The sequence below is a fragment of the Salipiger thiooxidans genome (assembly GCF_900102075.1).
GTDB lineage: Bacteria > Pseudomonadota > Alphaproteobacteria > Rhodobacterales > Rhodobacteraceae > Salipiger > Salipiger thiooxidans.
The window spans coordinates 55,701-110,188 of the sequence record NZ_FNAV01000009.1; the positions used below are offsets into that span (position 1 = coordinate 55,701).

General features: G+C 68.5%; 55 protein-coding genes (2 of these 55 cut by a window edge). 26 read left to right on the plus strand and 29 right to left on the minus strand.

Annotation, left to right across the window (positions count from 1 at the left end):
- Positions 1–9, minus strand: the 5' portion of a protein-coding gene (locus BLQ77_RS14500) for an enoyl-CoA hydratase-related protein (RefSeq protein ID WP_089960428.1). It extends 768 nt beyond the left edge of the window; 9 of the gene's 777 nt are visible here — the first part of the coding sequence; the start codon lies at positions 7–9; the stop codon falls past the left edge of the window.
- Between the two features lie 203 nt (positions 10–212).
- Between BLQ77_RS14500 and BLQ77_RS14505 the strand changes: the two genes are divergently transcribed.
- Positions 213–584 (plus strand): VOC family protein, encoded by a 372-nt coding sequence (locus tag BLQ77_RS14505; protein WP_089960429.1) that lies wholly within the window; start codon positions 213–215, stop codon positions 582–584.
- A gap of 27 nt (positions 585–611) precedes the next feature.
- Here the strand turns inward: BLQ77_RS14505 and BLQ77_RS14510 are convergent, their stop codons facing one another.
- From BLQ77_RS14510 to BLQ77_RS14525, 4 genes are all read right to left on the minus strand, one after another.
- Positions 612–1,103, minus strand: a complete 492-nt coding sequence (locus tag BLQ77_RS14510) for a cytochrome c-type biogenesis protein (RefSeq protein WP_089960433.1) — start codon at positions 1,101–1,103, stop codon at positions 612–614.
- The gene (locus BLQ77_RS14515; protein WP_089960434.1) at positions 1,100–3,067 is read right to left on the minus strand and encodes a heme lyase CcmF/NrfE family subunit; all 1,968 of its coding nucleotides are present in this window, start codon (positions 3,065–3,067) and stop codon (positions 1,100–1,102) included. The genes BLQ77_RS14510 and BLQ77_RS14515 overlap by 4 nt, the downstream gene beginning before the upstream one ends.
- 182 nt (positions 3,068–3,249) lie before the next feature.
- A complete protein-coding gene (locus BLQ77_RS14520) occupies positions 3,250–3,894 on the minus strand; it encodes a 3TM-type holin (protein WP_089960435.1) in 645 nt (214 codons plus the stop codon).
- Positions 3,885–4,505, minus strand: a complete 621-nt coding sequence (locus BLQ77_RS14525; RefSeq protein WP_089960436.1) for a holin-associated N-acetylmuramidase — start codon at positions 4,503–4,505, stop codon at positions 3,885–3,887. The genes BLQ77_RS14520 and BLQ77_RS14525 overlap by 10 nt, the downstream gene beginning before the upstream one ends.
- Positions 4,506–4,631: 126 nt before the next feature.
- Between BLQ77_RS14525 and BLQ77_RS14530 the strand changes: the two genes are divergently transcribed.
- Positions 4,632–5,060 carry a cupin domain-containing protein gene (locus BLQ77_RS14530; RefSeq protein WP_089960437.1) on the plus strand — a complete coding sequence of 143 codons (429 nt, stop codon included), beginning with the start codon at positions 4,632–4,634 and terminating at the stop codon, positions 5,058–5,060.
- Positions 5,061–5,146: 86 nt separating this feature from the next.
- On the opposite strand, the gene BLQ77_RS14535 is transcribed toward BLQ77_RS14530, so the two are convergent.
- The 4 genes from BLQ77_RS14535 to zwf all read right to left on the minus strand — a co-directional run bounded on the left by BLQ77_RS14535 (position 5,147) and on the right by zwf (position 9,806).
- Positions 5,147–5,935 carry a PRC-barrel domain-containing protein gene (locus BLQ77_RS14535; RefSeq protein WP_089960439.1) on the minus strand — a complete coding sequence of 263 codons (789 nt, stop codon included), beginning with the start codon at positions 5,933–5,935 and terminating at the stop codon, positions 5,147–5,149.
- Between the two features lie 119 nt (positions 5,936–6,054).
- The gene (gene pgi, locus BLQ77_RS14540) at positions 6,055–7,638 is read right to left on the minus strand and encodes a glucose-6-phosphate isomerase (protein ID WP_089960441.1); all 1,584 of its coding nucleotides are present in this window, start codon (positions 7,636–7,638) and stop codon (positions 6,055–6,057) included.
- 33 nt (positions 7,639–7,671) lie between these two features.
- Positions 7,672–8,349: a 6-phosphogluconolactonase gene (gene pgl, locus BLQ77_RS14545; protein WP_089960443.1), complete on the minus strand. Its 678-nt coding sequence runs from the start codon at positions 8,347–8,349 to the stop codon at positions 7,672–7,674.
- Positions 8,346–9,806 carry a glucose-6-phosphate dehydrogenase gene (gene zwf, locus BLQ77_RS14550; RefSeq protein WP_008884521.1) on the minus strand — a complete coding sequence of 487 codons (1,461 nt, stop codon included), beginning with the start codon at positions 9,804–9,806 and terminating at the stop codon, positions 8,346–8,348. Before zwf ends, pgl begins: the two co-directional genes overlap by 4 nt.
- 235 nt (positions 9,807–10,041) lie before the next feature.
- Here zwf and BLQ77_RS14555 point away from each other — a divergent pair, with 235 nt between their 5' ends.
- Complete coding sequence (locus BLQ77_RS14555; RefSeq protein ID WP_089960448.1) at positions 10,042–10,980, plus strand: nucleoside hydrolase; 939 nt, start codon at positions 10,042–10,044, stop codon at positions 10,978–10,980.
- On the plus strand, positions 10,977–11,423 hold the full coding sequence (locus tag BLQ77_RS14560; RefSeq protein WP_089960451.1) for a GNAT family N-acetyltransferase: 447 nt from the start codon (positions 10,977–10,979) through the stop codon (positions 11,421–11,423). The genes BLQ77_RS14555 and BLQ77_RS14560 overlap by 4 nt, the downstream gene beginning before the upstream one ends.
- Before the next feature lie 16 nt (positions 11,424–11,439).
- Here BLQ77_RS14560 and BLQ77_RS14565 read toward each other — a convergent pair whose 3' ends face one another.
- Positions 11,440–11,748: a YdeI/OmpD-associated family protein gene (locus BLQ77_RS14565; protein ID WP_165617117.1), complete on the minus strand. Its 309-nt coding sequence runs from the start codon at positions 11,746–11,748 to the stop codon at positions 11,440–11,442.
- A gap of 131 nt (positions 11,749–11,879) precedes the next feature.
- Between BLQ77_RS14565 and BLQ77_RS14570 the strand changes: the two genes are divergently transcribed.
- Complete coding sequence (locus BLQ77_RS14570) at positions 11,880–13,298, plus strand: protein adenylyltransferase SelO (RefSeq protein WP_089960459.1); 1,419 nt, start codon at positions 11,880–11,882, stop codon at positions 13,296–13,298.
- A 27-nt stretch (positions 13,299–13,325) separates the two neighbouring features.
- On the opposite strand, the gene BLQ77_RS14575 is transcribed toward BLQ77_RS14570, so the two are convergent.
- Positions 13,326–14,207 carry a DMT family transporter gene (locus BLQ77_RS14575; protein WP_089960461.1) on the minus strand — a complete coding sequence of 294 codons (882 nt, stop codon included), beginning with the start codon at positions 14,205–14,207 and terminating at the stop codon, positions 13,326–13,328.
- Positions 14,208–14,349: 142 nt separating this feature from the next.
- Here BLQ77_RS14575 and BLQ77_RS14580 point away from each other — a divergent pair, with 142 nt between their 5' ends.
- A complete protein-coding gene (locus BLQ77_RS14580) occupies positions 14,350–15,099 on the plus strand; it encodes a DUF533 domain-containing protein (RefSeq protein WP_165617118.1) in 750 nt (249 codons plus the stop codon).
- A 74-nt stretch (positions 15,100–15,173) separates the two neighbouring features.
- Positions 15,174–16,058, plus strand: a complete 885-nt coding sequence (locus BLQ77_RS14585; protein WP_089960468.1) for a DMT family transporter — start codon at positions 15,174–15,176, stop codon at positions 16,056–16,058.
- Positions 16,059–16,083: 25 nt separating this feature from the next.
- On the opposite strand, the gene BLQ77_RS14590 is transcribed toward BLQ77_RS14585, so the two are convergent.
- From BLQ77_RS14590 to BLQ77_RS14640, 11 genes are all read right to left on the minus strand, one after another.
- A complete protein-coding gene (locus BLQ77_RS14590) occupies positions 16,084–16,800 on the minus strand; it encodes an alanyl-tRNA editing protein (protein WP_089960471.1) in 717 nt (238 codons plus the stop codon).
- A complete protein-coding gene (locus tag BLQ77_RS14595; protein ID WP_089960473.1) occupies positions 16,797–19,295 on the minus strand; it encodes a DUF3772 domain-containing protein in 2,499 nt (832 codons plus the stop codon). The genes BLQ77_RS14590 and BLQ77_RS14595 overlap by 4 nt, the downstream gene beginning before the upstream one ends.
- The gene (locus BLQ77_RS14600) at positions 19,292–20,326 is read right to left on the minus strand and encodes a cysteine synthase A (RefSeq protein ID WP_089960477.1); all 1,035 of its coding nucleotides are present in this window, start codon (positions 20,324–20,326) and stop codon (positions 19,292–19,294) included. The genes BLQ77_RS14595 and BLQ77_RS14600 overlap by 4 nt, the downstream gene beginning before the upstream one ends.
- A gap of 68 nt (positions 20,327–20,394) precedes the next feature.
- Positions 20,395–21,522 (minus strand): NUDIX domain-containing protein, encoded by a 1,128-nt coding sequence (locus BLQ77_RS14605; RefSeq protein WP_089960481.1) that lies wholly within the window; start codon positions 21,520–21,522, stop codon positions 20,395–20,397.
- Between the two features lie 9 nt (positions 21,523–21,531).
- A complete protein-coding gene (locus BLQ77_RS14610) occupies positions 21,532–21,972 on the minus strand; it encodes a TrgA family protein (RefSeq protein WP_089960484.1) in 441 nt (146 codons plus the stop codon).
- 147 nt (positions 21,973–22,119) lie between these two features.
- The gene (locus BLQ77_RS14615; RefSeq protein ID WP_089960487.1) at positions 22,120–23,541 is read right to left on the minus strand and encodes a cryptochrome/photolyase family protein; all 1,422 of its coding nucleotides are present in this window, start codon (positions 23,539–23,541) and stop codon (positions 22,120–22,122) included.
- A 59-nt stretch (positions 23,542–23,600) separates the two neighbouring features.
- On the minus strand, positions 23,601–24,803 hold the full coding sequence (locus BLQ77_RS14620) for an aminotransferase class V-fold PLP-dependent enzyme (protein WP_089960489.1): 1,203 nt from the start codon (positions 24,801–24,803) through the stop codon (positions 23,601–23,603).
- A 152-nt stretch (positions 24,804–24,955) separates the two neighbouring features.
- Entirely contained in the window at positions 24,956–26,602 is a 1,647-nt protein-coding gene (locus tag BLQ77_RS14625) for a BCCT family transporter (protein ID WP_008885669.1), read from the minus strand.
- A 73-nt stretch (positions 26,603–26,675) separates the two neighbouring features.
- Positions 26,676–27,089: a universal stress protein gene (locus tag BLQ77_RS14630; RefSeq protein ID WP_089960491.1), complete on the minus strand. Its 414-nt coding sequence runs from the start codon at positions 27,087–27,089 to the stop codon at positions 26,676–26,678.
- A 279-nt stretch (positions 27,090–27,368) separates the two neighbouring features.
- Positions 27,369–27,593 (minus strand): hypothetical protein, encoded by a 225-nt coding sequence (locus BLQ77_RS14635; protein ID WP_089960495.1) that lies wholly within the window; start codon positions 27,591–27,593, stop codon positions 27,369–27,371.
- Positions 27,594–27,671: 78 nt separating this feature from the next.
- Positions 27,672–28,187 (minus strand): DinB family protein, encoded by a 516-nt coding sequence (locus tag BLQ77_RS14640; RefSeq protein ID WP_089960497.1) that lies wholly within the window; start codon positions 28,185–28,187, stop codon positions 27,672–27,674.
- 455 nt (positions 28,188–28,642) lie between these two features.
- Between BLQ77_RS14640 and BLQ77_RS14645 the strand changes: the two genes are divergently transcribed.
- The 3 genes from BLQ77_RS14645 (at position 28,643) to BLQ77_RS14655 (ending at position 32,014) form a co-directional block, all read left to right on the plus strand.
- Positions 28,643–29,707 (plus strand): TRAP transporter substrate-binding protein, encoded by a 1,065-nt coding sequence (locus BLQ77_RS14645; RefSeq protein WP_008885648.1) that lies wholly within the window; start codon positions 28,643–28,645, stop codon positions 29,705–29,707.
- Between the two features lie 80 nt (positions 29,708–29,787).
- Positions 29,788–30,585: a TRAP transporter small permease subunit gene (locus BLQ77_RS14650; protein ID WP_089960500.1), complete on the plus strand. Its 798-nt coding sequence runs from the start codon at positions 29,788–29,790 to the stop codon at positions 30,583–30,585.
- Between the two features lies 1 nt (position 30,586).
- Complete coding sequence (locus BLQ77_RS14655; RefSeq protein ID WP_089960503.1) at positions 30,587–32,014, plus strand: TRAP transporter large permease; 1,428 nt, start codon at positions 30,587–30,589, stop codon at positions 32,012–32,014.
- A 104-nt stretch (positions 32,015–32,118) separates the two neighbouring features.
- On the opposite strand, the gene BLQ77_RS14660 is transcribed toward BLQ77_RS14655, so the two are convergent.
- On the minus strand, positions 32,119–33,726 hold the full coding sequence (locus BLQ77_RS14660) for an NAD(P)H-hydrate dehydratase (RefSeq protein ID WP_089960504.1): 1,608 nt from the start codon (positions 33,724–33,726) through the stop codon (positions 32,119–32,121).
- 177 nt (positions 33,727–33,903) lie between these two features.
- Between BLQ77_RS14660 and BLQ77_RS14665 the strand changes: the two genes are divergently transcribed.
- From BLQ77_RS14665 to BLQ77_RS14680, 4 genes are all read left to right on the plus strand, one after another.
- Positions 33,904–34,242 carry a P-II family nitrogen regulator gene (locus tag BLQ77_RS14665; RefSeq protein WP_008885364.1) on the plus strand — a complete coding sequence of 113 codons (339 nt, stop codon included), beginning with the start codon at positions 33,904–33,906 and terminating at the stop codon, positions 34,240–34,242.
- A gap of 65 nt (positions 34,243–34,307) precedes the next feature.
- Positions 34,308–35,714: a type I glutamate--ammonia ligase gene (gene glnA / locus BLQ77_RS14670; RefSeq protein ID WP_089960507.1), complete on the plus strand. Its 1,407-nt coding sequence runs from the start codon at positions 34,308–34,310 to the stop codon at positions 35,712–35,714.
- 187 nt (positions 35,715–35,901) lie between these two features.
- On the plus strand, positions 35,902–36,714 hold the full coding sequence (locus tag BLQ77_RS14675; protein ID WP_089960508.1) for a lytic murein transglycosylase: 813 nt from the start codon (positions 35,902–35,904) through the stop codon (positions 36,712–36,714).
- Positions 36,715–36,885: 171 nt separating this feature from the next.
- On the plus strand, positions 36,886–37,704 hold the full coding sequence (locus BLQ77_RS14680) for a hypothetical protein (protein WP_089960513.1): 819 nt from the start codon (positions 36,886–36,888) through the stop codon (positions 37,702–37,704).
- On the opposite strand, the gene BLQ77_RS14685 is transcribed toward BLQ77_RS14680, so the two are convergent.
- The 3 genes from BLQ77_RS14685 to BLQ77_RS14695 form a co-directional block, all read right to left on the minus strand.
- The gene (locus BLQ77_RS14685; RefSeq protein WP_089960515.1) at positions 37,694–38,437 is read right to left on the minus strand and encodes a heme-dependent oxidative N-demethylase family protein; all 744 of its coding nucleotides are present in this window, start codon (positions 38,435–38,437) and stop codon (positions 37,694–37,696) included. The genes BLQ77_RS14680 and BLQ77_RS14685 overlap by 11 nt on opposite strands.
- Positions 38,438–38,542: 105 nt before the next feature.
- Complete coding sequence (locus BLQ77_RS14690) at positions 38,543–39,148, minus strand: biotin transporter BioY (protein WP_089960518.1); 606 nt, start codon at positions 39,146–39,148, stop codon at positions 38,543–38,545.
- Positions 39,149–39,266: 118 nt separating this feature from the next.
- Positions 39,267–39,470 carry a hypothetical protein gene (locus BLQ77_RS14695; protein ID WP_131822020.1) on the minus strand — a complete coding sequence of 68 codons (204 nt, stop codon included), beginning with the start codon at positions 39,468–39,470 and terminating at the stop codon, positions 39,267–39,269.
- Positions 39,471–39,774: 304 nt separating this feature from the next.
- On the opposite strand from BLQ77_RS14695, the gene BLQ77_RS14700 reads away from it, so the two are divergent.
- From BLQ77_RS14700 to BLQ77_RS14715, 4 genes are all read left to right on the plus strand, one after another.
- Positions 39,775–40,962 carry a pyridoxal phosphate-dependent aminotransferase gene (locus BLQ77_RS14700; protein WP_089960523.1) on the plus strand — a complete coding sequence of 396 codons (1,188 nt, stop codon included), beginning with the start codon at positions 39,775–39,777 and terminating at the stop codon, positions 40,960–40,962.
- A 24-nt stretch (positions 40,963–40,986) separates the two neighbouring features.
- Positions 40,987–41,334, plus strand: coding sequence for a TfoX/Sxy family protein (locus BLQ77_RS14705; protein ID WP_089960526.1), 348 nt, complete (start codon positions 40,987–40,989; stop codon positions 41,332–41,334).
- Between the two features lie 487 nt (positions 41,335–41,821).
- Entirely contained in the window at positions 41,822–41,992 is a 171-nt protein-coding gene (locus BLQ77_RS14710) for a YqaE/Pmp3 family membrane protein (protein WP_008885137.1), read from the plus strand.
- Between the two features lie 5 nt (positions 41,993–41,997).
- Positions 41,998–42,405 carry a DUF4112 domain-containing protein gene (locus BLQ77_RS14715; protein WP_165617119.1) on the plus strand — a complete coding sequence of 136 codons (408 nt, stop codon included), beginning with the start codon at positions 41,998–42,000 and terminating at the stop codon, positions 42,403–42,405.
- Between the two features lie 183 nt (positions 42,406–42,588).
- Here BLQ77_RS14715 and ndk read toward each other — a convergent pair whose 3' ends face one another.
- A complete protein-coding gene (ndk, locus tag BLQ77_RS14720; RefSeq protein ID WP_008884414.1) occupies positions 42,589–43,011 on the minus strand; it encodes a nucleoside-diphosphate kinase in 423 nt (140 codons plus the stop codon).
- A 197-nt stretch (positions 43,012–43,208) separates the two neighbouring features.
- On the opposite strand from ndk, the gene BLQ77_RS14725 reads away from it, so the two are divergent.
- The 3 genes from BLQ77_RS14725 to BLQ77_RS14735 all read left to right on the plus strand — a co-directional run bounded on the left by BLQ77_RS14725 (position 43,209) and on the right by BLQ77_RS14735 (position 46,502).
- Positions 43,209–45,065, plus strand: a complete 1,857-nt coding sequence (locus BLQ77_RS14725; protein ID WP_089960530.1) for an ABC-F family ATP-binding cassette domain-containing protein — start codon at positions 43,209–43,211, stop codon at positions 45,063–45,065.
- Between the two features lie 131 nt (positions 45,066–45,196).
- Entirely contained in the window at positions 45,197–45,817 is a 621-nt protein-coding gene (locus BLQ77_RS14730) for a MarC family protein (protein WP_008886216.1), read from the plus strand.
- Positions 45,818–45,920: 103 nt separating this feature from the next.
- Entirely contained in the window at positions 45,921–46,502 is a 582-nt protein-coding gene (locus BLQ77_RS14735) for a retropepsin-like aspartic protease family protein (protein ID WP_089960533.1), read from the plus strand.
- Between the two features lie 9 nt (positions 46,503–46,511).
- Here BLQ77_RS14735 and BLQ77_RS14740 read toward each other — a convergent pair whose 3' ends face one another.
- On the minus strand, positions 46,512–46,970 hold the full coding sequence (locus BLQ77_RS14740) for a DNA polymerase III subunit chi (protein WP_089960536.1): 459 nt from the start codon (positions 46,968–46,970) through the stop codon (positions 46,512–46,514).
- A 37-nt stretch (positions 46,971–47,007) separates the two neighbouring features.
- Positions 47,008–48,489, minus strand: a complete 1,482-nt coding sequence (locus BLQ77_RS14745) for a leucyl aminopeptidase (protein WP_089960843.1) — start codon at positions 48,487–48,489, stop codon at positions 47,008–47,010.
- A 148-nt stretch (positions 48,490–48,637) separates the two neighbouring features.
- Between BLQ77_RS14745 and lptF the strand changes: the two genes are divergently transcribed.
- The 5 genes in view from lptF to pdxA are tightly spaced (each overlapping or abutting the next) and all read left to right on the plus strand, a layout consistent with a single transcriptional unit that may run on beyond the window.
- The gene (gene lptF / locus BLQ77_RS14750) at positions 48,638–49,756 is read left to right on the plus strand and encodes an LPS export ABC transporter permease LptF (protein WP_089960538.1); all 1,119 of its coding nucleotides are present in this window, start codon (positions 48,638–48,640) and stop codon (positions 49,754–49,756) included.
- Positions 49,753–50,847 carry an LPS export ABC transporter permease LptG gene (gene lptG / locus BLQ77_RS14755; RefSeq protein WP_089960540.1) on the plus strand — a complete coding sequence of 365 codons (1,095 nt, stop codon included), beginning with the start codon at positions 49,753–49,755 and terminating at the stop codon, positions 50,845–50,847. The genes lptF and lptG overlap by 4 nt, the downstream gene beginning before the upstream one ends.
- Positions 50,848–53,028: an LPS-assembly protein LptD gene (locus tag BLQ77_RS14760; protein ID WP_089960546.1), complete on the plus strand. Its 2,181-nt coding sequence runs from the start codon at positions 50,848–50,850 to the stop codon at positions 53,026–53,028.
- Positions 53,019–54,251, plus strand: a complete 1,233-nt coding sequence (locus BLQ77_RS14765) for a peptidylprolyl isomerase (protein ID WP_089960550.1) — start codon at positions 53,019–53,021, stop codon at positions 54,249–54,251. Before BLQ77_RS14760 ends, BLQ77_RS14765 begins: the two co-directional genes overlap by 10 nt.
- Positions 54,248–54,488, plus strand: the beginning of a protein-coding gene (gene pdxA, locus BLQ77_RS14770; RefSeq protein ID WP_089960552.1) for a 4-hydroxythreonine-4-phosphate dehydrogenase PdxA. It continues 779 nt past the right edge of the window; the window shows 241 of its 1,020 coding nt (coding positions 1–241); the start codon lies at positions 54,248–54,250; the stop codon falls past the right edge of the window. The genes BLQ77_RS14765 and pdxA overlap by 4 nt, the downstream gene beginning before the upstream one ends.

The window sequence follows — 54,488 nt, forward strand, 5'->3', positions numbered from 1 at the left end:
GTAGATCATTGGGGTTTGCCTCCTGCCGCTCCCGTTCGGCGCCATCAAACATGCGGCAGCGGCGATTGGCAAAGGCAAACGCGGCGTCACGACGGCGGGAATTCCGCACGTGGTACGGGGGCTTGGCGGGGCCCTTGCGGAGCGTGGCGGGAAGCCGCCTGCCCGGTTCTGCGCGCTTTGTGCGTGGCCGGAAATCGCGCAGACTGCGGGTCATGAGCTACAAACCCGACGGATACACCGACCTTGCCGCCTACCTGCTGGTGACCGACCCCGAGGACGTGCTGCGCTTTTGCGAGACGGTGTTCGGCGCCGAGCGCCTGCGCGTGATGCAGGACGGCGAACGGATCATGCATGCCGAATGCCGGATCGGAGACACAGTGCTGATGATGGGCGGCGTCGAGGAAGGCAACCCCACCATGCTGCACCTCTATCTCGACGACCCCGACGCGGCCTTCGCCCGCGCGCTCGAGGCGGGCGCGGAAGAGCTTCAGCCGATGCGCGACGGGCGTGATGGCGACCGCCGCGGCGGGTTCCGCACATCCTGCGGCACGCAGTGGTACGTCTCGCGCCAGATCGGGGACTGACCCTTCCGGGCGCGGCCCCTCCAGGCTTCAGCCCCTGAGGATTTCCTCGAGCCGAGCCTTTTCCTCGGGCGTCAGCCCGGCCTCGGTGGCCGGCGCCGCGCGCGATCGGTTGCGGATGTAGATCCCGCCCGTCACCACCGCCAGCACGAAGAGCAGCGGGCCCGCCGCCCAGAGCAGCCAGTTCCAGCCGCCGGTGGTGGGCTGCAGCAGCACGAACTCGCCGTAGCGGTCGACGAGGAAGGCCACGACCTCTTCGTCGCTGTCCCCGGCCACCAGCCGTTCGCGCACCATGAGCCTCAGATCGCGGGCCAGCGAGGCGTTGGAATCGTCGATGTTCTCGTTCTGGCAGACGAGGCAGCGCAGCCCCTTGGAAAGCTCTCGGGCTCTCGCCTCGAGCGCCGGATCGTCGAGCATCTCGTCGGGCTGCACCGCCAGCACCGGCCCCGGCAGCACCGTGCCGAGCGCCAGCACCAGCGCGAGCAGCATCGCGAGTTTGCGCAGCATCCCGAGCCCGGTCATTCCGCCGGCACTCCCCTGGCCGGCACCGTCTTGCGGGCACCGGCGGCGACGCGGAAGCGGCGGTCCGAGAGGCTCAGAAGCCCGCCGAGCGCCATCAAAATGGCGCCGCCCCAGATCCAGTTGGCGAGCGGCTTGATGTAGACGCGCATGGTCCAGCCGCCGGCGGTCTGCTGGTCGCCGATCACCACGTAGACGTCGCGCAGGAAGCGGTAGTCGATGGCGGCCTCGGTAGTCGGCATCTTGGCGACCGGGTAGTCGCGTTTCTCGGGATAGAGATGCGCGATCTCGCGGCCGTCCTCGCGCACCGCGACCTCGCCCATGGTCGAGAAGTAGTTCGGCCCCTGCACACGCTGCACGTCCTGAAGCTCGATCTCGTAGGCGCCGACGGTGAAGGGCTCGCCCAGCTGCGCGACGCGGATGTCCTCCTGCTGCCACGCCATGAGCCCGGCGATCCCCGCCATGCAGACGCCGAGCCCGGCATGGGCCACGGCCTTGCCCCAGTCGGCGCGCGGCAGGCGCAGCAGGCGGCGGTAGTCGCGGCTCTGGCCGATGCGGCTCAGGATGTCGGTGACCGAGCCCGCCACCAGCCAGGTGCCGAGCGCGAGGCCGATCGGCCCCATCAGGCTGCGCCCGGTCTGGATCGTCCAGAACAGCCCTGCCACCGCCAGCGCCAGCAGCATCGCCGGCACGAGCCGGCGGAAGATCACCCCGAGCTTGCCGCGCTTCCAGCTCAGCATCGAGCCTATAGGCAGCAGCAGGCCCAGCAGCACCATGAAGGGCGTGAAGGCCATGTTGAAGAACGGCGCCCCGACCGAGAGCTTGCGCTGGAACAGCATCTCCGCAACCAGCGGCCAGAGCGTGCCCACGAAAACCACGAAGCAGGCGACGGCGAGCAGGATGTTGTTGGCGACCAGCGCCGACTCGCGACTGACGACGCCGAACACGCCCTTGGCCTGCATCACCCCGGCCCGCGCCGCATAGAGCGTCAGCGAGCCGCCTGTGAAGATCACCAGGATGGCGAGGATGAAGACCCCGCGCTCGGGGTCGGTGGCGAAGGCGTGGACCGAGGTCAGCACGCCCGAGCGCACGATGAAGGTGCCGATGAGCGAGAAGCTGAAGGCGAGGATGGCAAGCAGCATGGTCCAGCTCTTCAGCGCCTCGCGTTTCTCGACCACGATGGCCGAGTGCAGCAGCGCCGCCGCCAGCAGCCACGGCATGAACGAGGCGTTCTCGACCGGGTCCCAGAACCAGAAGCCGCCCCAGCCGAGCTCGTAGTAGGCCCACCACGATCCCAGCGCGATGCCGATGGTCAGGAACACCCAGCTCAGCAGCGTCCACGGCCGCACCCAGCGACCCCAAGCTGCATCCACCCGGCCCTCGATCAGGGCGGCGGCGGCGAAGCTGAAGCAGATGCTGAGCCCGACGTAGCCGAGGTAGAGGAACGGCGGGTGGAAGGCGAGCCCGGGGTCCTGCAGCAGCGGGTTCAGGTCCTGCCCGTCGAAGGGCGGCACCGCGAGGCGCAGGAAGGGGTTCGAGGTGAAGAGGATGAAGGCGTAGAAGGCGACACCCACCATCGCCTGGATGCCCAGGACCCGGGCCCGCAGGCTGGGCGGCAGGTTGCCACCGAACCAGGCCGCCATGGCGCCGAAGAGCGCCAGGATCAGCACCCAAAGCAGCATCGAGCCCTCGTGGTTCCCCCAGACGCCGCTGATCTTGTAGAGCATCGGCTTGGCGGAATGGCTGTTCATCACCACGAGCCTCAGCGAGAAGTCCGAGGTGACGAAGGCATGGGTCAGGGCCGCGAAACTGAGCAGGACCAGCAGGAACTGAGCGGTTGCGGCGGGCTCGGCCACGGCCATCCAGCCGGGCCAGCGTTTCTGCGCGCCCACCATCGGCACCACCGCCTGCACGCAGGCGACGAGGAACGCGAGGATCAGGGCGAAATGTCCGAGTTCGGTAATCATGATCAGATGTGTATACGAAAGCCCCCCTGAGCGGCCAACGGAAATCGAGGGACTGAGGGTATCACTTTGTCGCAATCCCCCGGGCGTGTGGTGACGCGAAACGGGGGCCGCAGAACGCGACCCCCGTCTTTGATCTCACCACAAGCAACCGCAAACATACACTCTGGGGCGTCCGGGCCGCCTCACACCGGGCGGCGGACCCAGGACACGGCTCGCGGACCGGAGGCGCGCCACTCCGCCAGCGCGGGGTTGTCGTCCGCCGCGCTCCCGGCGAGCGTTGCGCCCTCCGCGGCGTCTTCGGACAGAGCCGCCACCGCCGCGGTCTCCTCGGCGCCCCCGGAGCCTGACACCGCCGCAGCCGCCCCCGCCTCATGCCCCAAGGGCAGCCGCGCCGCTGCCACAGCCGCCTGCGCGAGGCCGCGGCGGAATTCCTGGTCCTTGAGCTGCGCGCGGCCGCCGAAATAGAAGGTGACCACAATGCCGAACATCACCCAGGCGGCCTCAGGCAGCACCGCCCAGGCGCCGAAGACCCGCGCCATGGCCTCGGGGTTGCGGGCGGTCTCGACCAGCATCCACACCAGCCCCAGCACCATGAGCGGGCGCGGCAGGCGGTTCACCCCGTCCATCAGCCGGTCGAACCAGCCGCGCTGGCGCGGTGCGAACTCGGCCGAGAGCTGCGCCAGCGCGGCGCTGTCGAGCGCATGGGCCCGCCCGGCCGAGGCTTCGGCATTGGCGCGGAACACCTCGGCCGTTTCGGCCACCACGTTGCGCCCGTCGCCGAACATGCCGCGCAGCGCCGTCCCCACCAGCCCCGTGATCATGCCCATGCCGCCACCCGCGCGCGGAACTGCGCGTCCGAAAGGTGGTAGCGCGGCGATATGAATTCCTCGGCGCGGCGGATCCAGCCGCCCTTGCCGCCGGCGCGGGTGCGCGCGTATTTGCGGCTGGCCGGACGGCTGTCCGCCAGCGCGAAATAGTAGTTGCGGCGCGCGATGCCGTAGGCGTCGGCAAGGTGATGCGGCGCTCGCGCCTGCGCGCGTACGGCGGCGGCCACGGTGCGCGGACCGATGGCACCGTCCACCACCAGCGTCTCGCCCATCTGCACCAGCAGCCGCTGCAGGATCTTCACCGCGTTGTGGCCCGCGTTCACGTACATGTCGAACACCGACGCCTGCAGCGGCTCCGGAAGTTCGTCGATGCGCGGCGCCACGAAGTAATGCTGCACGAAGATGTCGACCGCCTGCGCCTGGCTCAGCCGCGCCACGTCCTGCGCGTCGACGTCGCCGTCGCGGTCGAGGTCCAGCCCGAGCCGGCGCATGGTGTGGATGGTAACCCCGTATTTCGTCGCCCCGCCGGGATCGTCGGGGTCGTTCACGTAGCCGCCCTCACGGGCGACGATCTCGCCGGCGATGCGCCGGACGTCGCGGTCTGCGGACATTTCTGGTCTCCCGCTCTGCTTTGCCTCACACTCGGGGACGCGCCGCCGCTTCCTCGGGACGGGTCCCATGGGCCGAGCCTCGGGGGAATTGGTTAACCAAGACACCGAGCATCGCACGGAGCCCGCATGACCCTGACTGCCGACGAGATCATCACCCTGCTCGAGCTCTCGCCCCATCCCGAGGGCGGGCATTTCCGACAGACCTGGGTGGCCGATGCGCCCGAAGGCGAGAGGCCGGTGGGCACCTGCATCTACTTCCTGCTCAAGGCCGGCGAGAGCAGCCACTGGCACAAGGTCGATGCGGCGGAGATCTGGCTCTGGCACGCGGGCGCGCCGCTGGTGCTATCGCTTGCCGCGACGGACGAGGGCCCGCGCGAGGACCTGGTGCTGGGTTCCGACCTCGCCAGCGGCGCCCGGCCCCAGCGTATCGTGCCCGTGGGCCACTGGCAGGCAGCGCGCAGCACCGGCGACTGGACGCTGGTGAGCTGCACCGTGAGCCCCGGCTTCCGCTTCGAGGGTTTCACCCTTGCCGAGCCCGGCTTCGACATTCCCTGAGGCACGTCTCGCAACGTTCTGATCGCAAAACGAAAAAGGGCCGGAGCGCGAAGCTCCGACCCTCGGGTAGACCTGCGAGAGGTGCCTTAGTTCACCGGCGATTCGTCGATGTCGGGCATCTCCATCAGCTGTTCCTTGGTGTAGTTGGTCACCACGACGTACTTGCCGTCGTCGATCGGCGTCAGCGACACGTCGCTCAGCGAGAGATGGACGTGCTTGTCGCCGATGTCGAGGAAGCCGCCAACCTCGGCCACGATGCCTTCGAAGGAACCGTCGGCGTTGAGGATGATGTCCTCGATCGAACCGATGTTCTCCCAGTTGTCCTGGATCACCATGCCGCCGTCATTGGTGGCGGCCATCTCGGTGCCGGCGTCAGTGGCGGCCGGATCGGTCGCTGCCGGCTCGGCTGCGGTCATGTCGGTGCCTTCGGCTTCTTCGGTCGCCGGCAGCTCGTCGTTGACGGCGTAGATGGCGCCGCCGGTGATGTCGCGGGTGCGGATCAGGCCATCGGGGTCGTTGGCGAAGACTTCCTCGAGCGACCGCTCGCCTTCGGCCTCCGCGGTCTCCATCGCACCGTCAACCTTGTCGGCGGCGTTGTCGATGGCTTGACCGGCATCGTTCGCGGCGTTTTCCATGGCGTCGCCGGCTTTCTTGGCGCCGTTCTCGATGGCGTCGCCGGTGTTCTCGGCGGCCTGCTCCATGTTTTCGCCAGCCTGCTCGAGGTTGTTCTCGGCGGCTTCCATGTTCTGTTCAGCGTTCGTCTCGACCTGCGTGGCCTCATCCTTGGGCTTCACGGTTTCGTCGGCGGTCTGAGCGGAGACGGCGCCACCTGCGGTGAGGGCGATGGCGGCAACGGTCATGGTAAGGCGTTTCATATTGTCTTTCCTCCGTACATTGTCGTCACGATGTTGCGACGTCTGCCCTCACAACACACGGAAGCCCGGGCCGTTCCACCCGGGCCACCTGCCACTGGTAACAAGTTTTTGACGGAACCTTAGCTCGCATTCCTGTGAAGGAATGTGAGCAGTGCCTGCGTCGAGCCGTCCTTGTCGCCCGGGTCCTGCTCGCCTGTCACCATCGGCCCGAGCGCGGTCGCCAGCTCCTTGCCAAGCTCCACGCCCCACTGGTCGTAGGAGTTGATGTTGAGGATCACGCCCTCGACGAAGACACGGTGTTCATAAAGCGCCACGATCCGGCCCAGCGTGCGGGGATCGAGCAGCGGGTAGACCAGCGTGGTCGATGGCCGGTTGCCCGGGACCACCCGGTGCCGCGCCTGCCGTTCCAGCTCGTCGCCCTCGAACTGGCCCGCCACCTTGCTGCGGGCCTCGTCCAGCGACCGGCCCCGCATCAGCGCCTCGGACTGCGCGAGGCAGTTGGCGACGAGCAAAGCGTGGTGGTGCTTCAGCGCGGGCTCGTGGCCGCGGGCCGCGACCATGAACTCGCAGGGCACCACGCGGGTGCCCTGGTGGATGAGCTGGTAAAAGGCGTGCTGGCCGTTGGTGCCCGGCTCGCCCCAGACCACCGGCCCGGAGTTGCAGTCGAGATCGGCGCCGTCCATGCCGACGCCTTTGCCGTTGCTCTCCATCTCGAGCTGCTGGAGATAGGCCGGCAGGCGCGAGAGCCGGTTGTCGTAGGGCAGCACCGCGCGGGTGGCGTGGCCCAGCACCTGGTTGTGCCACATGCCGACGAGCGCCAGCATTACCGGCATGTTCCCGGCCAGCGGTGCCTCGCGGAAATGCGCGTCCATCGCCGCCCCGCCCTCGAGGAAGGCGCGGAAATCGTCGGGACCGATGGCGATCATCATCGACAACCCGATCGGCCCCCACATCGAATAGCGCCCACCGACCCAGTCCTCGAAGCCGAAGACGCGCTCGGCGGGGATGCCCCAGTCCGCCGCCTTCTCGTGGTTCGAGGACAGCGCCACGAACCTGCCATCGGTCGCCACGCCCTGCCCTTCGAGCCAGTCCCACGCGGTTCGTGCGTTGGTCATGGTCTCGATGGTGGTGAAAGTCTTGGAGGCGATGATGAAGAGCGTCGTTTCGGCCGGGCATCGCTTCAGCGTGTCGGCGATGTCGGCGCCGTCGACGTTCGAGACGAAATGGCAGCGCGGCCCGTCATGGTAGGGTGCCAGCGCCAGCGTGCCCATCTTGGGCCCGAGGTCCGAGCCGCCGATGCCGATGTTGACAACGTCGGTGATGCCGGAGCCGCGGATCTCGGAGGCCAGCGCCTCCATCCGCGCGAGCGTGTCGAGCACCTCGGGCATCACGTCCTTGCCGTCAACCTCGACCGGGGTGCCCGCGAGGTTGCGCAGCGCGGTATGCAGCACGGCGCGGCCCTCGGTCTCGTTGATCTTCGCGCCCGAGAACATCGCCTCGCGGCGTGCCTCGACACCGGCGCCCTCGGCCACCGCGATCAGCGCGGCGAGGAACTCGGCATCGAGCTGGGTCTTGGAAAAATCGAACAGCATGCCGTCCTGCTCGATCGAGAAGCTGGCGGCGCGGGCCGGATCCTCGGCGAAGAGCGCGTCGATGCGGCGCCCGTCGCGGGCCGCGGCGAGTGTTTTGAGGTCATCCCACATGTATCTAGTCCCCGTGTGTCTGGTCGGAGCGGTTTACTCGGCCCAGTGCACGACCGCCTCGTCGAGCACCGCGTTGATCGGGGCCTCGGTCGGCGCCAACCCCTTGGCCTTTTCAAGCACGTCGCGCTTGTCGTGGCCATAGATCACCAGGTGCTTTTTCAGCGCGCCGTCGAGAACCGGCGCGGAAAGCGTAATCCTGGGCTCCGGCGCGCCCGGTGCCCGCATCGGCAGCAGGATCGGTGCCTCGTCGTGCAGCGCCTCGTCAAGCTTGTCGGCGCCGGGGAAAATCGAGGCGGTGTGCATGTCCGCCCCCATGCCCAGCATCACCACCGCCAGCGGCAGCGCCGGCGCGATGGCACCGGCAAGCTCGGCCAGCCGTTCCTCGGGCTCGGCGGCCTCGGCATAGAGCGGCAGGTAGCGCGCCGCCGCGGCACGCTCGACCAGCAGCCGCTCGCGCAGCAGCCGCGTGTTTGAGCGCTCCGAGCTCTCGGGCACCCAGCGTTCGTCGGTCAGCAGCACGTCGACCCGGTCCCAGTCGAGATCGGCGGCGCAGAGCGCGTCGAAGACCGGCCCGGGCGAGGTACCGCCCGGCACCGCCAGCGCCGCGCGGTCCTGGTGCGACAGCGCCGCGCGCAGTTCTCCCGCAATCTGGTTGGCGAGGTCCATCGCCAGCATCTCGCGGTCCGGGTAGGTCCTGAATTCGTAGCTCACGCCTTGATCCCCCTCCATCGGCGACCGTCGCGGTTGATCAGGAAGGCCGCGTCGTCCGGCCCGATACTGCCCGCGTCATAGGGCTTGGGCGAGTCGCCGCGCCGCTCCCAGCCTTCGATCAGCGGATCGGTCCAGGCCCAGGCGGCCTCGACTTCGTCACCGCGCATGAACAGCGTCTGGTTGCCGCGGATCACGTCCATGATGAGCCGCTCGTAGGCATCCGTCACCTCTTCGGCCTCGGGCCCCAGCGCCTCGGCGAAGGACATGTCGAGCGGCACGTCCACCAGCCGCATCCCGCCCGGGCCCGGCTCCTTGATGGTCACGCCCAGCGTCATGCCCTCGTTCGGCTGCAGCCGGATCGAGAGCACGTTGCGGTGCCGGCCCGAGTCGATGCCGAAGATCGAATGCGGCGTTTCCTTGAAGACCACGGCGATCTCGGAGGCCCGCGCCGCCAGCCGCTTGCCGGTGCGCAGGTAGAAGGGCGTGTTCGCCCACCGCCAGTTCGAGATGTAGCACTTGAGCGCGATGAAGCTCTCGGTCTTCGAGGTCGCGTTCTCGGCATCCTCGCGGTACGAGGCCATCTCGCCGTCCGAGGTGTACTGCCCGCGCACGATCTGGTCCGGATCCACCGGATCCAGCGCGCGGATCACCTTGAGCTTCTCGTCGCGCACCGCGTCGGCCTCGAAGCGGGCGGGCGGTTCCATGGCGATCAGGCACAGGAGCTGCATCAGGTGGTTCTGTACCATGTCCCGCATGGCACCGGACTTGTCGTAGTAGGAGCCCCGCCCCTCGACGCCCACGGTCTCGGCCACGGTGATCTGGATGTGATCGACGTATTGCGCGTTCCACAGCGGCTCGAACAGCATGTTGCCGAAGCGCACGGCCATGAGGTTCTGAACCGTTTCCTTCCCGAGGTAGTGGTCGATCCGGTAGATCTGGTCCTCGTGGAAGTGCTGCGCCAGCTCCTCGTTCAGCGCCCGCGCGCTTTCGAGATCGTGGCCGAAGGGTTTCTCGACGACGATGCGGCTCTCGCGGGTCGACAGCTCGTGGCTGCGCACCTGCTTGGCGAGATCGGCAAAGAGGCTCGGACCCACCGAGAAGTAGAACGCGCGCACCACGTTCTCGTCGTCGCGCAGCAGGCTCTTGAGGCTCTCCCAGCCGCCCTCGCCCTTGGCGTCGACCGGCACGTAATGCAGCTGCTTGAGGAAGCCCTTCAGCGCCTTCTTGTTGTCGGCGCTCTTCTTGCCGAACTCGGCAATCGCCTCGCGCGCGAACTCGCGGTAGCCGTCATCGTCCATTTCCGAGCGCGCGGCGGCGATGATGCGGCTGTCGTCGGGCATCTGGCCGGCGCAGAACCGGCGGAACAGCGCCGGGATGATCTTGCGGCGGGCCAGATCGCCGGTGCCGCCAAAGATGACCAGGTCGAACGGGTCGACGGGAATGACGCGGGATACCATGGCCGGGTGTTCTCCGATTCTCTGCATCTGGTGACGTTAGCGTTAACAACGCTTCCTTTCCCTAACCCATCGCGTGCCGCGAGTCTAACATCGTGCGGCGGCGCGGCAATGACCCGATCCGAAATTCTGCCGGACCGGCGGTGTTTTGTCCGTCTCGCCCGCTCGGGGACACATCGGGTTGAACGCGCCGGGCCCGCGTGTCACCTGTCAGGCGTCGCATTCGAGGAGGCTTCCCATGGCAGAGCGCATCATCATCGACACTGATCCCGGCCAGGACGACGCCGTTGCGATCCTGCTCGCCCTCGCCTCTCCGGACGAGATCGAGGTGCTGGGCATCACCGCCGTGGCGGGCAACGTGCCGCTGGCGCTGACCGCGCGCAATGCCCGCATTGTCTGCGAACTGGCCGGACGGCCCGACATGAAGGTCTTCGCGGGCTGCGACCGCCCGCTGCGCCACGAGCTGGTGACCGCCGAGCAAGTGCACGGCAAGAGCGGGCTCGACGGCCCCGACCTGCCCGAGCCCACCATGCCGCTGCAGGGCGCGCATGGCGTAGACTTCATCATCGAGACGCTCCGCGCCGAGCCCGCCGGGACCGTGACGCTTTGCCCGCTCGGACCGCTCACCAATATCGCCACCGCTTTCGAGCGCGCCCCCGACATCGTTTCGCGGGTGAAGCGCATCGTGCTCATGGGCGGCGCCTATTTCGAGGTGGGCAACATCACGCCGGCGGCCGAGTTCAACATCTACGTCGACCCCGAGGCTGCGGCACTGGTCTTCGGTGCGGGCGTGCCGCTGGTGGTGCTGCCGCTCGACGTGACCCACAAGGCGCTGGTCACCAAGCCCCGCAACGACGCTTTCCGCGCGCTCGGCAACCGCGCCGGCACCGCCGTCGCCGAGATGACCGACTTCTTCGAGCGCTTCGACCTGGCGAAATACGGCTCCGACGGCGCGCCGCTGCACGACCCCTGCGTCACCGCCTACCTGCTGCGGCCCGATCTGTTCTCGGGGCGGTACATCAACGTCGAGATCGAGACGGTCTCGCCGCTCACCCGGGGCATGACCGTGGCCGACTGGTGGGGTGTCACCGACCGCGCGCCCAACGCCACCTTCATCGGCGATCTCGACGCCGACGGCTTCTTCTCCCTGCTGACAGAGCGGCTGGCCCGGCTATGAAGGCCCTCCACCTCGCCGGTCCCGACGATCTCGAGCGGCTCGTGGCCATGGTCCGCGCCTTCCACGTCGAGATGCGCTACGACAGCAACGAGGAGCACGTGCGCGGCGCGCTCGAACCGATCCTCGAGGGCGCGCCGCACGGGGCGATCTGGCTGATCGGTCCGCGCAAGGCGCCGGTCGGCTACATCATGATCAGCTTCGGCTGGAGCCTCGAGTTCGGCGGGCTCGACGCCATGGTCGACGAGCTCTACGTCCGCCCCGCCGTGCGCCGACGCGGCATGGGCGGCGAGGCGCTGCAACAGCTCTCCCTCGGGCTCCGCGACAGCGGCGTCATGGCACTGCATCTCGAGGCCGACCGGTCCGACGAACGGCTTCAGCAGTTCTACCGCCGCAACCGCTTCAAGATGCGCGAGGGCTACGCGCTGATGAGCCGGGTGCTCTGACGCGGTCCGCGCCCGCTCAGCGGTCGTTAAGCCCCTCGCCCCTGAGGATCTTCGCCCGCGCCTTCTTCAGCCGCGAAATCCGTGTCGCGGATTGCCTGGCTTGCGTCAGGTGCAGCACCCAGCTGCGCAGCGCCGCCGGGGTCAGCGCCCCGAACCCGGCGGCCAGCCAGAAGTCATCCTCCAGCGCCGCCACCAGCTCCTCCGGGTGGTCGAGGTCGTCCTTCTCGAAGGTCCCGTGGCGCCGGCCTCCTCGAGCTTGATGGCCGGGATCCTCGCGGTGTTGTCGGCCATCGCCACCCTCTTCGCGGCCCCTTGCGGCGGACATGGCGGCAGCATGTCCCGGCCCCGCGCACCTGTCCATCCTGCGCGGCGCCGCCCGGCACCTTCGGCATATCCTCGCCCGACGGGCCGTGCCATACCCCTTCCTTTCCCCGCCGGTTCGATTATCTCTGTGGCATGACCCTGCACATCCCCTTCGACAACAGCTACGCCCGGCTTCCCGCCACCTTCTACACCCGGCTGAAGCCCACCCCGGTGGCGCGCCCGTCGCTCGTCGCCTTCAACGCACCGCTGGCCGAAGAGCTCGGCATCACCGGCACCGACGACCCACGGCTGGCGCCGGTGCTGGCCGGCAACGTCCTGCCCGAGGGCGCCGATCCGCTGGCCCAGCTCTACGCCGGGCACCAGTTCGGAGGCTTCTCGCCGCAGCTCGGTGACGGCCGCGCGCATCTGCTGGGCGAGGTCGTCGACCGCAGCGGGACCCGGCGCGACATCCAGCTCAAGGGCTCGGGTCCCACCCCCTATTCCCGTCGTGGCGACGGCCGCGCGTGGCTCGGTCCGGTGCTGCGCGAATACGTGGTGAGCGAGGCGATGCACGCGCTCGGCGTGCCCACGACCCGCGCGCTGGCCGCGGTGCGTACCGGCGAGGACATCCTGCGAGAAGGTCCCCTGCCCGGGGCCATCCTCACCCGCGTCGCCGGCAGCCACATCCGCGTCGGCACCTTTCAGGTCTTTGCCGCGCGCGGCGACACCGAGGCCCTGCGCACGCTCTTCGACTACACGGTCGAGCGCCACTATCCCGGTGTCACCAGCCCCGACGGGCTGCTCGCCGCGGTCTGCGAACGGCAGGTCGCGCTGGTGGCGCAATGGCTGAGCCTCGGCTTCATCCACGGCGTGATGAACACCGACAACTGCACGCTCTCGGGCGAGACCATCGACTATGGCCCCTGCGCCTTCATGGACCGCTACGACCCGAACCAGGTCTATTCCTCGATCGACCGCTACGGCCGCTACGCCTATTCCGCGCAACCCGACATCGTCGTCTGGAACATGGCGCAGCTCGCCACCGCGCTGGTGCCGCTGATGCCCGACGCCGACGACGGCGTGCAGGTCTTCACCCGCATCGTGCACGGCATGGCGGACCAACTGCGCGCGACCTGGCTGAAGCGCTTCGCCGCAAAGCTCGGCATCGCCGATCCGCGTCCTGAGGACGCGAAGCTCGTCGCGGGGCTGCTCGCGCTCATGCACAAGGGTCAGGCCGATTTCACCAATGCCTTCCGCGCCCTGCACTCGGATGACGCCCGCGACCAGTTCACCGACCGCGAGGCCTATGATGTGTGGGACGCGCAGTGGAAGGCCCGGATCGAGGCCGAGCCCGACCCCGAGGGGCTGATGCGCCGATCGAACCCCGCCTTCATCCCGCGCAACCACCGCATCGAGCAGATGATCGCCGCGGCGGTCGACGGCGACGAAAGCTACTTCCACCACCTGAACCTGGTGCTGTCGCGGCCCTACGAGGACCAACCCGACGCGGTGGAGCTTCAGGCCCCGCCAACCCCGGATGAAGTGGTCCCCGCCACCTTCTGCGGCACCTGACGGCCACGCCGGGAGGCAGACCAGAGCTCAGCGGCGGTTGATCAGCACGATCCCCGCCGCCACCAGCGCCATTGCGCCGATGAAATGCGGCCCCACCGGCTCGCCGAGGAACAGCCAGCCGAAGCCCACCGCCAGCACCGGCGACAGGAAGCTGAACGAGGCCACGTCGGATGCGCGGTAGCGTTTCACCAGCGCCAGCCAGCCGGTGAAGCCGATGCCGACCACCACCGCGCCCTGGAACAGCAGCCCCGCCACGTGCACCGGCTCAGGGGCGCGCAGCACCGGCCCGAAGAGCGGCGCGATGATCGGCACCACCACCGCCGAGAGCCCGAGCTGCCACAGGAGTTGCGCCTCGGGGGTGAGCTTCGAGGCGTCCGTCAGCCGCAGCGACAGCACGATCCCCGCCCAGAGAAACGCCGCCACCAGCGCCAGCGCCTCGCCGCGCCAGTCGCCGGCGCCGCGGCTCTCGGGATCCCAGAGCGCCCAGCCGACGCCCGCCATCGCCAGCACCAGCCCCAGCGCCCTGGTCCGGCTCAGCCGTTCGCCCGGCAGCACGAAATGCGCCGCCAGCGCCAGCCATACCGGCATCGAGTAGAAGACGATCGAGGCCCGCGACACCGTGGTCAGGTCCAGCGACAGGAACAGCACCACGAACTCGGCGCCGAAGAGCAGCCCCAGCAACAGCCCGCCGCGCACCGTCTGCCCCATGCCCGCCAGTGCGCCGCGCTTGCGCAGCGCCACCCACCCCAGAACCACGATCACGCCCAGCACCGAGCGCAGCCCCGCGCCGAGTACCGGCGAGATCCCGGCGTTGGTGATCTTGACCACGACCTGGTTGAAGGCCAGCAGCGTGCTGAACCCCACCAGTCCCAGCGCCCCTGCGGCGTCCATCGTTCTGCGTGCTTCCATGCACCTGCTCTCCACCGGCGCGCTGCCGAGGTCAAGCGCACTGATCGCGAGATTTTCCCTTCGCGCCACGCCGCTCTATCTGACAAGCTGAGGCCCGAGGGTGCCGCACGGCACCGGGAGAGATGATTGGGAGGATGCGCAGATGAGTATGATGGGAACCCTTGCGAAGCTCGCCATGGGCTATGCCGCGGCGCGCGGCGTCGACCGGCTGTCGGGCGGTCAGGGGCTCGGCGCCCTGATGGGAGGCAAGGCGCAGCTCAAGGGCAGCGAGCCCGGCACCGCGCAACAGGCGCAGATGGGCCGGATGATGTCGGGTGGCGCGTCCAACCCGCTGCAGGACATGATGGAGCAGATGCAGCGCGGCGGGCTCGGCGCCATGCTGGCGGGCGCGGGGCTTGGCGGCGGAACCGGCGCGGAAGGCTCCGGTGCCGGGATGGCGAGCATCCTCGCCGCTGCCGGTGGGGCCTCGGCCATGGGCGGCAAGGGCATCGGCAGCATGATCGACCAGTTCAATGCCGCCGGCGGCTCGGCGCAGGCCGAAGAGGCCGCGGGCCTCATGCTCCGCGCCATGATCCAGGCCGCCAAGGCCGACGGCGAGATCGACGCGGCCGAGAAGGCGCGTCTGCTCGACACCATCGGCGAGGCCGCCTCTGAGGAGGACATCGCCTTCGTCGAGGCCCAGCTTGCCGCGCCGGTCGATCCCGAGGCGCTCGCCCGCGACACGCCGGAGGCGCAGAAGACGCAGGTCTACGCCGCCTCGCTGATGACCATTGCGGTCGATACCGACGACGAGGCCGAGTATCTCGACCGTCTCGCCAAGTCGATGGGGCTGTCGGAGGTGGCGGTGAACCAGCTTCACATGCAGATGGGATTGCAACCGCTCTACCGCTGACCCAAGACTGTCCCCGGAAACCGCCCCGTCCGGCCCGCCCGGCGGGGCGCCGTCACGTCTGTCGAAGGTCCGCCATGTCCCGTTCTCCCCGCTACGGCATCGCGCTCGCCGCGTTCGGTGCGCTTGTCCTGACGCCCGACGCGGTGCTGATGCGGCTCTCTGGCATGGACGGCTGGCAGATGCTGGGCTGGCGCGGCCTCTGCGTGGGGGCGGTGTTCTGGGCCGCGTGGCTGCTCCTCGTGCGCGATCCCGGCGGCATCCGGCGCCTGATCTGCCCGGCGGGGGCGGTGCTGATCCTGTCGCAGTTCCTCAACGCGACGCTCTTCCCGCTCGGCATCGGGGCGGCCCCGGTGGCGGTGGTGCTGCTCGCGGTCGCGACCACGCCGGTCTGGGCGGCATTGCTGTCGCGCGTGCTTCTGGCCGAACCCGCGAGCCGCGCCACATGGGCCGCCATCGCGGCGGTGGCCGTGGGCATCGCCGTCGCCGTCTCGGGCAAGGGAGACCTCGCGGTCAACCGGGCGGCACTGATCGGCGCGCTCTGCGGGCTGGGCGTGGCCCTCGCGCTCGCCACCACCTTCGTCACCCTGCGCCGCGCGCCCGAGCTGCCGCTCTTGCCGGCGCTCGGAACCGGCGCGTTTCTCGCCGGGATCATGGGGTTCGTCCTGACGGGGCCATCGCAGATGACCGAGGGCAACGTGCCGGCGATCCTCGTCACCGGGCTGCTGATCCTGCCCGCCTCGTTCTTTGCCCTTTCGTCGGCCTCGCGCCACACGCAGGCGGCGAACGTGAGCCTCCTGATGCTGCTCGAGACCGTGCTGGGCCCGCTCTGGGTCTGGATGGCCCTCGGCGAGGCCCCGACGTCGCGGATGCTGACCGGCGGCGCCATCGTCGTCGTGAGCCTCGCCCTCTACATCCTCGCCCCCGGAGCCGCCCGGGCGCGGAGGCCGAAGGCCAGCTGACCTAGCGCGCCCGGTCCGGGCGCGCTCAGTCCAGCAGGATGCTGACGCGGCGGTTCTGGCGGCCCTTGTTCTCGATCTTGCCGAGCCGCAGGCTGCCGATCTCGCCGGTGCGGGCGACGTGGGTGCCGCCGCAGGGCTGCAGGTCGACCTGATCGCGGCCCGCGCCGATGCGCACCAGCCGCACCGGGCCGCGACCGCGCGGGGGCTGGACCGTCATCGTCTTGACCAGCCCCGGGTTGGCGTCGAGCACCGACTCGTCGATCCAGTCCTCGCTGATCACGAGATCCCGGTCGACCAGCGCGTTCAGGGCGGCCTCGATCTGGTCGCGGTCCTCGGGCGCGTCGGGCATGGCGAAGTCGAGTCGCCCCGAGCCGGCCGCGATGGCGCCGCCGGTGACCGGCAGCGGGATCACCACGGTCAGCAGATGCAGCGCACTGTGCACCCGCATGTGCCGGTGCCGCCGGTCCCAGTCGAGCCGCTGGGTCACGTAGGTGCCGACCGCGGGCAGCGCCACGGGCTCAGCGGGCACCAGCACCACGTCGCCGGCCTCGCCGGGCACCGCCGTGGCGATCGAGACGCCGCCGCCGTGCCAGCCAACGCGGCCGCTGTCGCCGGGCTGGCCACCGCCTTTGGGGTAGAAGATCGAGGCGTCGAGAACGATGCCTCCCTCGGGGGTATGCGCGACCACTCGGCCCTCGGCGTCACGAAGGTAGGGGTCCTCGCGGAACAGCAGTCGTGTCATCGTCCGTCGCCGTCTCCGCCATCTCCGGAGCCGCCGCCATCGTCGCCGTCACGCCCCGCGGGCATGACGCCGGAATCCCGTGCCTGCTGCCGTTCCTCGCGCTTGGCCGCAACTTGGTTCGCGGGCTTCTCGGCGCTGTCGGGATCCGCCGGCGGCGGGGTCTCGGCCTCGGGCTTGCCGCGGTCGGGGAACAGCACCTCGGGGTTGCGCAGCCACACGTCGCGCTGTGCGAAGGGGATCTCGATGCCTTCTTCGGCGAAGCGGCGGGCGATCTCGTGGTGGAAGTCCGAGGTCACCACCAGCTTCGAGCCCACGTCGCGGATCACCGCGCGGATGAAGAAGTTCAGCGAATCCGCGCCGAACTCCTCGAAGGTGATCATCGGCTCGGGGTTCAGCAGCACCATGTCGTGCTCGCGCACGATGCGGCGCAGGATGTCCTCGACCTTGCGTGTATCGCTGCCATAGGCCACGCCCACCGGCACGACCACCCGGCCCAGCACGTTCGAACGGGTGAAGTTCGTCACCCGGCCCGAGACGAAATCCGAGTTCGGCACGATCAGGTCGGTTCGGTCGAAGGTCTCGATCCGGGTCGAGCGCACCGAGATGCTCTTGACGATGCCCTGCGTGCCGCCGGTCTCGATCCAGTCGCCTTCGGAGATCGGCCGTTCGATCAGCAGGATGATGCCCGCGACGAAGTTCGACACGATGTTCTGAAGGCCGAAACCGATGCCGACCGAGAGCGCACTGGCGACCAGCGCCAGCGACGACAGGTCGAGGCCGGCGGCGGTGATCGCCACCAGCGCGGCGGCGAAGATGCCGACGTAGCCCAGCCCCGAGACGATGGCGGTCTGCCCGCCCTGGTCGATGCGGGTCTTGGGCAGGATCGAGCTGCGCAGACCCGCCTGCACCAGCCGCGTGACCGCGTAGCCCACGGCGAAGACCAGGAGGAAGGTCAGGAAATCGGTGGGCGAAATCCGGGTCTCGCCAAAGGAGAAGCCTTCGCGGAAGCGGGCCCAGATCTCGGTCAGGTCGGCGACGCGCGCGCCCCAGACCAGCGCCAGAAGCGGGATGGTCGCCAGCAGCAGCATGAGCCCCGCGAGCACCGGCACGAGGCTGTCGGCGTCCTGCGCGCTCTTGCCGGTGAACAGCTCGTAGAGGTCGTTGATGAAGCGCTGAAGAACGAGGATGAGCGCCAGCAGCGACAGCGTGCGCACCGCCGGGTAGACCAGCGCCTGCCCGACGCCGTCGTAGCCGATGGCCGACATGATCGGGCCGACGATGGCCGCGACCATGGCACCACGGCCGATGATCCGCGTCATGCGCAGGCGGAACTGCGAGCCCTCAAGCAGTGTGCCGTCGGTCGCGGTCTCGGGGCTGAGCTGGCCGAGGATGTGCCCGAGCCGCCAGAGCATCAGGGCGCAGAGCACCAGCACCGGGAAGTCGAGCACGATGCTGGTGGTCTCGGAGTAGTTGAAGGTCGACGAGAAGGTCTCGCCGATGGACCTCAGCACCAGCAGGATTGCCAGCATGTTGGCGTAGAACCGCGCCTCGCGCCGCCGGGCCAGCGGCAGCGGCAGGGTGGCGACGTCGTCGCTGCGGTTGAAGGTCTGATCGGCGAGCCAGCGGATCCAGAGCAGCGTACCGCCCCAGTTCGGCAGCTGCTCGAGCAGGACGCTGCCGTTCTCGCCCAGCACGTTGCTCAGTGTCAGCGCCACGGTGAGCAGGATCAGCCCGATCAGCGGCAGCACGAAGCCGCCCAGCGAGACCACGAAGCTCCAGACCCCGGTGCCGCGCCGGGTGCGGACGCGCAGCCAGTCCACAAGCTTGCGGATCCAGACCGGTCCGCGCACCACCAGAAGCCCTGCTATGCCCAGCAACAGCAGGATCACGGGCAGGTTGCTCTTGAGGACCGAGAACTTTGTCTCGGAGCCGATGTTCTTCTCGAACTCGGCCCAGATGCTCTGTCCCGACGCCACAAGCTCGACCGCCGCATCCCGCCAGTTGGCGGGATAGAGCGGCGACGGCCGCTGCTCGAGCAGCGCGGTGGTCTGCCGGGCGCGGATGATCTCGTCGATCTCGCGGATCAGGCCGTCGGCGCGGGTATAGGCCTCTTCGGCGCTGCGCACCGGGGCCTCGAGCCGCTGGATCTCGGCGGTGAGTTCCGCGCGGCGGGTGGCGATGCCCTCGGCCTCGGTGGCGCCCTCCTCGGGTGCCGGCCCCAGCGCGTCGATCTGCGACTGCAGCGTGCGCAGCCGCGTGGCGTTGGTGCTCTGCGCCTGCAGGAAGCTGTCCCGCCAGCCGGCGATCTCGCTGCGCAGGGTCTCGAACTGTTCATTGGTCTCGTCGCCCTCGTCGATCACCTGCTCGGCGCTGTCGGCGAGCTTGTTCCAGGCGGTGTAGTCGAGAGAGCCGTCCTGCGCATAAGCTCCTCCCGCGCCCAGTGTGAGAGTGAGCGCGAGGCAGGCGGCAAGAAGCCAGCGGTAGATAAGGGTCATGTGTCCTCGAAGACTCCGGGGATCGAGGCGGGCGCGCGGTCGAGCCAGCTCGGCACCGGCAGCCCCTTCTCCTTGAGGAACTCGGGGTTGAACAGCTTGGACTGGTAGCGGTTGCCGTAGTCGCAGAGCACCGTGACGATGGTGTGATCCGGGCCCATCTCCTGCGCCATGCGGATGGCACCGGCGATGTTGATGGCCGACGAGCCGCCGAGGCAGAGCCCCTCTTCCTGCAGCAGGTCGAAGACCAGCGGCAGGGCTTCCTCGTCGGGAATCTGATAGGCGAAATCGGGGGTGAATCCCTCGAGGTTGGCGGTGATCCGCCCCTGACCGATACCCTCGGTGATCGAGGTGCCCTCGGCCTTGAACTCGCCGGTCTTGTAGTAGCTGTAGAGCGCCGCACCCATCGGGTCGGCGAGGCCGATCTTCACGCCCTTGGGTTGCAGCGCCTCGGCCACGCCCGCAAGCGTCCCGCCCGAGCCCACGGCCGCGACGAAGCCGTCGACCTTGCCGCCGGTCTGTTCCCAGATCTCGGGGCCGGTGGTCTCGACGTGGGCACGGCGGTTGGCGACGTTGTCGAACTGCTGCGCCCAGATCACGCCATGCTCGGCGGTGCGCGACATCTCCTCGGCGAGGCGGCCGGAATAGCGCACGTAATTGTTGGGGTTCTTGTAGGGAGCGGCGGGCACCTGCACGAGCTCGGCCCCGGCCAGGCGGATCATGTCCTTCTTCTCCTGGCTCTGGGTCTCGGGGATCACGATCACGGTGCGGAAGCCCATCGATGCGCCGACGAGCGCAAGCCCGATGCCGGTGTTGCCCGCAGTGCCCTCGACGATGGTGCCGCCGGGCTCGAGCAGGCCCTTCTCGATCGCATCGCGGATGATGAACAGCGCGGCACGGTCCTTCACCGACTGGCCGGGGTTCATGAACTCCGCCTTGCCGAGGATGGTGCAGCCGGTCATCTCGCTGGCTTTGCGCAGCTTGATAAGCGGCGTGTTTCCGATCAGTTGCGCGAGATCCTGTGCGACCCGCATGGGCGGCCTCCCCTCTTGTAAGGTCGTGAGCGTCTGGAGGACAGGTTTAGGGCGCGCCCCGGGGGAACTCAAGCACCCCGGCGCAGCTCCTCACGATGACGTGCCAGCCAGTAGAGCATCATCGCCAGCGGACCGACGTTGATCTCGCCGCTGTCGACCAGCTCCATCGCCCGGTCGAAGCTGATGACGTGGCTTCGGATGTCCTCGTTTTCCTCTTCCAGCCCGCCGACGCCATTGTCGCGCTCGCTGAGCGAACAGAAGCCGAGGAAACAGTGGAAGTACTCGGTCGAATAGCCCGGCGAGGCGTAGATCCGCATCATCGGCCGCAGGTCGCGAAGGCTGACGCCGGCCTCTTCCTCGGCCTCGCGAAGCGCGCAGACCTCGGGGCTCTCGCCCGCATCGACCAGCCCTGCCACCGGCTCGAGCACCCACGGATGCGGATCGCCGCGCAGGGTCGGGCCGAAGCGCAGCTGCTCGACGAGCAGCACCCGGTCGGTTTCCGGGTCGTAGGGCAGCACCAGCGCGCCGTCATAGGCCATGAAGGCCTCGCGCCGCAGCGGTTCGGTCCAGCTGCCGTCGAAGCGGCGGTGGCGCATGGTGAAGGCGCGCATCCGGAAGAAGCCTTCCCAGCCCGGCCGGTCGCCGAGGAACTCGACCGCCTCGCGGCCGCGTTTCGAGCGCAGCTCGGCGGGCGCACCGTGGCGGCCCAGCTGCAGCGCCCAGGCGCGGGCCTCGAGATAGGGCCGCAGGCGGCCGATCTCGTCGAGCTCTGCCTGTCCATGCTGCGCCATGATCTCGCGCGCGGCGTCGCAGGCGGCATCGCCCCACTCGGCGCGCCACTCCTCGAACGAGAACAGCGGCCCGCAGGCGTCGGGCGGACAGGCGCGGAGCGGCACGGTGACGGTCAGGCGCTCATGGCTGGCGGTCAGCACCTCGGCCTGCTGCATCTCGGAGCCGAGCCCGGACAGGTAGAAGGCCAGCCGCTCGACATCGGCGGTGCCTGCGTCGCGGATCAGCCAGCCCTCTGCGGCCGCCCCCGCGCTCTGGCAGAGCGCCGCGTTGGGCAGGCCCTTGCCCTGCACGAGGTAGACGGCCAGATCCGGCAGGCGCGCGGTTTCGGCCTCGACGGGCCGGTCCAGCACGCGCTCCAGAAGGGGACGGTGGCAGAGCGTCCCGAATACGAAAAGATTGGTCACATTGCGCTCCTAGCGCCAGTTCCGGGCCGCGACTTCCGTCAGGAACCCCGTCACGACGGCCCCCACGACCGCCAGCAGGATGAACCCGGAATCCAGCAGCAGGGCACCGTAGTCCACCATGATCTCGAACACCGCCGCGGCGGCTTCCATGGCGCCGTGATAGCGGTGCCGCAGCGACAAGTGAACCATCTCGTTCAAGGACTGCACGAAGAGCCCCCAGAAGATCAGCGCGGCAGTGCCGGTGATGCCGTGAGATATGGCAGCGGACATGCCGCGCCCGGCGCGCGGACCGACGATCAGCCAGCCGCAGAGAAAGCCGAGGCCCACGTTGACGTAGTCGAGGATGCCGAAATTGAGGATATCGGGAAGCAGGCGGTGGACGTATTGCGATCCGATGTATCCCAGCGCCGCCATGCAGAGCGCAGCAATCAGGCGGGCGGCGGTGAACATCTGCGCGGGGACCTCGGACGCGGCGTCTTGCTTCTGGCCGTCGAGTAAACGCCGGATGCCCGCGCCGGGCAAGGTTTCCGCGCCCCTGCCCCGGTTGCACGCCCGGGCCTGTGACGTTTGCGAGACAACCCGGCCGTGCGGCGGGTCTCAGAAATCGCGATCCTCGTAGGCGGCGAGCGCGGCCTTGCGGCCGTCCTCGGCGCTGACCACCGGATCGGGATAGGGATCGTCGGGGTTCATCGCCCAGCTTTCGGGGATGGCGTCGAAATAGCTGAGCGCGGTGTCGGTGGGCGTGCCTTCCCCCTCGGCGATCCAACGGCGGATGTACGCCCGGTCGGGGTCGAACTTCTCGCGCTGGGTGATCGGGTTGAACACCCGGAAATAGGGGGCCGCGTCCGGCCCGCTGCCGGCGGTCCACTGCCAGCCGAGCGCATTCGAGGCCGGGTCCCAGTCGGTCAGGCAATCCTCGAACCAGTCGAGCCCGATCTTCCAGTGGCACATCAGGTGCTTGGTGAGGTAGCTCGCGACGATCATCCGGGCGCGGTTGTGCATCCGCCCGGTGACGTACATCTCGCGCAGCGCCGCATCGACGAAGGGAATGCCGGTGCGCGCCCGCTTCCAGGCGATCACCTCCCTGCGGCGCTCGTCCTCGTTCCACGGAAAGGCCTTCCATTCCTCGCGCCAGTTGTCCTCGAGCAGGTGCGGGGTGTGCCACATCAGGTGATAGGCGAACTCGCGCCAGACAAGCTCCTTGGCCCATGTCTCGGCGCCGGCCTTGCCCGCGTCCCGCGCCCGCATCGCGGCGTGCCAGCATTGCGCCGGGCTGATCTCGCCGAGGCTGAGGTTTTCGGAGAGGCCCGAACAGCCGTCTTCAGCCACGAGGTTGCGGCCGTCCTTGTAGCCGTCGACTCCGTTCGCCATGAAGGCGCCGAGCCGCGCCTGCGCGGTCTCTTCGCCGAGCCGCACATGGGCCCCGACCACCGGCCCGCCCCGCCGCATCGCCGCCCCAAGCTGCCAGTCGTCGAGCGCCTCGCCCTCGGGCCAGCTTTCGGGCGGTGTCAGCTTCGACGGTGCGGCAAGCGGTTCGGGCACGTCGCGCTCGCAGACCGCGCGCCAGAACGGCGAGTAGACCTTGTAATAGCCGCCCTGTTTGGTCTCGACCGTCCATGGCTCGAACAGCAGGTGCCCGGCAAAACTGCGCACGTCGGTGCCGCGGTCCTTCAACGCCGCCTTCACCGCGGTGTCGCGCTCGACCGCAGCCGGGTCATAGGCGCGCTGCCACCAGACCGCCCCGGCGCCGGTCTCGTCGATCAGCGCCTCTAGCACCTCGCGCGCGGGGCCCGCCCGCAGCACCAGCCGGCTGCCCTTGTCGCCCAGCACCTTCGTGAAGTGACCAAGCCCCTTCCCCAGCCGCCACTTCGGCGCGGCGCCAAGGCTGTCGACGCCGTGGTCGCGGATGAACACCGGGATGACCGGACGCCCCGAGCGTCCGGCCTCGTGCAGCGCCGCGTGGTCGGTCAGCCGCAGGTCGCGGCGGATCCAGACGATGATCGGTGAGCTCTCGGACATGCGCATTCCCCTTCGTCACGGGGGAGATAGCTCGCCCGCGCCCCGGTCAACGGCCCTCGTCACAGAACCCGGTCAAGCGCCTCGATCAGCTGCGTCACCTCGGCCTCGGAGGTGTAATGCACGAAGGAGAGCCGCAGCACCCCCTGCGCGGGCGCGATGCCGAGCGCCTCGAGCGGACGCACCGCGTAGAAATCGCCGCCGCCCGCCATCACCTTGTGCGCGGCCAGCGCCTCGGCCACAGGGGCCGCGGGCCCCTGCAGCGCCACCGCCACCGTGGGCGCACGCCGGACAGCCTCGCGCGGGCCGATGAGCCGCACCGAGTTGCGCGCGCCCAGGAAATCGAGCAGCGGCTGCATCAGCTTCACCTCGTGCGCATGCATGAGCCCCGCGACCTCGCCCGGCGTCACGCCCTGATGCGCGGCCAGCGCCTCGACGTAGTCCACCATGCCGGCGCAGGCGGCGACCTGCGCGTGATCGGGGCCCGCGGGGGTGAAGCGCTTGTAGAGCACCTTGCCGTTGAAGAAATGCGCCTGGTTGGGCAGCGCGTCACCCAGCTCGTGACGGATCACCATGATGCCCTGATGCGGCCCGTAGGTCTTGTAGGCGGAGAACAGGTAGATGTCGCAGCCAAGCGCATCAACATCGGGGAAGCCGTGCGGCGCGTAGCTCACGCCGTCGACGCAGGTGAAGGCCCCTGCGGCATGGGCGGCGGCGGTGATCTCGGCCACCGGGTTGATCTCGCCCACCACGTTCGAGCAATGCGGGAAGCAGACCAGCCGGACCTTCTCGTCCTTCAGCAGCTGTGCCAGCGCGTCCGGGTCGAGATGGCCGGTCACCGGATCGATGCGCCATTCGCGCACCTCAATGCCGTCTTCGGCGAGACGGCGCCACGCGCCGGTGTTGGCCTCGTGGTCCTGGTTGGTGACGATGATGGCGTCTCCGGGCGACAGGAACTGGCGGAAGGCCTGCGCGAGCACGTAGGTGTTTTGCGAGGTCGAGGGGCCGAAGCTCACCTCGTCGGTGGCGACGCCCAGCAACCCGGCCAGCCGCGACCGTGCCTCGTCCATTTCGGCGCCACCCGCCTGTGCCGCGGGATAGGGACCGTAGGGTTGCACCTTGCGCTCGTGGTAGAAGCGGAACAGCCGGTCGATCACCGGCTTGCAGGTGTAGGAGCCACCCGCGTTCTCGAAGAAGGCCCAGCCCTCGAGTGACGGCTCGGCAAAGGCGGGGAACTGCCCGCGCACGAAATCAAGATCCAGCATGTCGTCGTCTCCCCTGCATTTGCCCGCACCAAAGCGGCGAAAGCGGCAAGGGTCAAGACGCGGCCGAGGGGTCATTGCGGCCCCCTCATCACGAAAGCGCGCGGACCACAGGGGCCCGCGCGCCATCGAGATTGCCAGGGGTTGAGCGCGCGTCAGGCGCGACGCTCGGCCTGCAGACCGCGCCAGATGGCGAAGCACATCACCAGCAGCACGCACGTGAACGGAAGACCCGTCGAGATCACCATCGACTGCAGCGATTGCAGCCCGCCCGCGGAGAGCAGCAGCACGATGGCCACCGCGCCCTCGAAGACGCACCAGAACACACGCTGCGGCACGGGCGCATCGACCTTGCCACCGGCGGTGATGGTGTCGATGACCAGCGAGCCCGAGTCCGACGAGGTCACGAAGAACACGATGACCAGCACGATCGCGATGACCGAAGTGATGGACGAGAGCGGCAGCCCCTCGAGCATTGCGAAGAGCGACAGCGGCGGGTTGTAGCTGTCGATGACCTGCGCCTTCACGGCGCTGTTGGCCGGGTCGGAGACGACCTGGTCGATGGCCACACCGCCGAAGACCGCCATCCACAGCACACAGACGAGGCTCGGGATGATCAGCACGCAGATCACGAACTCGCGCACGGTCCGCCCGCGCGACACGCGCGCGATGAACATGCCCACGAACGGCGACCAGGAGATCCACCACGCCCAGTAGAACGAGGTCCAGCCCTGCACGAAGCCGGTGTCGTCACGGCCGACCGGGTTCGAGAGCGGAACGACATCCACCAGATACGCCCCGAGACCGGTGACGAAGTCCGAGAGGATGACCATGGTCGGGCCGGCGAAGAGCACGAAAAGCAGCAGCACGGCGGCGATCGCCATGTTGATCTCGGACAGCACCTTCACGCCCCCGTCGAGACCGCGCAGCACCGAGACCAGTGCGATTCCGGTGATGCAGGTGATGATGATGACCTGCATGGTCGGGCCGATGGGCAGGCCGAAGACGTGGTTGAGGCCCGCATTCGCCTGCTGCGCCCCGAAGCCCAGCGAGGTCGCCAGACCGAAGAGCGTGGCGAAGACCGCGAGGATGTCGATGACGTGGCCCCACCAGCCCCAGACGCGCTCGCCGAGGATCGGGTAGAAGGCCGAGCGGATCGTCAGCGGCAGGCCCTTGTTATAGCTGAAGAGCGCCAGTGCCAGAGCCACAACCGCGTAGATCGCCCAGGGGTGCAGGCCCCAGTGGAAGATCGTCGCCGCAAGGCCCATGGTCTTGGCGGCGTCGACGTTCTCGGGGATGAGCTCGCCCGCCTCGTTGAACGGCGACGGCACGCCCAGCGGCTCGGAGATCGCCATGTGGTAAACCGGTTCGAGCACGCCGAAGAACATCAGGCCGATGCCCATGCCGGCGGCGAAGAGCATCGCGAACCAGCCGATGTAGGTGTAGTCGGGCGAGGCCTCGGCGCCGCCGAGGCGCACCGAACCCGCCGGCGTCACGATCAGCAGCAGGCAGAACAGCACGAAGATGTTCGCCGCCCCGAGGAAGAACCAGTCGAAGGTCTTGGTGACGGTGTTGAACAGCCAGGTGAAGACCGAGCCCGCCTGTTCCGGAAGCGCCAGCGCGTAGAACACGAAGGCGACGATGGCGATCCCCGAGATGGCGAAGACCGGGTTGTGGATGTCGAAGCCGAACGGCCCCAGCGATCCATCTATGTTGTCCTGACCGATCTCGTAATCGGTGTCGATGATATCCGCGCTGCCTTCCGGCGCGGGGATACCCTGGTCGGCGTTCGTGTCACTCATGTCACGACATATCCCTCTTTTTGTTGTGGTTTCGCAGCTGAGACCCCGTGCGGACGAACCCGCGGAACGGGGTTCAGCGCACCAGCATCACCGAAACATCCGCCCGCGAGGCGATGCTGCCTCCGTTGGACGGCCAGAAATGGTCTGCGACGTTGGGAATGTGGCTTGCCATGACCACGAGGTCGGCCCCGGTCTCCGTCACCGCCTTGAGCAGCGTCGGATCGAGATCGACCGCGGGGTCGTGGCTGGTGTAGGCGCGCGCCTCGGTCGCGATGCCGCGCTCGGTCGCCTGACTGGCGGCGAAGGCGGCGAGCTTCTCGGCATATTCCGCAGGGGTGTGCGCGATCTTCGAGGGAAGCGACGCCGTCACCCCCACATAGACTGCCGTGGCCCCGTAATGCGCCGCCAGATCCGCCGCGCAGAGCAGGGCTTTTTCAAGCTTCTCCGCGTGCATGAGATCCACCGGCACCATGATGCGTTTGAACATCGGTCCCTCCTTTGTCCCGTCCCGCCGGAATTCTTCCGGCTCCCGATAGGTGCTTGTGCAGTAGTGCGGCACCTTGCCCGGTCTCGGGTCTTGATGTTGGTGACGGCGTGTTTGACGCGTCACGACTGCAAGCCTAGCGCGAATGGGCCCGAAAGCAAAAACCCGGGCGGCAGATGGATGTCTGTTTGCGACATTATCTGGTCGCAAACGCGCCAGAGGGACCCGGTTAGCATCGCCCGCCCCGGAATCGCAACCCGATCACGGGATGTAACGGAAGGGTCAGGCGTTGACGTCGACGACGACGCGGCCCTTGACCTGCCCCTTGAGAATGTCGGCGCCGCGCGCCGGCAATGCTCCCCCCACGGCCTCGACGCAGCCGGCCCAAGTCTCGCTCTCGAGCGGGCGCTTCTCGGTATCGGGCAGGTGCTCTAGGGCGGGCTGCTTCACCGAGGCCGCTGTCCCGCCGCTCGCCGCGTCCTTCTCGACCGCCAATGCGTTGAACATCTTCTCCTCTTTGCGCCGGGGCATACGTGCGCCCCGCGTCTCAGTGCTGCGGGTCTACCATCGCGGCCCCTGCCCGGGTCACAGCCACGGCCCCTCGCCCGGCATGAAGGCAAGATCGCTGACCCAGCCCTCGGCGCCTGCGGCGGTTGCCATCGCGTGGATCTGGCCACGGTGGTGGGCCTGATGGTTGAACATGTGCGCGACGCAAAGCCCGAGTGGCCTGACCTGTTCGCGGCCGGTGGCGCCGGAATACCAGCGCAGGTCGCCGCTGAGCTCGACCGCGCGCAGCCCCTCGCCCCAGAGGATCAGCCGCGAATCCAGCCGGAAGCGCTCGGCGCTCCACGCGCCCAGCGTGGGCGTAATCTCGACGCTGCCGGAGATCCCGACCTCGGGCCGCGGCCAGCCGGCGAAACGGCTCATCCAGACCATGTCGGCCCAGAGCAGGTGGTTCACCGTGGCGAAGATCGACCCGAAGAAGGCGCCGCGCTCGGCGCGCCGGGCGGCATCGGGCATCGCCTCGAGCACGCTCTTCATCTGCCGGTTCTGCCATGCATTGTACCGCGCCATCGTCAGCACGAACTCGGGGCTCAGCATCGGGGGCTGCTCCTTGTTGTCCCGGTCCCAGTGCGGCCGCGCGACGCCGCAGGACGACTCGGCGCTTCACAGCCAGTTGTCTGACAAATGAGCGGGTGGGCATGTCGCCCGCAACCTCTCGCAAGCCAGATCGCTCCACCGAGATCGCCGCAGTCCTCCGCGATGCCGTCGTGGCGGGCAGATTGGCGGTGGGCGATCCCCCGATGAGACGCAGCCCGACGCACCGCCGCCTTGATCCGGCTCAAGGACGGGCGCGAAATACGCGCATTCTGGCATGTGTTCCGCCGTCGGTACTCTGACACCGCGCAACGAACAGGGTTCCCTTGCGGAAAAGCGCGGTTTTCTCCGCAGTATTGGGTATTCACACGCAATCACGGTTTCGTTAGCGTCCAGCACCGGCGGGAAAACCCGCCACGGCGCCCTTGGGAGGGGGCGTCTGCTACAGGGAGGAACTCATGACCAGAACAACCCTCGCGGCCGCGCTTGCCGCCTCTTTTGCCGTGTCCGGCGCCGCTTCGGCGCAGGAGCTTTTCGAAATGACCTCGGGCTACGCGAACAACCTGCCCATCCTCGGCACCGCATCGGTGAACTTCGTCGACAAGATCAACTCGATCTCCACCGAGGTGGAATTCGAGCACTTCAACCCCGGCGAGCTGGTGCCCGCGCTCGAGATGCTCGATGCGACCTCGAACGGTTCGGTGGATGCCGCCTATTCGACCAGCGGCTACTGGCAAGGCAAGATGAACGCCGCCGGCCTCTTCGCCGCCGTGCCCTTCGGCCCCGAGCCGGGCGAGATGCTGGCGTGGATGCTCTACGACGATGGCATGAAGTACTTCCAGCAGATGTACGACGATAACGGCTACAACGTGAAGGTCATCCTCTGCGGCATGTACGCCCCCGAGACCAGCGGCTGGTTCAAGAAGGAGATCAACTCTCCGGACGATCTCAAGGGCCTGAACATGCGCTTCTTCGGCCTCGGCGCCGAGGTCATGCAGAAACTGGGCGTGTCGACCTCGCTGCTCGCGGGCGGCGACATCTTCCCGGCGCTCGAGCGCGGTGCCATCGACGCGACCGAGTTCTCGATGCCGCTGGTCGACGCGAGCCTCGGCTTCTACAACATCGCCAAGTACAACTACTTCCCCGGCTGGCACCAGCCCTCGACCATGTTCGAGCTGCTGATCAACAAGGACCGCTGGGAGAGCCTCGACGAGATCGCCCAGAACCAGATCGAGATCGCCTGCATGGCGAACCTGGCCGACAACTTCGCCGAGGGTGAGGCCAAGAACTTCCCCGCGATGAAGGAGAACGTCGAGGAGCACGGCGTCGAGATCAAGAACTGGAACGAGGAACAGCTCCAGGCCTTCGAGAGCGCGTGGCTGGAAGTGGCCGCCGAGCTTGCCGCCGAGGATGCGTTCTTCAAGGAGGTCTGGGACGACCTGCAGGGGTTCCGCAGCGACTACAAGCTCTGGTCCAACAACATCTACCTGCCGCGTCCCTACAACTCGGTCGCGAACCAGTAATTCCGCATCCGTCATGACAGCTGCCGGGGCGGTCCCGTCCGCCCCGGCGCTTCTGATTTTGCGCAAAGGAGGCAGGCGCAATGGCCGAGCCAGAAGAGTTCGTGGCCGCGATCTCCGATCCCGGAGAGGTCGGACGCGCCGAACACAACCGCGGTGACCGCTTCGTCGTGCGGGTGTCCAACGTCGCCGCATGGCTCTTTCCGATCCTGATGCTGGTGATCTGCGCCCAGGTGGTGCTGCGCCAGCTGGGCCACAACCAGGCCTGGATGGACGACCTGCAATGGTGGCTCTACGGCGCCGCGGTGCTGATGGGCATCGCCTACGCGGTGACCACCAATAGCCACGTGCGGGTCGACATCTTCTACGACAACTTCGCGAAGCGGAAACGCATCCACACCGACATCCTCGGGCTGGTCTGGCTGTTCCTGCCATTCATCATCCTGTGCTGGGATGTCACCTTCGACTACGCACTGACCTCGATCCACGCCGACGAGGGCTCGGACAGCCCCAACGGGCTGCACAACCTGTGGCTCCTGAAGAGCTTCATGAACGTGGCCTTCATCTTCATCGCGATCGCGATCTGGGCCACCTACGTCCGCCTCTTGTCGATGCTCACGCGCCCGGCGCTGTGGAAGCAGCTGCTCTTCGCCTTTCCCTCGGTGGCCTACATCATGAACCTTGTCTTCTACCACGTGGCCTTCGGCGTCGCCTGGCTCCTGCGCGAAGACGGAGCCTCGGCGCGGGACGTCGGCCGCTCCGCCATCTTCGGCGCCTTCGAGTTCAGCGTGCACGAGATGCGCTACACCGTGCTCGCGGGCCTTGTCCTTGCCGTCGCCGCCATCGTCGTGGCACGGCTCTTCGACCGCGGGGAGGCCTGACATGGGGTGGCTGACCGTCAACGAGATCGCCGTCGCCGCGATGTTCGCGACCTTCATCTGGATGCTGTTCCGCGGCATCCCCGTGGCCTTCGCGCTAGTGGGCGTGAGCCTGCTCTTCGTGCTGATCGCCGAGATCGGGCTCGACCCTTACCGCAAAGCCTTCGAGGGCGTCATCGCCTTTGACCGCACCGGCATCGACTACCGCAAGCTGCAGGCACTGTCGGGAAGGATCTTCGGCAACACCATCAAGAACCCGGTGCTCGTGGCGCTGCCCATGTTCATCTACATGGGCCTGATGCTGGACCAGTCCGGGGTGGCGCAGCGAATGATGCACGCGATGCAGAAGCTCTTCGGCTCGCTGCGCGGGGGGCTGTCGCTCACCGTGCTGCTGATCGGCATCATCCTCGCGGCCTCGACCGGCGTCATCGGCGCCTCGGTCACGCTGCTGGGCGTGATGGCCCTGCCCGCGATGATGGCGCAGAACTACTCCAAGCCCATCGCCACCGGCACCATCGCCTCGGCCGGCACGCTTGGGATCCTGATCCCGCCGTCGATCATGCTGGTGATCATGTCGGACCAGCTTGCCATCTCGCTGGGCGACCTGTTCATGGGGGCGCTGTTCCCAGGGCTGATCCTCGGCGCGCTCTACATCGTCTTCATCGTGATCTACGGCTTCATCTCGCCCGATTCCATGCCCGCGCCGGAACGCGCCGGGCGCGTCGGCTGGCACGAGGTGCAGGAGGTGATGATCGCGGTCATCCCGCCGATGTTGCTGATCCTGCTGGTTCTGGGCTCGATCTTCGTGGGCATCGCCACGCCGACCGAAGCATCGGGGCTCGGCGCGCTGGGCGCCACCCTGCTGGCGCTCTTCGCCCGCAAGCTCAACTGGAAGGTCTTCCGCGAGGTCGCCCGTTCGACGCTGAACACCAGCGGCTACATCGTGGGCATCTTCCTTGCGGCCAACTTCTTCGCCTATGTGCTGCGGCGCTACGGCGGCGACGAGATCGTGCAGGAGCTGGTGCTCTCGGCCTTCGACAGCCCCTACCTGACCGTGGGCTTCATCCTGTTCATCGTGTTCTGCCTCGGCTTCCTGCTCGACTGGATCGAAATCACCATCATCATCATGCCGCTGATGCTGCCGATCATTCACGGGCTCGAACTGGCGGTGCCGGGCTTCGACCAGGTGCGCGACCCGCAGGTGGTCTGGTTCGCGATCCTGGTGGCGGTGACGCTGCAGACCTCGTTCCTGACGCCACCGGTGGGTTTCGCGCTCTTCTACCTCAAGGGCGTCTGCCCGCCGGGCGTGTCGCTCTCGCACATCTACAGGGGGATCATCCCCTTCGTGATGCTCCAGCTGCTGGGCCTCTTCATCGTGTTCGAGTTCCCGGCGCTGACCACGTGGCTGCCCTCGGTGGCCTACGGCGACTGAGCCCCGCGCGACGGCGCGTCAGAGCCCTTCGGAAACAGGAAGACCCGGGAGATGTCCCGGGTCTTTGTCAGAATATAATAGGGGGACCACAGGGGCGCAGCCCCTCAGGCGTAAAGCGCCCGCAGCACCCCCGGCAGCGCCTCGGGCAGGTCCTCGGCGATGAGCCCCGGGCCAAAGGCCCGCGCGGCCTCCACGTGCAGCCACGCGGCGCTGCAGGCGGCATCGAAGGGCGCGAGCCCCCGCGCCATCAGCCCCGCGATCAGCCCCGAGAGCACATCGCCCGCCCCCGCTGTCGCAAGCCACGGCGCCGCGCGCTCGCCCACGCCCGCGTGCACCGCGCAATGGCCGTCGGGTTCGGCAATCACCGTGTCCGGCCCCTTGAGCAGCACCACGGCGCCCGCCCGCCGCGCCGCTTCACGGGCGGCATCCACGCGCGAAAAGGCTGGCCCGGTGTCCGGCGGCGCGGCCAGCCGGTCGTCGAGATCAGGGAACAGCCGCGCGAACTCGCCGCCATGGGGTGTCAGCACGCAGCCCTCGTGCAGGAGATCGAAGAGCGCGTCCGCATCCTCGCCAAAGGCGGTGAGCGCGTCGGCATCGAGCACCGTGGCGCGGTCGGCATCCAGCGCCACGGGCACCAGATCCCGCGCCCGCTCGAGCCCCAGCCCCGGCCCGATGCAGAGCGCGTTGAGCCGCCCGTCATCAAGCAGCAGCGAGAGGTCGTCGCCATCTTCGACCCGGCGCAGCATCAGGGCGGTGATCTGGCCGGCGCATTCCATCTGCGCCGCCCCCGGCGCGCCCAGAGTTACGAGCCCCGCGCCCACCCGCAGCGCCGCCCGCGCCGCGAGCCTCGCCGCCCCGGTGCGCCCGAAGCCGCCGGTCAGCACCAGCGCGTGGCCGTGGTCGTACTTGTGCCCCGCGGCGCCCTTGGGGGGCACCTGCGGCGCCAGCACCTCGGTCACCCGGTCGTCGCGCCCGCCCCGCGCCCGGCGCGGCTCGAGCCCGATCGGACAGACCACGACCCTGCCGCAGAGCTCCGGCCCCTCGGCCAGAACGTGGCCCAGCTTGCGGGCGTGAAAGGTCACCGTGAGATCGGCCGCAGCACTCGCGGCCTCGGGGCCCTCCGCGGGCCCGCCGGGAGCGTCGTCGCGCAGCACCCGGCCGCTGTCGCTGCAAAGCCCGCTCGGCAGGTCCACCGCCACGATCAGCGGCGTCCAGTCCTGCCGCTCGCCCGGCGCCATCGCCGCCCCGGTGCCGCGCACGTCGCGCAGGTCGGCGAGCGTCGCCCCAAGGCCGTGGATCGGTCGGCTGAGCCCGGTTCCGAAAAGCGCATCGACTACCAGCGATGCCCGGCGCGTGGACGGCTCGAGCCCCGGCTCGAGCTCGTAGACCTCGCCCATCGCGCACCAGCGGTCGAAATTCACCCGCGCGTCCGCCGGCAGATGCGCCGGATCTCCCAGCAGGAAGACCTCGACCTCCCAGCCCTTTCCGCGCAGCAACCGCGCGATGACGAAGCCGTCGCCGCCGTTGTTGCCCGGTCCGCAGAGCACCAGCGCACGCTGCGCTGAAGTGCCAAGTTCCGGCCACTGTTGGAAAACCGCTGCCACGACGCCCATTCCGGCGCGCTCCATCAGCTCCAGTCCCGTGACCTCTCCCGAGGTGATGGCGGTGCCTTCGACCGCCCGCATCTGTTCTGCCGTGAGAAGCTCGGCCATGCCCCCTGCTCCGTCGTTGTTTTCATTCCGCCCAATATTGAGGCGTGTTGCGCAAAATTCATGCGCACGCTAGGAATCGCTCTATGCAGCCCCCGCCGGGTTAGGCTATCCGATTGTGGCGGCCTAGCAGAAATGATCTGGCAGGGTCCGACGCGGGATTACGAGGAGAGACAGACCATGAAAAAGGTCGAGGCGATCATCAAGCCGTTCAAGCTCGACGAGGTGAAAGAAGCACTTCAGGATGCCGGCATCCAGGGGCTTTCTGTGCTCGAGGTGAAGGGTTTCGGACGCCAGAAAGGCCATACCGAGCTGTATCGCGGCGCGGAATATGTGGTCGATTTCCTGCCCAAGGTGAAGATCGAGGTGGTGCTGGACGACGATATGGTCGACGCCGCCATCGAGGCCATCATCTCGGCTGCCAAGACCGACAAGATCGGTGACGGCAAGATCTTCGTGAGCCCCGTGGAACAGGCCATCCGGATCCGCACCGGCGAATCCGGCTCGGACGCGCTCTGAGCGGCCGCACAAAGAACAAACAAACATTATCCGGACCCAAGAAGTCACAGAAAGGGATGAACGGAATGAGCACCAAGGACGTTCTCAAGACGATGAAGGACGAGGAGGTCGCATACGTCGACATCCGCTTCACCGATCCGCGGGGCAAACTGCAGCACGTGACCGTGATGGCCGACCAGGTCGACGAAGACTTCCTCGAGGAAGGCTTCATGTTCGACGGATCCTCCATCGCCGGCTGGAAATCGATCGAAGCCTCGGACATGAAGCTCATGCCCGACACCGAGAGCGCCTACATCGACCCGTTCTACGCCGAGAAGACCCTCTGCGTGCACTGCACCGTGGTCGAGCCCGACACCGGCGAATCCTATGACCGCGATCCGCGCGGCACCGCTCTGAAGGCAGAGGCCTACCTCAAGTCCTCCGGCATCGGCGACGTCGCCTACATGGGCCCCGAGGCCGAGTTCTTCCTCTTCGACGACGTCAAGTACGCCGTGTCGCCGAGCAAGGTGTCCTACGAGGTCGACGCAGACCACGCAGCCTGGAACACCGACGCCGACTTCGAGATGGGCAACCTGGGCCACCGTCCGACCTACAAGGGCGGCTACTTCCCGGTGAACCCGTCGGACGACGGCCAGGACATTCGTTCCGAGATGCTCTCGACCATGAAGCGCATCGGCATGAAGGTCGACAAGCACCACCACGAAGTTGCGACCTCGCAGCACGAGCTGGGCCTGATCTTCGACAGCCTCACCAAGCAGGCCGACGAGCTTCAGAAGTATAAGTACATCATCCACAACGTGGCGCAGGCCTACGGCCGCTCGGCAACCTTCATGCCGAAGCCGATCGCCGGCGACAACGGCTCGGGCATGCACGTGAACATGTCGATCTGGAAGGACGGCAAGCCGGTCTTCGCAGGTGACAAGTACGCCGACCTGAGCCAGGAAGCCATCTACTACATCGGCGGCATCCTGAAGCACGCGAAGACGCTCAACGCCTTCACCAACCCGTCCACCAACTCCTACAAGCGCCTGATCCCCGGCTTCGAAGCCCCGGTTCTGCGCGCCTACTCCGCCCGCAACCGTTCGGGCTGCGTGCGGATCCCGTGGACCGAGTCGCCGAAGGCCAAGCGCGTCGAGGCCCGCTTCCCCGATCCCGCAGCGAACCCCTACCTGTGCTTCGCAGCGCTTCTGATGGCCGGCCTCGACGGCATCAAGAATAAGATCGATCCGGGCGAAGCCATGGACAAGAACCTGTACGACCTGCCCCCCGAGGAGCTGGCCGGCATCCCCACCGTCTGCGGCTCGCTGCGTGAAGCACTCGACGCCCTGGCCAACGACCACGAGTTCCTGCTGGCAGGCGACGTGTTCACCAAGAGCCAGATCGAAGGCTACATCGAGCTCAAGATGGAAGAACTCATCGCGTACGAGCACACGCCGCACCCGGTGGAATTCAAGCTGTACTACAGCTGCTGATCCCTTCCGGATCGGACGGTTTTCGAAGGGCGCCCCGCGGGGCGCCCTTTTGCTTTTGCCGGCCCCCGCCACAGGCCCGGCCCGCACCTGCCGCACGCCCGGCCACGCACCTCCGGCAATTCCTCTTTGACCGGCGCAATATGCGCGCTACCGTTCGGAGCGACTGTCAATTTCGGAGAGCCATTCCATGTCCCGCCTTCTGCTGAAAGCCGTCGCCGTCCTGGCCACAGCCATCACCTTCGCCGGGGGCGCCAAGGCCGCCACATGCGGCAACAACGCCGGCGGTTTCGAGGCGTGGAAACGCGAGTTCGCAGCCGAGGCGCAGCGCGCCGGGGTTGGCCAGCGCGGCATCCAGGCGCTGATGAACGCCAGCTACTCGACCTCGACCATCGCCGCGGACCGCAACCAGAAGGGCGTGAAATACAGCCTCAACGACTTCATCCGCATCCGCCTCGGCTCGGTCGACGGGTTCGCCAAGACCGGCCGTGGCCGCGTCCAGCGCAACCCGCAATTCTATGCCGCGATCGAGCAGCGCTATGGCGTGCCCGCCGGGATCCTCGTGTCGATCCACGGCATGGAGACGGGTTTCGGCCGCACCATGGGCAACGTGCCGGTGGTCTCGTCGATCTCGACCGTGGCCTATGACTGCCGCCGCTCGTCCTTCTTCACGCCGCACGCGCTGGCGGCGCTGCAGATGGTGGACCGCGGGATGCTGGCGCCAAACCAGAAGGGCGCCGCCCATGGCGAGCTCGGCCACACCCAGTTCCTGCCCGGCAACGCCCTGCGCTACGGCGTCGACGGCAACGGCGACGGCCGCGTCGATTTCTACAACGAGTGGGACGCGCTGGCCTCGACCGCGAACTTCCTGCGCCAGAAGGGCTGGCAGCCGGGTCAGCCCTACAACGAGGGTACCCGCAACTTCCGCGTCCTGAACGAATGGAACGCCGCCACCGTCTACCAGCAGGCCATCGCGCTGGTCGCGGCCCGCATCGACGGCTGAGCCTGTCTGCACCGCTTCGGGCCGGTCCGGGCACACGCCCGGGCCGGTCCTGTCTTTCGGGGCCATGTCGTGGTTAACGCCACATTAAGGCCCGGACGACGGCACAGAGTTGCCGCATTTTTCCTCTAATTTTCGATACGCTCTTCTCATCTGACTGTACCGGAACGTGTCATGCGCGCCTCTGGCATTCCCTACGCAGGCATCGTCCTGCCGGATCCCGCCGCCTTCGATCTTCAGCGCGCCCTTGCCGATGCGGCAGAGGTGCTGCGGCGCCTCGACGGCGCTTCTGGCGAACCGCTGCGCCGATCGAGCAAGCGCGCGGCGGTAATGGCTGACCGGCTGGGCATCGCGATCCGCCCGCCCGAGCCCGGGGCTGCCCCCTGCCGTGCCGAGATCCGGGTGATCGCCAAGAGTGGCGGCGTGCCGGGCGGCGAGCTCGTGGCCTCGGTCCTCGCGCAGGTCGTGCTGGCACTGCTGGTCCACGTCCCGGCGCGGCAGATCGAGTGGTTCTCGCCCGACACTCTGATCGGCCCCGAGGATTTCGTCGAGCTGAACCGCTACGTCTCTCCCCGACGTCGCGGCGCGCCGGTGGCGGACCCGATGCCCGAGCTCCTGCCGGAGCCGGAGCCCGCGCGGCTCTCGCCCGTCGAGGAGGAGATGGCGCTCACCGCCAGCATCCGCGCCGCCATGTTCGAGGCCGAAGCCGAGGCCGCGCAGAACCGCCGCCTCTCCAGCCGCCTGCTGCCGGTGCTGCGTCAGCGCATCCGCAGCCAGAAACCGGTCGAGCCGCGCGCGGCCACCACGGCCTACGCGGCCACCGGCGGGCTGGCGCTGGCCTCGGTGCCGGTGGCGGCGGTGCTGCACGTCGCAGCCCGGCTGCGCGCCATGGACCTGCGCTTCGTCGCCCGTATGCTCTCGGTCGTGGTGATCTTCGCGGTGCTCCAGAACACCGGCGTGCTGCGTCAGGTGGTGACGGGGCTCATGCACTAAGCCCGAGCACGGTCTCGCGCTCGAGCACGTAGGTGTGGATGGTGAAGGCCACCGCTCCGGTGCGCGGCAGTCGCACGAGGCATTGCCGCTCCGACCGGAAGAAGGGCGCGCTCTCTGCCTGCGCGCCGGGACGGTGCTGCCGCGACACCGGCTGGTGCAGCGTCGCGTCCTGATACCAGAGCCGATTGAACCGCATCAGCGGCCGCCCCGCCTGGATCCCGTCGAAAAGCCGCTGCACGCGCCGCGCCAGCGCCGCGTCATAGTCCGCCACGGGAATGTGGATGTGCACCAGCGGGTGCATGAACTTCGCCGACAGCCGCCAGCTCGCCGGGAAGCACAGCAGCGCCCCCGTGAGCACGTGCTCGTCGCTGCCGGGGCGTTTCTCGAGAATGCAGAGGTCTTCCTGAACCAGCCGCGACAGCGTGCCGAGCGGGTCGTCCCGGTCGAGCGTCACCGTCTCGCCGTCCGGGCGGCGCACCGTCTCGCCGCTGCGCGAGAAACCCGCGGGCAGGTTTTCCAGCACCACCTCGAGCAGCTCGTCGGCGGCCGGTCGGGCGTCGGGATCGAGCTGCACCACGTCCTCGCGCCGCTCGGCCAGCAGGCGCGCGCGCTCGGCCATCTGGGCGCCGTAGGCCTCGTCGGCGAGCAGCCATTCGGACATCGGGATGGGGCCGATGTTGGGAAGCGGCCGGGCCGTGTCGGGGTCGTAGGGAAGGCGTGTCTGCAGGATCATGGCACCGGACTAGCCCCGCTCCGTGCGCCCCGCAAGAGCGCCCGAAACGAACACGGCGCGGGAAGATCCCGCGCCGCGTCAGAAGGTCGAATTTTCGGCGTCGGATCAGCCGCGGGCGCGGCCCACGAGCTTCCACACGGCCGGAAGGACCATCGCCGCCAGCGCCAGCTTGATCGCGTCGCCGACGAGGAACGGGGTGAGGCCCCACTCCAGGATCGGCTTGTTCCAGCCGTAGAGCATGCCGAGCCAGATCAGGCCGGGGACGTAGAGCACGACGTTGCCGAGCAGCATGGCGCCGGCCATCTTCGGCGCCGAACGGTCCCAGCCCATGCGGGCGAGCGTGCCCATCAGCACGGTGGCGATGATGTAGCCCACCAGGTAGCCGCCGGTGCTGCCCATCATGTATTCGATGCCGTTGAGATCCGCGGTCGAGCTCTGGAAGATGTCGAAGCCGATCATGCCGAGGATCATGTAGCCCATGATCGTGGCAAGGCCGAGACGCGGGCCGTAGGCGGCGCCGACGGTGAGCACCGCGAACGTTCCGAGGCCCATGGCCACGGGCGAGCCGGGCACCGGCACCTTGATCTTGGCGCAGACGGCCAGAAGCGCGATGCCGGCGATCACGAGAATGGCCTGCTTGGCGCGCAGCGCGGCACCTTCCTGGGCGCCGAACGTCTCCACCAGAACGGAGCGTTTCTGAGCGATGTTCATCGGGTGTCCCCCTTTTATCATCTCCAATTCACGTGTTTCTGCACGATGCGCCGCCTCATCGCAAGATATCTTGCTGCAGGTGCACCGGCATAATTTGCAAACCGATGGTTTGCAAAAGCTAATCATTGCCGCCGTTCTGACGGCCCGACACCTGACCGCCGCCAGAACGGCACCCGGCCAGACGCCCGCCCCGGTTGGCCGCCACCGCCGACCCGGCGCAGGACGTCAGCGTCACCGTCACCGGCAACAACGGCGGCACGATCGCCACGTCCCGCGACTGCGCCCGGGCCTCCGGGTCGGCCACCTGCGCGACCTCGAGCACGCTGACCTCGCCCGCCGGCGAGCCCCCCGCAACCGGGGCCACGAGCGCAACCGTACCTCCGGCGACGGCAAGTCCAAGACCCCGACCAGCCGTACTGGCCCGGGCGGCGGGACCAGCGGCCGCACCCGCCTGGTCACCCGCTGAGCCGAAGGCCGGCAGCCCGTCCCTCACGCGGGCTGCCGCACCTGACGCGCGGCGCGCAGCGGCGAAGCTTCGCGAGGGCGGGGGCCGGAGGTGGCGCCCGCACTTGCCCGCCGCCCCGGCCGGTGGCAAGACGGTTTCATCCTCCGGAGGACTCGACCCCATGCCAGGGCTTTCCAAGCGCATCACCACCCTGAACGCCGGCGGCTCCGACGGCTGGGACCTGTTCTACAAGGCCAAGCGCATGATCGCCGAGGGCATCGCGGTCACCGAGCTCACCATCGGCGAGCACGACATCCGCACCGATCCCGCGATCCTCGAGGCCATGCACGCGGCGGCGATGGATGGCCACACCGGCTATTCTCTGATCCCCGGCACGCCCGCCCTGCGCGACCGCATCGCCGCCCGGGTGACCGAGCGTACCGGGGTACCCACCACCCGCGACAACGTGCTGGTGACCCCCGGCGGTCAGGCGGCGCTCTTTGCCGCGCACATGGGGGTCTGCGATCCCGGCGACACGGCGCTCTTCATCGACCCGCATTACGCCACCTACCCCGGCACCCTTCGGGCGGCGGGAGCCGTCCCGCATGCGGTGGCCACCCGCCCCGAGCGCGCTTTCCTGCCCGATCCCGAGGACGTGGCCGCCGCCGCGCGCGCCACGGGCGCGGTGTCGCTGCTGATCAACACGCCCAACAACCCCACAGGCGCGATCTACCCGCGCGCCACGCTCGAGGGGCTGGCCCGCGTCGCCGAGGCCGAGGATTTCTGGCTGATCTCGGACGAGGTCTACGACACCCAGATCTGGGAGGGCCGCCACCTGAGCCCGCGCGCCCTGCCCGGCATGGCTGCGCGCACGCTGGTGCTGGGCTCGATGTCGAAGAGCCACGCCATGACCGGCAGCCGCATCGGCTGGATCGTCGGCCCCGAAAGCGCCATCGCACGGTTCCACGACCTCTCGGTCAACACCACCTACGGCGTACCGGGCTACATCCAGGACGCGGCGCTGTTCGCGCTGGAACAGGGCAGCGCGCTCGAGGCGTGCGTCGCCGAGCCCTTCCGCCGCCGCCGGGCGCTCGCGCAGGAGATCCTCGCCCGGCAGAACGCTGTCGGGCTGATCCCCTCGGGCGGCGCTATGTATCTCTTCCTCGACATCCGCTCCACCGGGCTCAGCGGCGAGGGCTTTGCCAACGCCCTTCTCGACCATCACCATATCGCCGTGATGCCGGGCGAGAGCTTCGGCGCCACGGCGGCGGGCTTCGTGCGCGTCGCGATGACCATCCCCGACGAGCGCTTCGCCGAGGCGCTGCACAGCCTCTGCCGCTTTGCCGAGGGCGTCGCCCGTGCCGCCTGAGCGCCGCATCGTGGAGGTGGCGGCATGAGCACGCCGGTGTCGTCGATCCGCAACCTCGGGCCAGCGGTCGAAAGCGCGCTCGCTCGCGCCGGGGTGCCCGACGCCGAGACGCTGCGCGAGATCGGTGCCCACGAGGCTTATGGCCGGATGCTGAAGGCGGGCACCAAGCCGCATTTCATCGGCTACTACGTGATGCACATGGCGCTGCAGGGGCGGCCTTGGAACGACTGCCGCGGCAGGGAGAAGGAAGAGCTCCGCGCCCGCTTCGACGCACTCTGCGCCGAGGTCTCGGGCAACGGTCGTCCGCTCTCGGGGATCGAGAAGGTGCTCGACGAGATCGGCGTGCGCCCCAGGGCCGGCCCGCGCGGTTGAGCCTGCGCAGCCGGCTCCGCCGGGCTTGGCAGCAGGACCTTTTGCGGCTCTGGGGAACGGGGAGCGCGACCCGACCGAACTGCCGGGAGTGAGACCGTCCCGGTGCAGGTCATCCGTGGCAAAACTGACGGGCGTGTCATGCCTCCGCCGAGTTCCGCCTCTCTTCAGTCCCGCATCGGGACGAACCGCGCATCAGCCCACGCAGGGCCGAACAGCCTCTCAGTCCCCTGACCCACCGGGCCGCGTCCCACGCCGCCGCGGGCCTGCGCGGTCTTTCTGTCCTCTCCCCGACCGGAACGGGTTTCTGCCCTGAAGCGAACAGCAGGTATTTGGTCCTCCGCCGAGCGGACCCGCAAACCAGTCCGCGCGCAGGCCGTCCCGCCCATCCCCCGGCCGTCCCTTCCCCCGCCAAATGCCCGTGAGCGGAACTCTGCTGCCAGTTGCGTCGTTGGTTCTGGAAACGCAAACCCAACCGGAGGCCCTGACCATGGACCTAATCCGCATCATCGCCGCCATTCTGCTGCCGCCGCTCGGGGTCTTCCTCCAGGTGGGCTTCGGCAAGCATTTCTGGCTCAACATCCTGCTCACGCTCCTGGGCTACATCCCCGGCATCGTCCATGCCGTCTGGATCATCGCCCGCGAGCCGCAACACGCGTGACCGGCATGAGCGCCCATGATCACCTTCGCCGGGTCGAACGCGTCGAGCGCATCGCCCGCACCATGGATCGGGCCTTCCGGGTGCCGCTGACCGGCATCCGCATCGGCTGGGACTCGATCATCGGTCTGGTGCCCGGGATCGGCGATACGCTGGCACTGGCGCCGGCGATCTGGATCGTGAACGAGGCCCGGGACATGGGCGCGCCGAAGCCGCTGCTGGCGCAGACGGCGGGCAACATCGGGGTCGACTGGGTGATCGGCCTCTTGCCGCTCATCGGCGACATTCTCGACGTGGGCTACAAGTCCAACCTACGCAACGCCGCGCTTCTGCGCGCATGGGTCGAGGAACGGCACCGTGTGCCCGGCGACGGCACCGCCCGCCCCGCCGACTACGGCGAGGCGATGGCGCTCTGACTTAAGCCAGCGCGCGCCCTTGGTGGTCCCCGTCGCCGGTGCGCACTGACCACCGACAAACATCATCCGAAAAGCAAAACGGGCGCCCAACCGGGCGCCCGTTTCGTCTGTCACTCGCTCATGCGGGCGTATGACCAACTGAATGCGTCATGCGGAAGCATGACGCAGGCATCGTGCCGTGGCTCAGCCGACCAGTTCGAGGCCCGAGAAGTAGTAGGCGATCTCGGCAGCTGCGGTTTCCGGGGCGTCGGAGCCGTGCACCGAGTTCTCACCGACGGATTCGGCGAACTCTGCGCGGATGGTGCCCGGGGCCGCGTCGGCCGGGTTGGTTGCGCCCATCACTTCGCGGTTCTTCGCGATGGCGCCTTCGCCTTCCAGCACCTGCACCACGACCGGCTCGGAGGCCATGAACTCGCAGAGTTCGTCGTAGAAGGGACGCTCGGCGTGCACCTTGTAGAACTCACCGGCCTGTGCCTTGGTGAGCTGGATGCGCTTCTGCGCGACGATCCGCAGGCCCGCTTCCTCGAACTTGGCGTTGATCTTGCCGGTCAGGTTGCGGCGGGTGGCATCGGGCTTGATGATCGAAAGGGTGCGTTCGACGGCCATGTGTGGTCTCCATTGAAAGGCCGGGCGTCGGGCCCGGCCGGTAATCTTCGAAGGCGCGTTACCATGCGGGGGACGGATTGGGAAGCCCCGGCGCCGTGACGCCCGGGTGCCGGCGGCCTGCGCACCCGGCAATATTTGCGCGCCGAAGTGGATCATGGGGGATTTCCGGCGCCCGCACGCTCTGCTAGAGCCCGCCCATGCTTAGGATCGACGACATCTCTTTTTCCATCGAGGGCCGCCCCCTGTTCGAGGGTGCCTCTGCCGTGATTCCCGCCGGCCACAAGGTCGGGCTCGTGGGCCCCAACGGGGCGGGCAAGACCACGCTGTTCCGGCTCATCCGGGGCGAGCTGACCCTCGACGGGGGCGAGATCTCGATGCCCGAGCGCGCCCGCATCGGCGGCGTCGCGCAGGAGGCGCCGGCCAATGCCATGTCGCTGATCGACACGGTGCTCGAGGCCGACACCGAGCGCGCCGCGCTGATGGCCGAGGCCGAGACCGCCACCGATCCGCACCGCATCGCCGATGTGCAGACCCGGCTCGCGGACATTGACGCATGGTCCGCCGAGGGGCGCGCCGCGTCGATCCTCAAGGGGCTGGGCTTCGACGAGGCCGACCAGCAGCGCCCGAGCTCGGATTTCTCGGGCGGCTGGCGCATGCGGCTGGCCCTTGCCGGGGTTCTCTTCGCGCAGCCCGACGTGCTGCTGCTGGACGAACCGACCAACTACCTCGACCTCGAGGGCGCGCTGTGGCTCGAGAGCTACCTCGCGCGCTACCCGCACACCGTCATCGTGATCAGCCACGACCGTGGGCTGCTGAACCGGGCGGTGGGCGCGATCCTGCATCTCGAGGCACGCAAGCTGACGCTCTACCAGGGCGGCTATGACACCTTCGCCCGCACCCGCGCCGAGCGCCGCGCGGTGCAGGCGGCGGCCGCGAAGAAGCAGGAGGACCGCAAGGCCCACCTGCAGAGCTTCGTCGACCGCTTCCGCGCCAAGGCCTCGAAGGCCAAGCAGGCGCAGGCCCGTCTTAAGATGATCGCGCGGATGGACACCATCACCGCGCCCGAGGATCTTGCCAAGCGGGTCTTCAGCTTCCCGCAGCCCGATCAGCTGTCGCCGCCGATCGTTGCGCTCGAGGGCGGCGCCACCGGCTACGGCGAGCGGAAGGTGCTGCAGAAACTGAACCTGCGCATCGACCAGGACGACCGCATCGCGCTTCTGGGCCGCAACGGCCAGGGCAAGTCGACGCTGTCGAAGCTGCTGGCCGACCGGCTGGCGCTGATGGACGGCAAGATGACGCGCTCGTCGAAGCTGCGCATCGGCTACTTCGCCCAGCACCAGGTCGACGAGCTGCACCTCGACGAGACGCCGCTCCAGCACCTCCAGCGCGAGCGCCCCGAGGTCATGCCCTCGCGCCTGCGCGCCCAGCTCGCGGGCTTCGGGCTTGGCGCCGATCAGGCCGAGACCGTGGTGGGCCGGCTCTCGGGTGGCCAGAAGGCGCGCCTGTCGCTGCTGCTTGCGACGCTCGACGCGCCGCACATGCTGATCCTCGACGAACCGACCAACCACCTCGACATCGAGAGCCGCGAGGCGCTGGTCGAGGCGCTCACCGCCTATTCCGGCGCGGTGATCCTCGTCAGCCACGACATGCACCTGCTGGGCATGGTTGCCGACCGGCTGTGGCTGGTGAAGGACGGCACCGTGCGGCCCTACGAGGATGACCTCGACGCCTACCGCGCCATGCTGCTGACGCAGGACAAGCCCGGCCGGGGCGACCGCGAGAAGCCCGTCGTCAAGGCGCCGAAGCCGTCGCGCGACGAGATCCTCGCGCTGCGCTCGGACGTGCGGAAATGCGAGGCGCGGGTCGAGAAGATCGAGGAGATGCGCGAGAAGCTCGCCACCAAGCTCGCCGATCCCGAGCTCTACGAGGACAACCGCGCCGGCGAGCTTGCCACCTGGAACAAGAAATACGCCGAGGTGATGGACGGTCTGCGCCGCGCCGAGACGCTCTGGGAACAGGCGCTGGAAAAGCTCGAGAGAGCCGAGACCGCCTGAGCGGACGCCCATAGATCCCCCCCCGCAGCGCCTGCATAGCCGCCGCTGCGGGTCTCCGTCCCACGGCCAGGGGGGCGCGGCACCACGCAGCACGCTGGACAAGCGCCCTGCCGCCGCCTACCCATTTTGCCATGGACGCCGCGTTCCTCATCACCGCCTTTGCCACGCTCTTCGTGGTGATCGACCCCATCGGGCTCGCGCCAATCTTCATCGCCCTCACCCAGGGCGCCGACCGGCAGCATCGCCGCAAGCTGGCGCTGCGCTCCTGCGGCATCGCGCTGGCGGTGCTCACGCTCTTCACCTTCTTCGGCGAGGCGGTGCTGGGTTTCATCGGCATCTCCATGCCCGCCTTCCGCATCGCGGGCGGGATCCTGCTGTTTCTCACCGCGCTCGACATGCTCTTCGAACGGCGCTCGAAGCGGCGCGAGGACAAGGCCGGGGAAGAGGACGCCCTGCCCGACCCTTCGGTGTTTCCCATCGCCATCCCGCTGATCGCCGGCCCCGGCGCCATCGCCACCATGATCCTGCTCGCCGGCCAGACCAGCTCGGTGCTCGAGATCGCGGCGATCCTTGCGGTTCTGGTGGTGGTGCTGCTCGTCGTGCTGCTGTTCTTCCTCAGCGCGGGCATCATCGAGCACGCGCTGGGGCATACCGGCATCGTCGTGGTGACGCGGCTTCTGGGGATGCTGCTGGCGGCGCTGTCGGTGCAGTTCGTCATCGACGGTCTGCGCAACATCGGCGCCCTCGGCTGAGCCGCGCGGCCCGAGCGGCCCGCGCCCCTGTTTTGACGGCGCGCGCGCCCTACATCTATCAGAGCGGTCGCGTCCGGCCGCCGCGACGACCCGGAGCGCGACAGTGACCCAGATGGATTTCGGAACCCTCGCCTATCTCGGACTTCTGGCCGTGGTGCTGGTGTTCTGGATGTTCGTGCAGAACCGTGAGAAGCTCGGGCGCAAGCTGCAGTACCTTGCCGCGTGGGGGCTGATCTTCCTTGGCGTCATCGCCGCGGTGGGGCTCTGGGGCGACATCCGCCAGACGGTGATGCCGCGGCAGGCGGTCTTTGCCGACGAGGGCCGGGTCGAGCTGCCGCGCGCGCCCGACGGGCATTACTACGTCTCGCTCGAGATCAACGGCGTGCCGACGCGCTTCGTCGTCGACACCGGCGCCACCGGCATGGTGCTGACCCGCAAGGACGCCGAGCGCGCCGGGCTCGAGGCGGGCGACCTGGTGTTCCAGGGCCAGGCCTCGACCGCGAACGGCGTGGTGCAGACCGCACCGGTGCGGCTCGGGCAGGTGGCGCTCGGGCCGTTCACCGACCGCAACCTTCGCGCCTACGTCAATCAGGGCGAGATGAAGACCTCGCTGCTGGGCATGAGCTACCTGCAACGCTTCTCGCGGCTCGAGATCGCCGACGGCAAGCTGGTGCTCGAGCGCTGAGGCTTCGTCTCAGGTCTCGGCCTTCTTCTCCCAGCGGCCCGATTCCTCGGACCAGTACTGCGCGGCGCAGCCCGCGCCGGTGAGCACGCGCCACTGGCCGCGCGCGGCCTGAAGCGCCTCGTGGTCGTGGCCGTCGAAGAGGATGCAGACGCGCTCGAGCTTTCCCACCTCCTCGGGCGAGACCTCGGCACCGTCCACCGCCATCAGGCAGGACGGGTCGTTCGGCATCGCGGCGCCGGTGGTCAGCAGCACCGGCTGCAGCGCGTCATGCGGCCCGCCAGACAGCCCGTGCGGCAGGAACCCCTCTTCGGGGCCCAGCCAGAGCCTTTGGTCGAGCCAGTCCATCCGCCCGGGCGCCGTGCCGCGCACCACGACGCGCCAGCCCGCCGAGAGCGATTTCTCGAGCAGCACCGGCAGCGTCGCCTCGAGCGGGCGCTGGGTCAGGTGGTAGAAATAGGCGGCGCCCATGTCGGTCAGCTCTCCGGTCGCGAGGGGTGGGAGGGGCTCACGCCCCGCCCTTCTCCGTGCTTTCGAAGCGGTCACGCACCAGACGGTCCAGCGCCATGACGCCCCAGCCGGTCGCGCCCTTCGGAGCCAGCGTGCTGTCGCCCTTGAGCGAGGCCACGCCCGCGATGTCGAGGTGAACCCACGGCACGTCGTCCTTGACGAAGCGCCGCAGGAACTGCGCCGCAGTGATGGTCCCGGCGGGACGGCCGCCGACGTTCTTCATGTCGGCGATGTTCGACTTAAGTTGGTCGTCGTAGGCCTTGCCCATCGGAAGGCGCCAGGCGCCCTCGCCCTCGGCACCCGCGGCCTTGAGGAAGGCGTCGGCGAGACCGTCGTCATTCGACAGCACCGCGGCGTTCTCGTGCCCCAGCGCGATGATGCAGGCGCCGGTAAGGGTGGCAAGATCGACCATGGCCGCGGGCTTCACGTGCTCCTGCGCGTACCAGAGCACGTCCGCGAGCACGAGCCGCCCCTCGGCGTCGGTGTTGATCACCTCGATCGTGTCGCCCTTCATCGAGGTCACCACATCGCCCGGACGCACGGCGCTGCCCGAGGGCATGTTCTCGACCAGACCGACAAGACCCACCACGTGGGCCGGCGCCTTGCGCAGGGCCAGCGCCTTCATGACACCCGAGACGACGCCCGCGCCGCCCATGTCCATGGTCATGTCCTCCATGCCGCCGGCGGGCTTCAGCGAGATCCCGCCGGTGTCGAAGACCACGCCCTTGCCGATCAGCGCCAGCGGGTCGCCCTCGGCCCCCTTCCAGCGCATGACCACCACCTTGGAGGGCGAGACCGAGCCCTGCCCGACGCAGAGCAGCGCGCCCATGCCGAGCTCGGCGAGCGTGTCCTCTTCCAGCACCTCGACCTCGACGCCGAGATCGCGCAGGCCCTCGAGCCGGGTCGCGAACGCGGTGGTGGTCAGGACGTTGGCGGGTTCGTTCACAAGATCGCGGGTGAAAAAGACGCCCTCGGCCACGGCCAGCGCCGCCTTGCAGGCCGCCTCGGTCTCGTCGGGCTTGCCACAGAGGATGCGCGCGGGCGCCAGCGGCTTGCCCTTGTCGCTGCGACGGGCGGTGAAGCCGTAGCCGCGCAGCGCGAGGCCAAGCACCAGCTCCGGCAGGCGGGTCAGGGTCTCGCCCAGCACGGTGACGGCGCTGCTGCCGGCAAGCCGCGCGACGATGGCACCGGCCTTGCGGGCCTCTGCCACGTCGGCGCGGCGCTCGAGCTTGATGATGTCGACCGCATCCGCCGCCATCCCCACCGGGAACGCGAGGGTCACCACGTCGCCCTGCGAAGCCTTGGCAAAGGCCTCGCCCGCCACGGCCCGCTCCATGGCACCCCGGGTCAGGCGGTTCAGCCGCCGTGCCCCGCGGCCAAGCTGGCCCGCGCCGTTGACGAAAACCGCGACCCGGCCCTCGGCGTCTTTCAGCGCATCGAGGTCTGTTTCGGCAAAGGTGATCTCGCGCAGATCGGTCATCATGCTCTCCTGTTGTCTTTGGCCCTAAGTGGTAGTCCCGCCGGGTGGCATTGACCAGAGCCACCTTTTCCCGCACACACCGTTCGACTAGGCTCGGTCGGAAACAGGATCTCGGGGGAACGCAGGCGTGCAGAGATTCGACAGATACATGCTGTCGCAACTCATGGTGGTCTTTGGCTTTTTCGCTCTCGTCCTTGTGATGGTCTACTGGCTCAACCGGTCGGTCGGACTGTTCGACGAGCTCATCGCGAATGGCCATACCGCGGGGATCTTCCTCGAGTTCACGCTGCTGGCGCTGCCCGGGGTGGTGGCCATCGTGCTGCCCATGGCGGCGTTCGGCGCCGCGGTCTACGTCACCAACCGCATGTCCAACGAGTCCGAGCTGACGGTGCTCCAGGCAACCGGCCTGTCGCCGTGGCGCCTGGCGCGGCCGGTGCTGGTCTTCGGCGCGATCATCGGCGCGATGATGGCGATTCTGAGCCACGTGCTGGTGCCCGCCTCCATCGGCCAGCTGCGCGAACGCGAGTCCGAAATCTCGGGCTCGGTCTCGGCCCGGCTGCTGCACGAGGGCACCTTCCTGCACCCCACCAGGGGCGTGACCTTCTACATCCGCGACATCACCCCCGAGGGCGAGCTGCGCGACGTGTTCCTGTCGGACCGGCGCGACCCGGACCGGGCGATTGCCTACACCGCGCAAAGCGCCTACGTGCTGCGCGACGACGACGGCCCCAAGCTGACCATGCGCTCGGGGCTGGCACAGACCCTGAGGGCCGAGGACCAGACGCTCTCGACCACCGATTTCGAGAACCTGACCTATGACATCTCGGGGCTCGTCACCCAGAACGGCCCGCCGCGCCGGCGCGCCCGGCAGATCTCGACCTGGGAGCTCTTGACCGACACCGAGGCGGTCTCGGAAGAGGTCAAGGACAGCGTGGGCGAAGTGCTCGAGGAAGCGCACATGCGCTTCGAGCAGCCGCTGCTCTGCGTGGTGGCGGCACTGATCGGCTACGCGGCGCTGATGACCGGCGGGTTCTCGCGCTTCGGGGTGACAAAGCAGATCGTCGGCGCGATCTTCCTGCTGGTCTTCATCAAGATCGTCGAGAGCATGGTCACGACGCCGGTGCACGCCAACGCTGCGCTCTGGCCGCTGATCTACCTGCCAAGCATCATCGGCCTGATCATCGCGGGCGTCCTGCTGCAGCGCTCGTCGCGGTCGTTCCGCCCGGGCCGCGCCGCACCTCCCGCCCCCGAGGGGGCCGCCGCATGATCCTGCACCGCTACTTCGCCCGGCGCTTCTTCTGGATGTTCATGTCGATCCTCTCGGTCTTCGCGATCTTCGTCGGGCTGGTCGATCTCGTCGAGCAGATCCGCAAGTTTGGTGGCGACATCAGTTTTGCCCAGAAGGTGCAGATCACTGCGCTCCGCCTGCCCGAGGGCATGTACGAGATCCTGCCGCTGGTGATGATCCTCGCCACCGCGGCGCTGTTCCTGATGCTGGCGCGCAGCTCCGAGCTGGTGGTGGTGCGCGCCGCCGGCCGCTCGGGCCTGACCGCGCTCATGGGGCCGATGATGGTGGCACTGGCGATCAGCGGAGTCACCGTGGCGATGCTGAACCCGCTGGTGGCCGCCACCTCGAAGCGTGCGAGCGACCTCGCCGAGAGCTACGAGAACGACGGCGCCTCGGTGATCTCCATCGGCAAGGAAGGCCTGTGGCTGCGCCAGGGCAGCTCGGACGGACAGGCGGTGATCCGCGCCGCCCGCGCCAACCCCGATGCCACCGTGCTCTACGACGTGAGCTTCCTGCAATACGCCGAGGACGGCGGCCCCATCCGCCGCGTCGAGGCCGCCGAGGCCGCGCTCGAGGACGGCGCCTGGGCGCTGCGCGACGCCAAGGTCTGGCCGCTCGGCACCCGCGCCAACCCCGAGGCCGCGGCCGAGCGCCACGCCCGGCTGCGCATCGCCTCGGATCTCACGCAGAACGACATCCGCGACCGCTTCGGCAAGCCCTCGGCGGTGGCGATCTGGGATTTGCCGGACTTCATCAACGGGCTCGAACAGGCAGGCTTCTCGGCCCGCCGTCACGAGGTCTGGTTCCAGATGGAGCTGGCCCGTCCGATCTTCCTTGTCGCCATGGTGCTGGTGGCGGCGGGGTTCACCATGCGGCCGGCGCGGCTGGGACGGACGGGGCTTTACGTGCTTGCCGCCGTGCTGCTGGGCTTCGGACTGTACTACGTGCGCAACTTCGCGCAGATCATGGGCGAGAACGGCCAGCTGCCGCCACTTTTCGCCGCCTGGGTCCCGCCCGTCGCCTCGCTGATGCTGGCGCTGGGTCTGGTCCTGCAGATGGAGGACGGCTGAATGCGCGTCGCCCGCCAGTTCTGCGTCGCGGCCCTTCTGGCCGTTGCTGTGCCCGGCACGCTTGCCGCACAGACCACGACGCTTGCCGCCAACGCCCAGAACGACGACACGGAGCCCGCCCTGCTGGTCGCCGACAGCGTCTTCGTCGAGGACAGCTCGCGGCTCATTGCCAGCGGCAATGTCGAGGCCCTGCACGACGGGCTGCGGCTGACCGCGACCCGCATCCTCTTCGACCAGGACAAGGGCACGCTCACCATCGAGGGCCCGATCCGGATCACCGACGAGACCGGCAACCTGCTGCTCGCCGATGCCGCAGAGATGAACGAGGGGCTGCGCGACGGCATGCTCAAGGGCGCCCGCATGGTGATGGACGACCAGCTGCAGCTGGCCTCGGTCGAGGCGCAGCGCGTCGGCGGCCGCTACACCCAGCTCAGCCGCGTTGCCGTGACCTCGTGCCAGGTCTGCGGCCGCAACGAGGTGCCGCTCTGGCAGATCCGCGCCGACCGGGTGATCCACGACGAGGAAGAGCGCCAGCTCTGGTTCGAGGGCGCCCAGCTGCGGGTGCTCGACGTGCCGGTGTTCTGGTGGCCGCAGCTGCGCCTGCCCGACCCCTCGCTGAAGCGCGCCCGCGGCTTCCTGACGCCGACGCTCCGCAGCACCTCGCTGCTCGGGACCGGCATCCGGGTGCCCTACTTCATCCCGCTGGGCGACCATCAGGACATCACGCTCACGCCCTATGTCTCGCCCGAGACCCGCACGCTCGAGGCGCGCTACCGCCGGGCCTTCAGCAACGGCACCATCGAGCTCAACGGTGCCGTGACGCGCGACACGCTGGTGCCCGATGCCACCCGCGGCTACCTCTTCGCCGAGGGCGAGTTCGGGCTGACCGGCGATTTCACGCTGGAGTTCGACATCCAGTCGGTGTCCGACGATTCCTACTTCAACGAATACGACTACGGCCCCAGCGAACGTCTCGAGAGTTCGGTCACCCTGACCCGCGCGCGGCGTGACGATTTCCTGCAGGGCGACATCACCCACTTCGAGACCCTGCGCGCCTCGGAAGAGAACGACACGCAGCCCTCGATCGTCGTCAACGCCGAGTACGAGAAGCGCTTCTTCCCGGACCGCATCGGCGGCGAGCTGCGGCTCGGCACCGCGCTTCACAGCCACTACCGCTATTCCGACATCGACTTTGACAAGGACGGCGACGGCGTGGTCGACGGCCGTGATGTCTCGCGCCTGACCGCCGAGGCCAGCTGGCGCCGGACCTGGACCCTGCCTGGCGGCATCCGTGCCGGGGTCGAGGGCTACCTCTGGGCCGACCGCTACGCCGTGGCCGAGGATTCGACATCGGATTCCAACGCCGCGCAGCTCACCCCCGCCGCCGCGGTCGAGCTGCGCTGGCCGTTGATCCGCCGCGACGCCATCGGCGGGCACACCCTGCTCGAGCCGGTGGCGCAGCTTGGCTGGGTCGGTGGCGACCGTCCCAACATCGCCAGGGACGAGAGCACCCGCGTCGAGTTCGACGAGGCCAACCTGCTGTCGCTGTCGCGCTACCCGGCCTCGGACCGGCGCGAGCGCGGACGGCTGGCCGCCGCGGGCGTGCGCTGGCTGCACGAGGCGCCGGGCGGCTGGACCGCCGGCATGACCGTCGGCCGGGTCTGGCGGGCCGAGCCCGACGACGATCTCAGCCGCTCGTCGGGGCTTGATGGCGACAGCTCGGACTGGCTCATCGCGGGCGGCTTCGCGAACCCGCTGGGGCTCAGCATCACCGCCCGCGGGCTGCTCGACGAGGACGCGCAGTTCGACAAGGCCGAGGCCCGCGCCTCGTGGGCCAACGACCGGGTCGACCTTGGCGCGACCTACGTCATGCTGGTAGAGGATCCGCTCGAGGACCGCGACGAGAGTCAGGCCGAATGGGGCTTCGACGGCAGCTACAGGTTCAGCACCAACTGGACGACCTCGGCCGAATGGCGCTACGACCTCGCGGACCGGCGGCTTGACCGCACCGGCCTGGGACTGCAATACCGCAATGAATGCGTGCAGGTGGATTTCTCGGTGATACGCAAGTTCGCCTCCGCGACAAACCTCGAACCGTCCACGGATTTCGGCCTCACGGTCGCCCTGACAGGCTTCGGCACCGCCGGCAGCGACAAGGAGTATCGACGCACATGCAACTGACACCCGCACGGATCCTCCGCGCCCTTACTCTGGCAGCGGGTCTGGCGCTGACCGTGTCGCCCGTGGCGGCGCCGGCACAGAACCTCTTCGCCCCGGCGATCATCGTCGATGAAATGGTGATCACCGGTTACGAGCTCGACCAGCGCGCGCGCATGCTGACGCTGCTGAACGCCCCCGGCAACACCAACGATCTCGCCCGCGAGCAGCTCGTGGACGACCGGCTGCGGCTGCAGGCGGCACAGAACGCCGGCATCGAGCCCACCGAGGAAGAGATCCTCGACGGCATGTCCGAATTCGCCGGCCGCGCCCAGCTGAGCCGCGAGGAATTCGTCACAGCGCTCGGCCGTGCGGGCGTCGCCGAGCAGACCTTCCGCGACTTCGTGCGCGCGGGTGCCGCGTGGCGCTCGCTGGTGCAGAGCCGCTTCGTGCAGCAGTCGCAGGTAAGCCCGGCCGAAGTCGACCGCGCGCTGGCCGGCAATGGCGGCAGCTCGACCGTGCGGGTGCTGCTCTCCGAGATCATCATGCCGCTCTCGCCGCAGAACGTCGAAGAGGTACGCGCCCGGGCCGAGCGCATCGCGCAGATGACCTCCGAGTCCGAGTTCTCGGCGCAGGCGCGGCAGTATTCGGCCACCGCGACCCGTGACGCTGGCGGCCGCCTGCCGTGGCGCGAGCTGAACGAGCTGCCGCCGCAGCTGCGTCCGATGATCCTCGGCCTCTCGCCGGGCCAGGTCACCCAGCCGATCCCGATCCAGGGCGCCGTGGCGCTGTTCCAGCTGCGCGACATCGAGGAAACCGGCTACACCGCCCCCGAGATCGCCGCTGTCGAGTATGCCGCGTACTACATGGCCGGCGGGCGCTCGCCCGAGACGCTGGCCAAGGCGCGGGTGCTGGCGCAGAAGGTAGACCGTTGCGATGATCTCTACGGCATCGCCAAGGGCCAGCCCGAGCAGGTGCTCGAGCGCACCACCCTGCCGCCCTCGCAGCTGCCGACCGATATCGCCTACGAGCTCTCCAAACTCGACGAGGGCGAGGTCTCGACCGCGCTGACCCGCTCGAACGGCCAGACCCTGATGTTCCTCATGCTCTGCGGCCGCACCGCCGCGGTGTCCGAGGACGCCGACCGCCAACAGGTCGAGATGGGCCTGCGCAACCAGCGCATCTCGGCCATGGCCGACGGCTATCTCGCCCAGCTGCGCGCCAACGCCCGCATCGTCGAGAAATGACGACGTCGCGCCTTGCGCCCGTCGCGATGAGCTGCGGCGAGCCCTCCGGCATCGGGCCGGAGCTCGCCGAGGCCGCGTGGCAGGCGCTCGGGACCGAGCTGCCCTTCGTCTGGATCGGCGAGCCCGCGCATCTGCCGGGCACGGTGCCGCACGTGGTGGTGGAGGATCCCTCCGAGGCGGCCTCCGTCGCCGCGCGGGGCCTGCCGGTGCTGCCTCTGGCGATGCCCGGTCCCCGGG

Bases quoted from the DNA above. Each gene is read 5' to 3' on its own strand.
- BLQ77_RS14640 (WP_089960497.1), bottom strand. From the start codon at position 28,187: ATGCTGAGCCCCGAGTTCGTGCTGACGATGGCGCGGTACAATGCATGG.
- zwf (WP_008884521.1), bottom strand. From the start codon at position 9,806: ATGGTATCCCGCGTCATTCCCGTCGACCCGTTCGACCTGGTCATCTTT.
- BLQ77_RS14665 (WP_008885364.1), top strand. From the start codon at position 33,904: ATGAAAAAGGTCGAGGCGATCATCAAGCCGTTCAAGCTCGACGAGGTG.
- BLQ77_RS14625 (WP_008885669.1), bottom strand. From the start codon at position 26,602: ATGAGTGACACGAACGCCGACCAGGGTATCCCCGCGCCGGAAGGCAGC.
- BLQ77_RS14565 (WP_165617117.1), bottom strand. From the start codon at position 11,748: ATGTCCGCCGCAAGGGGCCGCGAAGAGGGTGGCGATGGCCGACAACAC.
- BLQ77_RS14680 (WP_089960513.1), top strand. From the start codon at position 36,886: ATGCGCGCCTCTGGCATTCCCTACGCAGGCATCGTCCTGCCGGATCCC.
- pgi (WP_089960441.1), bottom strand. From the start codon at position 7,638: ATGTGGGATGACCTCAAAACACTCGCCGCGGCCCGCGACGGGCGCCGC.
- lptF (WP_089960538.1), top strand. From the start codon at position 48,638: ATGCTGTCGCAACTCATGGTGGTCTTTGGCTTTTTCGCTCTCGTCCTT.
- BLQ77_RS14560 (WP_089960451.1), top strand. From the start codon at position 10,977: ATGAAGGCCCTCCACCTCGCCGGTCCCGACGATCTCGAGCGGCTCGTG.
- BLQ77_RS14580 (WP_165617118.1), top strand. From the start codon at position 14,350: ATGAGTATGATGGGAACCCTTGCGAAGCTCGCCATGGGCTATGCCGCG.
- BLQ77_RS14525 (WP_089960436.1), bottom strand. From the start codon at position 4,505: ATGTCCGCAGACCGCGACGTCCGGCGCATCGCCGGCGAGATCGTCGCC.
- BLQ77_RS14730 (WP_008886216.1), top strand. From the start codon at position 45,197: ATGGACGCCGCGTTCCTCATCACCGCCTTTGCCACGCTCTTCGTGGTG.
- BLQ77_RS14690 (WP_089960518.1), bottom strand. From the start codon at position 39,148: ATGAACATCGCTCAGAAACGCTCCGTTCTGGTGGAGACGTTCGGCGCC.
- BLQ77_RS14745 (WP_089960843.1), bottom strand. From the start codon at position 48,489: ATGACCGATCTGCGCGAGATCACCTTTGCCGAAACAGACCTCGATGCG.
- BLQ77_RS14590 (WP_089960471.1), bottom strand. From the start codon at position 16,800: ATGACACGACTGCTGTTCCGCGAGGACCCCTACCTTCGTGACGCCGAG.
- BLQ77_RS14555 (WP_089960448.1), top strand. From the start codon at position 10,042: ATGGCAGAGCGCATCATCATCGACACTGATCCCGGCCAGGACGACGCC.
- BLQ77_RS14660 (WP_089960504.1), bottom strand. From the start codon at position 33,726: ATGGCCGAGCTTCTCACGGCAGAACAGATGCGGGCGGTCGAAGGCACC.
- ndk (WP_008884414.1), bottom strand. From the start codon at position 43,011: ATGGCCGTCGAACGCACCCTTTCGATCATCAAGCCCGATGCCACCCGC.
- BLQ77_RS14705 (WP_089960526.1), top strand. From the start codon at position 40,987: ATGAGCACGCCGGTGTCGTCGATCCGCAACCTCGGGCCAGCGGTCGAA.
- BLQ77_RS14535 (WP_089960439.1), bottom strand. From the start codon at position 5,935: ATGAAACGCCTTACCATGACCGTTGCCGCCATCGCCCTCACCGCAGGT.
- BLQ77_RS14610 (WP_089960484.1), bottom strand. From the start codon at position 21,972: ATGTTCACCGCCGCCCGCCTGATTGCTGCGCTCTGCATGGCGGCGCTG.
- lptG (WP_089960540.1), top strand. From the start codon at position 49,753: ATGATCCTGCACCGCTACTTCGCCCGGCGCTTCTTCTGGATGTTCATG.
- BLQ77_RS14570 (WP_089960459.1), top strand. From the start codon at position 11,880: ATGACCCTGCACATCCCCTTCGACAACAGCTACGCCCGGCTTCCCGCC.
- BLQ77_RS14650 (WP_089960500.1), top strand. From the start codon at position 29,788: ATGGCCGAGCCAGAAGAGTTCGTGGCCGCGATCTCCGATCCCGGAGAG.
- BLQ77_RS14765 (WP_089960550.1), top strand. From the start codon at position 53,019: ATGCAACTGACACCCGCACGGATCCTCCGCGCCCTTACTCTGGCAGCG.
- BLQ77_RS14520 (WP_089960435.1), bottom strand. From the start codon at position 3,894: ATGGGCATGATCACGGGGCTGGTGGGGACGGCGCTGCGCGGCATGTTC.
- BLQ77_RS14615 (WP_089960487.1), bottom strand. From the start codon at position 23,541: ATGTCCGAGAGCTCACCGATCATCGTCTGGATCCGCCGCGACCTGCGG.
- BLQ77_RS14725 (WP_089960530.1), top strand. From the start codon at position 43,209: ATGCTTAGGATCGACGACATCTCTTTTTCCATCGAGGGCCGCCCCCTG.
- BLQ77_RS14715 (WP_165617119.1), top strand. From the start codon at position 41,998: ATGAGCGCCCATGATCACCTTCGCCGGGTCGAACGCGTCGAGCGCATC.
- BLQ77_RS14700 (WP_089960523.1), top strand. From the start codon at position 39,775: ATGCCAGGGCTTTCCAAGCGCATCACCACCCTGAACGCCGGCGGCTCC.
- BLQ77_RS14505 (WP_089960429.1), top strand. From the start codon at position 213: ATGAGCTACAAACCCGACGGATACACCGACCTTGCCGCCTACCTGCTG.
- BLQ77_RS14740 (WP_089960536.1), bottom strand. From the start codon at position 46,970: ATGGGCGCCGCCTATTTCTACCACCTGACCCAGCGCCCGCTCGAGGCG.
- BLQ77_RS14585 (WP_089960468.1), top strand. From the start codon at position 15,174: ATGTCCCGTTCTCCCCGCTACGGCATCGCGCTCGCCGCGTTCGGTGCG.
- BLQ77_RS14600 (WP_089960477.1), bottom strand. From the start codon at position 20,326: ATGCGGGTCGCACAGGATCTCGCGCAACTGATCGGAAACACGCCGCTT.
- BLQ77_RS14595 (WP_089960473.1), bottom strand. From the start codon at position 19,295: ATGACCCTTATCTACCGCTGGCTTCTTGCCGCCTGCCTCGCGCTCACT.
- BLQ77_RS14515 (WP_089960434.1), bottom strand. From the start codon at position 3,067: ATGATTACCGAACTCGGACATTTCGCCCTGATCCTCGCGTTCCTCGTC.
- BLQ77_RS14655 (WP_089960503.1), top strand. From the start codon at position 30,587: ATGGGGTGGCTGACCGTCAACGAGATCGCCGTCGCCGCGATGTTCGCG.
- BLQ77_RS14675 (WP_089960508.1), top strand. From the start codon at position 35,902: ATGTCCCGCCTTCTGCTGAAAGCCGTCGCCGTCCTGGCCACAGCCATC.
- BLQ77_RS14760 (WP_089960546.1), top strand. From the start codon at position 50,848: ATGCGCGTCGCCCGCCAGTTCTGCGTCGCGGCCCTTCTGGCCGTTGCT.
- BLQ77_RS14530 (WP_089960437.1), top strand. From the start codon at position 4,632: ATGACCCTGACTGCCGACGAGATCATCACCCTGCTCGAGCTCTCGCCC.
- BLQ77_RS14710 (WP_008885137.1), top strand. From the start codon at position 41,822: ATGGACCTAATCCGCATCATCGCCGCCATTCTGCTGCCGCCGCTCGGG.
- BLQ77_RS14635 (WP_089960495.1), bottom strand. From the start codon at position 27,593: ATGTTCAACGCATTGGCGGTCGAGAAGGACGCGGCGAGCGGCGGGACA.
- BLQ77_RS14575 (WP_089960461.1), bottom strand. From the start codon at position 14,207: ATGGAAGCACGCAGAACGATGGACGCCGCAGGGGCGCTGGGACTGGTG.
- BLQ77_RS14685 (WP_089960515.1), bottom strand. From the start codon at position 38,437: ATGATCCTGCAGACACGCCTTCCCTACGACCCCGACACGGCCCGGCCG.
- BLQ77_RS14620 (WP_089960489.1), bottom strand. From the start codon at position 24,803: ATGCTGGATCTTGATTTCGTGCGCGGGCAGTTCCCCGCCTTTGCCGAG.
- BLQ77_RS14645 (WP_008885648.1), top strand. From the start codon at position 28,643: ATGACCAGAACAACCCTCGCGGCCGCGCTTGCCGCCTCTTTTGCCGTG.
- glnA (WP_089960507.1), top strand. From the start codon at position 34,308: ATGAGCACCAAGGACGTTCTCAAGACGATGAAGGACGAGGAGGTCGCA.
- BLQ77_RS14510 (WP_089960433.1), bottom strand. From the start codon at position 1,103: ATGACCGGGCTCGGGATGCTGCGCAAACTCGCGATGCTGCTCGCGCTG.
- BLQ77_RS14630 (WP_089960491.1), bottom strand. From the start codon at position 27,089: ATGTTCAAACGCATCATGGTGCCGGTGGATCTCATGCACGCGGAGAAG.